At 71.7% G+C, this 47,388-nt stretch carries 45 protein-coding genes, 1 tRNA gene and 1 riboswitch; of the genes, 15 read left to right on the forward strand and 31 right to left on the reverse strand.

Features of this window, described 5'->3' with window-relative positions:
- Positions 1 to 467, reverse strand: a 467-nt coding sequence (locus AB0D94_RS30740) for a TrkA C-terminal domain-containing protein (RefSeq protein ID WP_362058460.1), incomplete at its 3' end; no start/stop codon positions are given.
- Between the two features lie 277 nt (positions 468 to 744).
- Here AB0D94_RS30740 and AB0D94_RS30745 point away from each other — a divergent pair.
- The 5 genes from AB0D94_RS30745 to AB0D94_RS30765 all read left to right on the forward strand — a co-directional run bounded on the left by AB0D94_RS30745 (position 745) and on the right by AB0D94_RS30765 (position 4,844).
- Positions 745 to 1,698, forward strand: coding sequence for a HAMP domain-containing sensor histidine kinase (locus AB0D94_RS30745; RefSeq protein WP_362058463.1), 954 nt, complete (start codon positions 745 to 747; stop codon positions 1,696 to 1,698).
- Positions 1,695 to 2,360 carry a response regulator transcription factor gene (locus AB0D94_RS30750; RefSeq protein ID WP_362058467.1) on the forward strand — a complete coding sequence of 222 codons (666 nt, stop codon included), beginning with the start codon at positions 1,695 to 1,697 and terminating at the stop codon, positions 2,358 to 2,360. Before AB0D94_RS30745 ends, AB0D94_RS30750 begins: the two co-directional genes overlap by 4 nt.
- Positions 2,361 to 2,476: 116 nt before the next feature.
- On the forward strand, positions 2,477 to 2,731 hold the full coding sequence (locus AB0D94_RS30755) for a hypothetical protein (protein WP_362058470.1): 255 nt from the start codon (positions 2,477 to 2,479) through the stop codon (positions 2,729 to 2,731).
- Positions 2,732 to 2,757: 26 nt separating this feature from the next.
- Positions 2,758 to 2,934, forward strand: coding sequence for a hypothetical protein (locus AB0D94_RS30760; protein ID WP_362058473.1), 177 nt, complete (start codon positions 2,758 to 2,760; stop codon positions 2,932 to 2,934).
- 26 nt (positions 2,935 to 2,960) lie between these two features.
- Positions 2,961 to 4,844 carry an NAD(P)-binding protein gene (locus tag AB0D94_RS30765; RefSeq protein WP_362058582.1) on the forward strand — a complete coding sequence of 628 codons (1,884 nt, stop codon included), beginning with the start codon at positions 2,961 to 2,963 and terminating at the stop codon, positions 4,842 to 4,844.
- A gap of 75 nt (positions 4,845 to 4,919) precedes the next feature.
- On the opposite strand, the gene AB0D94_RS30770 is transcribed toward AB0D94_RS30765, so the two are convergent.
- Positions 4,920 to 6,425: a SulP family inorganic anion transporter gene (locus AB0D94_RS30770; RefSeq protein WP_362058476.1), complete on the reverse strand. Its 1,506-nt coding sequence runs from the start codon at positions 6,423 to 6,425 to the stop codon at positions 4,920 to 4,922.
- Positions 6,426 to 6,833: 408 nt separating this feature from the next.
- On the opposite strand from AB0D94_RS30770, the gene AB0D94_RS30775 reads away from it, so the two are divergent.
- The 3 genes from AB0D94_RS30775 (at position 6,834) to AB0D94_RS30785 (ending at position 11,232) form a co-directional block, all read left to right on the forward strand.
- Positions 6,834 to 7,244 carry a MerR family transcriptional regulator gene (locus AB0D94_RS30775; RefSeq protein WP_362058479.1) on the forward strand — a complete coding sequence of 137 codons (411 nt, stop codon included), beginning with the start codon at positions 6,834 to 6,836 and terminating at the stop codon, positions 7,242 to 7,244.
- A 625-nt stretch (positions 7,245 to 7,869) separates the two neighbouring features.
- The gene (locus tag AB0D94_RS30780) at positions 7,870 to 10,671 is read left to right on the forward strand and encodes a DNRLRE domain-containing protein (RefSeq protein WP_362058482.1); all 2,802 of its coding nucleotides are present in this window, start codon (positions 7,870 to 7,872) and stop codon (positions 10,669 to 10,671) included.
- 27 nt (positions 10,672 to 10,698) lie between these two features.
- Complete coding sequence (locus AB0D94_RS30785; RefSeq protein WP_362058486.1) at positions 10,699 to 11,232, forward strand: hypothetical protein; 534 nt, start codon at positions 10,699 to 10,701, stop codon at positions 11,230 to 11,232.
- Positions 11,233 to 11,329: 97 nt separating this feature from the next.
- Here the strand turns inward: AB0D94_RS30785 and AB0D94_RS30790 are convergent, their stop codons facing one another.
- On the reverse strand, positions 11,330 to 11,887 hold the full coding sequence (locus tag AB0D94_RS30790; protein WP_362058489.1) for a DM13 domain-containing protein: 558 nt from the start codon (positions 11,885 to 11,887) through the stop codon (positions 11,330 to 11,332).
- A gap of 1,355 nt (positions 11,888 to 13,242) precedes the next feature.
- A tRNA-Pro gene (locus AB0D94_RS30795) sits at positions 13,243 to 13,319 on the reverse strand.
- 147 nt (positions 13,320 to 13,466) lie between these two features.
- On the opposite strand from AB0D94_RS30795, the gene AB0D94_RS30800 reads away from it, so the two are divergent.
- Both AB0D94_RS30800 and AB0D94_RS30805 read left to right on the forward strand, forming a co-directional pair.
- Positions 13,467 to 14,168, forward strand: a complete 702-nt coding sequence (locus AB0D94_RS30800; RefSeq protein WP_362058492.1) for a transketolase — start codon at positions 13,467 to 13,469, stop codon at positions 14,166 to 14,168.
- Positions 14,169 to 14,203: 35 nt separating this feature from the next.
- Complete coding sequence (locus AB0D94_RS30805) at positions 14,204 to 15,118, forward strand: transketolase C-terminal domain-containing protein (protein WP_362058495.1); 915 nt, start codon at positions 14,204 to 14,206, stop codon at positions 15,116 to 15,118.
- A gap of 102 nt (positions 15,119 to 15,220) precedes the next feature.
- Here AB0D94_RS30805 and AB0D94_RS30810 read toward each other — a convergent pair whose 3' ends face one another.
- From AB0D94_RS30810 to AB0D94_RS30850, 9 genes are all read right to left on the reverse strand, one after another.
- Positions 15,221 to 15,583 carry an MmcQ/YjbR family DNA-binding protein gene (locus AB0D94_RS30810; protein WP_362058498.1) on the reverse strand — a complete coding sequence of 121 codons (363 nt, stop codon included), beginning with the start codon at positions 15,581 to 15,583 and terminating at the stop codon, positions 15,221 to 15,223.
- 82 nt (positions 15,584 to 15,665) lie between these two features.
- Positions 15,666 to 16,211 carry a GAF domain-containing protein gene (locus tag AB0D94_RS30815; RefSeq protein ID WP_362058501.1) on the reverse strand — a complete coding sequence of 182 codons (546 nt, stop codon included), beginning with the start codon at positions 16,209 to 16,211 and terminating at the stop codon, positions 15,666 to 15,668.
- Positions 16,208 to 16,936, reverse strand: coding sequence for an ATP/GTP-binding protein (locus AB0D94_RS30820; RefSeq protein ID WP_362058504.1), 729 nt, complete (start codon positions 16,934 to 16,936; stop codon positions 16,208 to 16,210). The genes AB0D94_RS30815 and AB0D94_RS30820 overlap by 4 nt, the downstream gene beginning before the upstream one ends.
- Positions 16,914 to 17,252: a DUF742 domain-containing protein gene (locus AB0D94_RS30825; protein ID WP_362058507.1), complete on the reverse strand. Its 339-nt coding sequence runs from the start codon at positions 17,250 to 17,252 to the stop codon at positions 16,914 to 16,916. The genes AB0D94_RS30820 and AB0D94_RS30825 overlap by 23 nt, the downstream gene beginning before the upstream one ends.
- A 125-nt stretch (positions 17,253 to 17,377) precedes the next feature.
- Positions 17,378 to 17,812, reverse strand: coding sequence for a roadblock/LC7 domain-containing protein (locus AB0D94_RS30830; protein ID WP_362058585.1), 435 nt, complete (start codon positions 17,810 to 17,812; stop codon positions 17,378 to 17,380).
- A gap of 35 nt (positions 17,813 to 17,847) precedes the next feature.
- Positions 17,848 to 19,908, reverse strand: a complete 2,061-nt coding sequence (locus AB0D94_RS30835) for an ATP-binding protein (protein WP_362058510.1) — start codon at positions 19,906 to 19,908, stop codon at positions 17,848 to 17,850.
- Between the two features lie 362 nt (positions 19,909 to 20,270).
- Positions 20,271 to 21,479 carry an MBL fold metallo-hydrolase gene (locus tag AB0D94_RS30840; protein ID WP_362058513.1) on the reverse strand — a complete coding sequence of 403 codons (1,209 nt, stop codon included), beginning with the start codon at positions 21,477 to 21,479 and terminating at the stop codon, positions 20,271 to 20,273.
- A 256-nt stretch (positions 21,480 to 21,735) separates the two neighbouring features.
- A complete protein-coding gene (locus AB0D94_RS30845) occupies positions 21,736 to 22,521 on the reverse strand; it encodes an SGNH/GDSL hydrolase family protein (protein ID WP_362058516.1) in 786 nt (261 codons plus the stop codon).
- 164 nt (positions 22,522 to 22,685) lie between these two features.
- Positions 22,686 to 23,675, reverse strand: a complete 990-nt coding sequence (locus AB0D94_RS30850; protein WP_362058519.1) for a LysM peptidoglycan-binding domain-containing M23 family metallopeptidase — start codon at positions 23,673 to 23,675, stop codon at positions 22,686 to 22,688.
- 4 nt (positions 23,676 to 23,679) lie between these two features.
- Positions 23,680 to 23,873: riboswitch (cyclic di-AMP (ydaO/yuaA leader) on the reverse strand.
- A gap of 312 nt (positions 23,874 to 24,185) precedes the next feature.
- Here AB0D94_RS30850 and AB0D94_RS30855 point away from each other — a divergent pair.
- Complete coding sequence (locus tag AB0D94_RS30855) at positions 24,186 to 25,025, forward strand: tyrosine-protein phosphatase (protein WP_362058522.1); 840 nt, start codon at positions 24,186 to 24,188, stop codon at positions 25,023 to 25,025.
- Positions 25,026 to 25,044: 19 nt separating this feature from the next.
- Here the strand turns inward: AB0D94_RS30855 and AB0D94_RS30860 are convergent, their stop codons facing one another.
- The 16 genes from AB0D94_RS30860 to AB0D94_RS30935 form a co-directional block, all read right to left on the reverse strand.
- The gene (locus AB0D94_RS30860) at positions 25,045 to 26,475 is read right to left on the reverse strand and encodes an aspartate aminotransferase family protein (protein ID WP_362058525.1); all 1,431 of its coding nucleotides are present in this window, start codon (positions 26,473 to 26,475) and stop codon (positions 25,045 to 25,047) included.
- Positions 26,472 to 27,503: an adenosyl-hopene transferase HpnH gene (gene hpnH, locus AB0D94_RS30865; protein ID WP_362058528.1), complete on the reverse strand. Its 1,032-nt coding sequence runs from the start codon at positions 27,501 to 27,503 to the stop codon at positions 26,472 to 26,474. The genes AB0D94_RS30860 and hpnH overlap by 4 nt, the downstream gene beginning before the upstream one ends.
- A gap of 5 nt (positions 27,504 to 27,508) precedes the next feature.
- Complete coding sequence (locus tag AB0D94_RS30870) at positions 27,509 to 28,156, reverse strand: 1-hydroxy-2-methyl-2-butenyl 4-diphosphate reductase (protein WP_362058531.1); 648 nt, start codon at positions 28,154 to 28,156, stop codon at positions 27,509 to 27,511.
- The gene (shc, locus tag AB0D94_RS30875; RefSeq protein WP_362058534.1) at positions 28,156 to 30,273 is read right to left on the reverse strand and encodes a squalene--hopene cyclase; all 2,118 of its coding nucleotides are present in this window, start codon (positions 30,271 to 30,273) and stop codon (positions 28,156 to 28,158) included. The genes AB0D94_RS30870 and shc overlap by 1 nt, the downstream gene beginning before the upstream one ends.
- A gap of 126 nt (positions 30,274 to 30,399) precedes the next feature.
- Positions 30,400 to 31,554: a polyprenyl synthetase family protein gene (locus tag AB0D94_RS30880; protein WP_362058537.1), complete on the reverse strand. Its 1,155-nt coding sequence runs from the start codon at positions 31,552 to 31,554 to the stop codon at positions 30,400 to 30,402.
- The gene (hpnE, locus tag AB0D94_RS30885; protein ID WP_362058540.1) at positions 31,551 to 32,957 is read right to left on the reverse strand and encodes a hydroxysqualene dehydroxylase HpnE; all 1,407 of its coding nucleotides are present in this window, start codon (positions 32,955 to 32,957) and stop codon (positions 31,551 to 31,553) included. Before hpnE ends, AB0D94_RS30880 begins: the two co-directional genes overlap by 4 nt.
- Positions 32,954 to 33,178: a hypothetical protein gene (locus tag AB0D94_RS30890; protein ID WP_362058543.1), complete on the reverse strand. Its 225-nt coding sequence runs from the start codon at positions 33,176 to 33,178 to the stop codon at positions 32,954 to 32,956. Before AB0D94_RS30890 ends, hpnE begins: the two co-directional genes overlap by 4 nt.
- Positions 33,178 to 34,146, reverse strand: coding sequence for a presqualene diphosphate synthase HpnD (hpnD, locus tag AB0D94_RS30895; RefSeq protein WP_362058546.1), 969 nt, complete (start codon positions 34,144 to 34,146; stop codon positions 33,178 to 33,180). Before hpnD ends, AB0D94_RS30890 begins: the two co-directional genes overlap by 1 nt.
- Before the next feature lie 8 nt (positions 34,147 to 34,154).
- Positions 34,155 to 35,093: a squalene synthase HpnC gene (gene hpnC / locus AB0D94_RS30900; protein WP_362058549.1), complete on the reverse strand. Its 939-nt coding sequence runs from the start codon at positions 35,091 to 35,093 to the stop codon at positions 34,155 to 34,157.
- Positions 35,094 to 35,461: 368 nt separating this feature from the next.
- The gene (locus tag AB0D94_RS30905; protein ID WP_362058552.1) at positions 35,462 to 36,244 is read right to left on the reverse strand and encodes an ABC transporter ATP-binding protein; all 783 of its coding nucleotides are present in this window, start codon (positions 36,242 to 36,244) and stop codon (positions 35,462 to 35,464) included.
- Entirely contained in the window at positions 36,237 to 37,166 is a 930-nt protein-coding gene (locus AB0D94_RS30910; protein ID WP_362058555.1) for an ABC transporter permease, read from the reverse strand. Before AB0D94_RS30910 ends, AB0D94_RS30905 begins: the two co-directional genes overlap by 8 nt.
- A 95-nt stretch (positions 37,167 to 37,261) precedes the next feature.
- On the reverse strand, positions 37,262 to 38,134 hold the full coding sequence (locus tag AB0D94_RS30915; protein ID WP_362058588.1) for a glycosyltransferase: 873 nt from the start codon (positions 38,132 to 38,134) through the stop codon (positions 37,262 to 37,264).
- An 8-nt stretch (positions 38,135 to 38,142) separates the two neighbouring features.
- Positions 38,143 to 38,922 carry a CDP-alcohol phosphatidyltransferase family protein gene (locus tag AB0D94_RS30920; protein WP_362058558.1) on the reverse strand — a complete coding sequence of 260 codons (780 nt, stop codon included), beginning with the start codon at positions 38,920 to 38,922 and terminating at the stop codon, positions 38,143 to 38,145.
- Positions 38,900 to 39,961 (reverse strand): iron-containing alcohol dehydrogenase family protein, encoded by a 1,062-nt coding sequence (locus AB0D94_RS30925; protein ID WP_362058561.1) that lies wholly within the window; start codon positions 39,959 to 39,961, stop codon positions 38,900 to 38,902. The genes AB0D94_RS30920 and AB0D94_RS30925 overlap by 23 nt, the downstream gene beginning before the upstream one ends.
- Entirely contained in the window at positions 39,949 to 40,701 is a 753-nt protein-coding gene (locus tag AB0D94_RS30930; protein ID WP_362058564.1) for a phosphocholine cytidylyltransferase family protein, read from the reverse strand. The genes AB0D94_RS30925 and AB0D94_RS30930 overlap by 13 nt, the downstream gene beginning before the upstream one ends.
- Complete coding sequence (locus tag AB0D94_RS30935) at positions 40,698 to 42,296, reverse strand: DUF5941 domain-containing protein (protein ID WP_362058567.1); 1,599 nt, start codon at positions 42,294 to 42,296, stop codon at positions 40,698 to 40,700. The genes AB0D94_RS30930 and AB0D94_RS30935 overlap by 4 nt, the downstream gene beginning before the upstream one ends.
- Between AB0D94_RS30935 and AB0D94_RS30940 the strand changes: the two genes are divergently transcribed.
- The 3 genes from AB0D94_RS30940 (at position 42,297) to idi (ending at position 45,002) form a co-directional block, all read left to right on the forward strand.
- Positions 42,297 to 42,434: a hypothetical protein gene (locus AB0D94_RS30940; RefSeq protein ID WP_362058570.1), complete on the forward strand. Its 138-nt coding sequence runs from the start codon at positions 42,297 to 42,299 to the stop codon at positions 42,432 to 42,434.
- Between the two features lie 599 nt (positions 42,435 to 43,033).
- Positions 43,034 to 44,260, forward strand: coding sequence for a bifunctional class I SAM-dependent methyltransferase/N-acetyltransferase (locus AB0D94_RS30945; RefSeq protein WP_362058591.1), 1,227 nt, complete (start codon positions 43,034 to 43,036; stop codon positions 44,258 to 44,260).
- Between the two features lie 142 nt (positions 44,261 to 44,402).
- A complete protein-coding gene (gene idi, locus AB0D94_RS30950) occupies positions 44,403 to 45,002 on the forward strand; it encodes an isopentenyl-diphosphate Delta-isomerase (protein WP_362058573.1) in 600 nt (199 codons plus the stop codon).
- A 12-nt stretch (positions 45,003 to 45,014) separates the two neighbouring features.
- Here the strand turns inward: idi and AB0D94_RS30955 are convergent, their stop codons facing one another.
- Together AB0D94_RS30955 and AB0D94_RS30960 are read right to left on the reverse strand one after the other, a co-directional pair.
- The gene (locus AB0D94_RS30955) at positions 45,015 to 45,563 is read right to left on the reverse strand and encodes an ATP-binding protein (RefSeq protein WP_362058594.1); all 549 of its coding nucleotides are present in this window, start codon (positions 45,561 to 45,563) and stop codon (positions 45,015 to 45,017) included.
- 130 nt (positions 45,564 to 45,693) lie between these two features.
- Complete coding sequence (locus AB0D94_RS30960; RefSeq protein ID WP_362058576.1) at positions 45,694 to 46,371, reverse strand: HdeD family acid-resistance protein; 678 nt, start codon at positions 46,369 to 46,371, stop codon at positions 45,694 to 45,696.
- A gap of 94 nt (positions 46,372 to 46,465) precedes the next feature.
- On the opposite strand from AB0D94_RS30960, the gene AB0D94_RS30965 reads away from it, so the two are divergent.
- Positions 46,466 to 47,218: an enoyl-CoA hydratase-related protein gene (locus AB0D94_RS30965; protein ID WP_362058579.1), complete on the forward strand. Its 753-nt coding sequence runs from the start codon at positions 46,466 to 46,468 to the stop codon at positions 47,216 to 47,218.
- Positions 47,219 to 47,388: the final 170 nt, after the last annotated feature.

Here is a 47,388-nt window from a genome sequence, read left to right on the forward strand (position 1 = left end):
TCCCGTCCGAGTATCGCGGCGGCGGCGTCGACGCCTTCACGGGTGCCGATGACGATGAGGGTGTCCCCGCCGGCGAGGCGGAAGTCCGGCGCGGGCGAGGGGCGGGCCTCCGCGCGGCGCAGCACGGCCACGATCGAGACGCCGGTCTCCGTCCGCATCCGGGTCTCGCCCAGTACCCGGCCGTTCCAGTACGAGTGCGCCGACAGCACGATCCGCTCCGCCACCAGCCCGAGATCGGTGGTGTGCAGGAGGTTCGGGCTGTGGTGCGCGGGCATCAGCGCGTCGATCAGCGAGGTGGTCTCCGCCGCGGTCAGGTGCAGCGACTGGGCGCAGGCGTCGGGGTCGTCGGCCCGGTAGAGGTTCACCGTCCGGGTTCCGTCGCGGTGCGCGATCACCGACAGGTGGCGGTGTTCGCGCGTGGTGAGGTCGTACTGGACCCCGATGCCGGGCAGTGGTGTGGTGCTCATCCGTGGAGCAGGCACAGCTGTCCCCCTCGTGTTCGTTCCGTACGTGAATGCCGTTGTGCGGCAGCGCGATCTCGGGCAGGAGTCGGCCGCTCGGCGGACCCATCGTGCCACTTTCCGGCGGGCCGAAATATGGGTGTCGGCACGGATGGACAGCAGTCTGCCACCGGGGTGAGGATGGGGTGGGGAAGTGGGTTCCGCTGCAGGTCATCGTGTCTCGAGATGGGCGGCCGGGCGGCCGTGGCGGATGCTGGGGGACCGGCTGGAAAGGCGTGTGGCCGTGTCGTTGTACTGGCGGATCTTCCTTCTGAATGCCGGTGTGCTGGCCTGCGCGGTGGCCTTGCTGCTGGGCCCGGTCACCGTTTCCACGCCGGTCCTGTTCGGGGAGGCGCTCGTGCTGCTCGGCGGGCTGGCCGCGATGCTGGTCATCAACGCGGTCCTGCTCAGGGTCGGCCTGGCCCCGCTCGCCCGCCTGAACCGGGCCATGGCCACCGCCGACCTCCTCAAACCCGGAGCCCGCCCGACCGTCACCGGCGGCGGGGAGATCGCCGCCCTTACCCAGAGCTTCAACGCCATGCTGGACCGTCTCGAAGCCGAGCGGGCCACCAGCAGCGGCCGGGTGCTCACCGCGCTGGAGGGCGAACGCAAGCGCATTGCCCAGGAGCTCCACGACGAGATCGGCCAGACCCTCACCGCCGTCCTCCTCCAGCTCAAGCACGCGGCCGACCGCGCCCCCCAACCGGTCCGCGCCGACCTGCACCAGGCGCAGGAGACGACCCGCGCCAGCCTGGACGAGATCCGCCGCATCGCCCGCCGGCTGCGCCCCGGCGTCCTGGAGGAACTCGGTCTGCTCAGCGCACTGCGCTCCCTGGCCGCCGAGTTCACCACTCCGCGCCTGGGCGTCACCGCGCACATCACCCCCGGCCTGCCCCACCTGGACCCGGCCGCCGAACTCGTCCTCTACCGCGTCACCCAGGAAGGCCTGACCAACGCCGCCCGCCACTCGGGCGCCACCCGCGTGGAGGTCCATCTGCGGCCCCTGGCCTGCGGCGGCGTGGGGCTGCTGGTGCGGGACAACGGGCACGGCCTCGGGGAGGCACCCGAGGGCGCCGGCATCCGCGGTATGCGCGAACGCGCCCTGCTGATCGGGGCCGAACTGCTCGTCGGGGCCGGCCCACACGGCGGCACCCAGGTCCGCCTCGACATCCACGACACCACGGGGGCCACCCGATGACCCAGCCCGCACCCGGGCCCGCCCGCATACTGCTCGCCGACGACCACACCCTCGTCCGCCGCGGCGTGCGCCTCATCCTCGACGCCGAGGACGACCTGAGCGTGGTCGCCGAGGCCGCCGATGGAGCCGAAGCCGTCACCCAGGCCCGCAGCCTCGACATCGACCTCGCCGTCCTCGACATCGCCATGCCCCGCCAGACCGGCCTGCAGGCCGCCCGCGAACTCGCCCGCATCCGCCCCGGCCTGCGGATCCTCATGCTCACCATGTACGACAACGAGCAGTACTTCTTCGAAGCCCTGCGCGCAGGCGCCTCCGGCTACGTCCTCAAATCCGTCGCCGACCGCGACCTCGTCGAAGCCTGCCGCGCCGCCCTGCGCGACGAACCGTTCATCTACCCCGGCGCCGAGACCACCCTCATCCGCACCTACCTCGACCGCGCCCGCACCGGCGGCCCGCTCCCGGAGCGGCCGATCACCGAACGCGAGGAGGAGATCCTCAAGCTCGTCGCGGAAGGGCACAGTTCGAAAGAGATCGGCGACCTCCTCGTCATCAGCCCCAAGACCGTGGAACGCCACCGCGCCAACCTGCTCCAGAAACTCGGCCTGCGCGACCGCCTCGAACTCACCCGCTACGCGATCCGCGTCGGCCTGATCGAGCCGTAGCCGTAGCCGCCCCGGCGTGCCCCGGGGACGTGCCGAACGCTGCAAGCCATCTTGCCGCCCGCGCTCACGCCTGTGCGCGGCGGCGCCCAAGGAACTTCGAACCGGGGGGAAAGCCTGTGCACCACGACGACGAGCCGGTCTTCAAACGCAGCAAGTGGGGAACCAGTCGCTACACCTACAATCCGCGCAACCCCGTCGGCCTCGCCCTCATCGTCATCAGCCTGCTCTTCGCCGCCACGATGATGATCCTCATGGCCAACCGCGCCGGGCCGTTCGCACCGTCACCCGCCAAAGAGCCGTGGAACCCGCCGGCCTACGAGCACTCCTGGCAGCCCGCGTCCCCGACGGGCACCCCGCAGGGCGCCCCGTGATACGGATACGGAACGGGCGGCGCCAGGTGGCATCGCTCCTGGTGTGGTGGGCGCTCGTCACGCTCGTACTGCTCCTGGCGAGCGTGGCCGCGGACAGGCCGGTGACCCTGCTCGGGTGCGGCGCGTCTGCTGTCCTCCTGATCGCGGTGGGTGAAGCGGCCAACGGGCTGCGGCAGCGCCTGCGGATCAGGAGGGTCAGGTGACGCACCGCGACACGGCACCCCAGCCGATGGTGGTCTGCGGCGACGACGCTCTCGCCGTACGGCTTGCTGGCGAGCTTCACGACATCTACCGCCAGCCCGTCACACTCCTTGTGCCCGACGCCGACACGATCGGCCCCGAGCCCCCACCCACGACCCGCATCGTGGAAGCCGACGCCCCGGACGCCGCCGCCCTGCGCGAGGCGGGCGCCGCGCAGACGGCGGCGCTCGCGCCGGTCTACGAGGACGACGAAACCAATATTCGCGCCGCGCTCACGGCCCGCCGCATCAACCCGCGGGTCCGCCTGGTCATCCGCCTCTACAACCGCAAACTCGGCCGGTACCTCGCCCAGCTCCTCGACCAGGCCGCCGTCGTCGCCGGCGGTTCAGCGGGCGAGTCGGCGATCACCGTCCTCTCGGACGCCGACACCGCCGCCCCCGCACTCGCGGCAACCGTCGTCGCCGGAACGAGCGAGGTCCTCCAAGCCGACGGCCTGCTGTTCCGGGCCATCGAACGCACCCCACAGCAGCGGCGCACCGCCACCGGACCCGTCCTGTGCACGCTGGCCCTTCTCTCCTCCACCACCGAGGACCCCGCAGGAACCGAGGGATCAGACCGCAGCGGAGTGGCCGGGCCCCGGCTCCTGCCCGCTGCGATGGAAATCGCGCAGTCAGCGCAAAGGGGCGCGGTCGTTCTCGAAGCCGTGTCGCACGCCCCGCCGACCGGGGCACCCAGCAGGCTCAGCACCGCCCGACTGCCCGTGATGGAGCTCTTCTCGCGCCGGGTCCGCTGGTCACTGGCCGGGTTCACAGCCGCAGTGACCGCCATCGCGATCACCTCCGCGATCACCACCGGCGACCATCTCGTCCACGCCGCCGACATCACCCTCCTGGACCTCTTCTCCATAAACGATCCCGCCGTCGGCGACCCCACCGAACGTCGACTCCTTCAGCTCTTCACCGGCCTTGTGGGCCTGCTGCTCCTCCCGGTCCTGGTCGCCGCCGTCCTCGAAGCGTCCGGGTCCTTCCGTTCCGCATCCGCCCTGCGCAGACCCCCGCGCGGCACGACCGACCACGTCGTCCTGCTGGGCCTGGGCAGGGTCGGCACCCGCGTCCTTGCCCGCCTGCGCGAACTCGGCATTCCCCTCGTCTGCGTGGAAGAAGACCCCGAAGCCCGCGGCATCGCCCTGGCCCGGAGCTTGCGCGTACCCGTCATCCTCGGCGACGCCACACAGGACGGCGTCCTCGAAGCCGCCCGGATTCACCGCGCCCACGCCCTCCTCGCGCTCACCAGCTCCGGCACCACCAATCTCGAAGCGATCCTCTGCGCCCGCAATATCGCCCCCGAGCAGAGGGTTGCCCTGCGCCTGTACGACGACGAGTTCGCCACCGCAGTCCACCGCACCCTGCGCACCGCCCACCCCCAGGCCCTGACCCGAAGCCGCAGCGTCACCTCCCTGGCGGCCCCCGCCTTCGCCACCGCCATGATGGGACGCCAGATCCTCGGCGCCATACCCGTGGAGCGCCGCGTCCTGCTCTTCGCCGCCATCGACGTGGCCGGCCTGCCTCAGCTCGAAGGACGCACGATCGCCGACACTCTCAACCCGGGCCACTGGCGCGTCCTGGCCCTGGACACCACGGACCCCGCCGACCGGCGCCCCGACCTACGAGCCACCCGCCTCGACGGCCAAAGCCACGACAGCGGACTACTCTTCGACCTCCACCCCGGACACCTCCTCGGCCCCAACGACCGAGTCGTCATCGCCGCAACCCGCCAAGGCCTCGCCGAACTCCTCCATCACCAAGGGATGAAGCAGGGGGCCTTCGGGAACCCCGCAACAGAAATCAGCCCTCCGAAGCCGGGCGTCAAAAGTCTGGCCGGGCTGGAATCAATGTCACACGCACGGTTATGACGCCGGGATCTGGTAGCCGAGAACGATGAAGGACCCCGGCCGTGGCCCCGGGGTCCTTCATTCGCGTAGGTGGATTCAGTGGCTGGCGAGTTCGCCGGTGAGCTTGCCGTGGAGGTCGGCGCTCGGGTCGTTGAGACCAGTGATCTCGACCGTTTTGCCGCGCTGGGCGTACTTGGTCTCGATGGCGTCCAGGGCTGCGACCGAGGAGGCGTCCCAGATGTGGGCGGCGGACAGGTCGATGACGATCTTGTCCGGGTCGCCTGTGTAGTTGAACTGGCCGACGAGGTCGTTGGAGGAGGCGAAGAACAGTTCGCCGGTCACGGTGTAGATCACGCTGGTGCCGTCGGGGCTGGTGGCGGGGGTGACTTCGGCGAGGTGGGCGACGCGCTTGGCGAAGATGACCATCGCGGTGACCGAGCCGACGACGACGCCGATGGCCAGGTTGTCGGTGGCGACCACACAGATCACGGTGATGACCATGACCGCGACCTCACCGGCCGGCATCCGCTTGAGGGTCTTGGGGGCGATGGAGTGCCAGTCGAAGGTCGCGAACGACACCATGACCATCACGGCGACCAGGGCGGCCATCGGGATGTCGGAGACGACCGGGCCGAAGACGATGCACAGCACCATGAGAAACGCGCCCGCAAGGAACGTGGACAGGCGGGTGCGGGCGCCGGAGACCTTCACGTTGATCATGGTCTGGCCGATCATGGCGCAGCCGCCCATGCCGCCGAAGAATCCGGTGACGATGTTGGCGATGCCCTGGCCGACGGACTCGCGGGTCTTGGAGGAGTGGGTGTCGGTGATCTCGTCGACGAGCTTGGCCGTCATGAGGGATTCCATGAGGCCGACGAGCGCCATTGCGAACGCGTACGGGGCGATGGTGGTCAGGGTGTCCATCGTGAACGGCACGTCCGGCAGGCCCGGGACGGGCAGGGAGGACGGCAGGGCTCCCTTGTCGCCCACGGTCGGCACGGCGATTGCGGCAGCGACCGTGATGACGGTCAGGATGACGATGGAGACCAGCGGGGCCGGGATCACGGTGGTGACCTTCGGGAAGAACACCATCAGCGCGAGGCCGCCGATGATCAGCGGGTACACGGCCCAGGGAACGTCCGTCATCTCGGGCACCTGGGCCATGAAGATCAGGATGGCGAGGGCGTTGACGAAGCCGACCATCACCGAGCGCGGAACAAACCGCATCAGCTTCGCGACGCCGAGGGCGCCGAGCGCGACCTGGATGACGCCGGCCAGTACGACTGCCGCCACGAGGTAGCCGAAGCCGTGCTCACGGTTGAGCGGTGCGATCACGAGCGCGACCGCGCCGGTGGCCGCCGAGATCATCGCCCGGCGCCCGCCCACGATCGAGATGACCACGGCCATCGTGAAGGAGGCGAACAGACCGACCGCCGGGTCGACTCCGGCGATGATCGAGAACGAGATCGCCTCGGGGATCAGGGCGAGCGCGACGACCAGGCCGGCCAGGACCTCAGTGCGCCAGACTTTCGGGTTGTTCAGCCAGTCGGGACGCAGGCCGCGCAGGCGCGCGGCGGGGGACGTCAGCGAAGCAGAAGACAAGGGAGTAGGAACCTGTCGTGCTCGGGCACACCGCTCCGGGCAGGCAGGGGTGTGCGGGAGAACGCGGAGCGGCCGGGCCGGCGACCCCGCGGTCGGCCCGGACAATCAGGCGGGCCGGAAGTTCGGAAAGTTGGATGCGGCGGGCCTGCGCAGTACGCGGCCGGGCAACTCGCATCCGAAGCGAAGTATCACGGTGGGCAGGCGGCAGCGCTGGGCGTCATGGACTCGCGCACGTTTGGCTCCTGCGAAATCGGATCTTCGCTGGGGGCACCATCGGCCCCGACACAGCTGCACCACGGGAGGCCAGGACCCGCCCACTCACCAGCAACTCTACCTTAACGTTAGAGTAGAGATCGGTGGGGTCGCAGGACGCGGCCCGCCACGATGGGAAGGGCCAGGAGTACGGGCGTGGACGACAAGCACATGCAGATCGGCGAGGTCGCCGCGCGAACGGAGCTGTCGCTGCGCACGATCCGGCACTACGAGGAAACCGGCCTCGTCGTCCCCTCGGCCCGCTCCCAGGGCGGTTTTCGCCTCTACACCGAGAGCGACGTGCAGCGGCTCATGGTCATCCGCCGCATGAAGCCCCTCGGCTTCACCCTCGACCAGATGCGCGACCTCTTGGCCGCCACCGATCGTCTGGATGGCGATGACGCACTCGACACCGATGCACGTGAGGCCCTGCTAGAGCGTGTGCGCGAGTACGAGCAGGCCGCTACCGAGCAGGTCGACAGGCTGCGGGTTCAGCTGGCCCGCGCCGAGGACTTCGCCGGAACACTCCGCACGCGCCTGCACCAGACCGCACCCGCCGGGTCCTGAGCCGCGAGCCCGGCCAAGAGACCGTACAGCCACCGGCCGCAGTCAGTCTGTGCCACGCTGCGCGTGACGAGGGCCCTCCTGTCAGCGGCCCGTATGGATGGACCGTCCGCGCGTACCTGCCCGCGCCGTCCGAAAGACTCCAGCGACCCACCCGCTGTCCGGCCTCGCCCCTGCTAGTGATGGGCGCGATCCTCACGATCGCGGGCGCCGCCCTTTACGCGATATCCGCCGAGTGGCCTCAGCTGCAGGCGCGCCGCACTGGTGCTCGCGGCAGCTGCTGCCTGGTGGTGTACCTCCCGCGTCCGGCGTCACCACGCTCTTGGACGACCTGCATTAAGGCGCGGGCTCGCCCCACGACCCAGGTCACCGCCCCGCAGGCACCTCAAAGCGGATGGCGAGCATCCTGTTTCCCTCGCCCGTTTGGAGTTCCCAGTTCCGGCGTCGCCATGATCACTCCCACACGTTGAGAATCCACATGGACACCACCGGTGTTCATTGACAGCATCCGCACGTCTGTTCTGTCCCAACCTTCCCCTGACTACCAGGAGTTGACAGCGTGCACAGATCAACAGGGGCCGCCGGCCGGTCGCGAGGGCCGGCGCGGACCACCCTCCAGCGCGGCGGAATGGCCTTACCCCTTGCCCTGCTCCTGCTGACGCAGGCCGGCGTCGCGGCAGTGACCGCTCCCGCCGCTGACGCGGCTGAATCACCCGCCACCGGACGTGGCAGCGCCACGCGCAGCATCCAGGACCGTGCGGAAACCGCGGCCCGTCTCACGGCACAGGCTCAAGGGCGCCGGATCGAGGTGGTGGAGGCCCGCACCGAGACCACCACGCTGTGGGCGGACCCCGACGGGACCATGTCCGTGGAGTCCTTCGCGGGCCCGGTGCGCTACCGCGAGAACGGCAGCTGGGTGCCGGTGGATGTCTCGCTGGTGAAGAATCCGGATGGTTCGGTGCGCTCCAAAGCACACCCCCGGGGCCTGAAGCTCGCCGGGCGCACCGGTGAGGCCGGCGCGGACCTGGTCACCCTCGGCAGCGGTGAGCAGGCGGTTTCCCTGGGCTGGAAGGGTGCGCTGCCCGAGCCCGTGATCGATGGCGTCAAGGCGACGTACGTGAACGTGCTGCCGGCCACCGACCTGGTCATCGAGGCCACCAGGACCGGCTTCGAGCAGTACCTGGTGGCCAAGGACCGGTCGGCCGCCGAACGTGCCGCCTCCTTCACCCTGCCGGTACGGGCCAAGGGCCTCAAGGCCGCCCAGCAGTCCGACAAGTCCGTCAGCCTCACCGATGCCAGGACGGGCACGGAGATCGGCAAGCTGCCGACTCCCTTCATGTGGGACGCCTCACGCGACAAGACCGGCCGCGAAGGTGCCAGGCGAGCTCCCGTCGACCTGGACGTCGTGCAGCGCGGCGAGGAGTTCGACCTCAAGGTCACCGCGGACAAGGCCTTCCTCGCGGACGCGGAAACCAAGTACCCCGTCACGATCGACCCCGCGGTGTACTTCGGCCAGAACTTCGACACGTTCGTCCGCAACGGCGCCACGGACGACTTCTCCGGGAACGTCGGCCTGGAACTCGGCCGCGCCTGGCAGAAGACCGAGGCCCGGTCGTTCATCAACTTCCCGCGGAACGGGTCGGTCACCGGGCAGGACGTCCTCAACGCCGAGCTCAACCTGTACTCGGTGTGGTCGGACTCCTGCGAGCCGCGGTCCTGGGAGATCTGGGACACCGGTACTGCCTCCGCCGCCACCCGCTGGAGCACCCAGCCCGCCTGGCGCTCGAAGGTGACCTCCTCGACCCAGACCTACGGGCACGGCGACTGCGGCCCGCGCTGGCTGTCGGAGGACATCACGCCGCTCGTGCAGCAGTGGTCGAAGACCGACCGCACCGTGGACACCATCGGACTGCGCGCCACGGACGAGGCCGACTACAAGGCGTTCAAGATCTTCGCCTCCGCGGACGCGCCCGCCAACCCGCCGTCCATCCTGGTCACGTACGAGACTCCGGCCGACCCGGTCAAGGACCACGTCGTCTACTGGAACGACGTGCTCCAGGAGACCTACCGCCAGGTCGGCGGCGCCCCCGGGCCGCTGGCGCGGGCCGGCGCGATGATGCACGGCGCGGTCTACGACGCCGCCAACTCCGCTCGCTGCGCCGAGGGCGCCGCCAAGTGCCTCGGTGACGCCTACCTGGTCAAGGCCACCGCCACCAACGGTGCCGTGCCGGACGTGAACAGCGCCATCGACCACGCGGCGTTCGAGGTCCTGAAGTCCGTCTACCCACAGCTGAACTTCGACGACGAGATCACGGCCGCCCGCTCCACCATCCCGGCCGCCGTCACCGCCGAACAGCGGGCGGCGGGCACCGAGGTGGGCCAGAGGGCCGCCGCCGCGATGATCACCGCGCGGGAGAACGACGGCTCGGCGCCCGCGGCCCCGTACACCGGCAGTCTGACGCCCGGCTACTGGCGTCCGACCGGTACCGGCAACGGCGTCACCCCCGAGTGGGGCAAGGTCAAGCCGTTCGGCATGGACTCCTCGGCGCAGTTCCGGCCCGCCGGACCGGCCGGACACACGACCATGGCCGGCCTCCTGGGAAGCCAGGCGTACACCGACCAGTTCAACGACGTGAAGAGCCTGGGCGGGGCCACCTCCACCACCAGGACCGCGGACCAGTCCAAGGCGGCGCTGTTCTGGGCCAACGACCTCGACGGCACCTACAAGCCGCCGGGTCAGCTCTTCGAGCACACCCAGATCCTCTCCCAGCAGCAGAAGCTGACGGTTTCCGGCAACGCCAAGCTGTTCGCGCTCACGGCGTTCGCCATGGCCGATGCGGGCATCACGGCATGGGACGCCAAGTACCAGACCGAGATCGACCTGTGGCGGCCGGAGAGTGCGGTCCGCGTGGACGGCGACGGCAACCCGAACACGGTCGGCGACCCGAACTGGCAGCCGCTGTCCCAGGACCGCAACGGCAACCACTTCAGCCCGGCGTTCCCCGCCTATGTCTCCGGTCACGCCACGTTCGCCGGCGCCTGGGCCAAGGCCATGCAGGACTGGTTCGGCACCGACCAGATGACGTGGACGGCGACCACCGAGGACCCCAACGCCCTCGGCGTGACGCGCACCTTCACCACCTTCTCGGCCGCGGCGACGGAGAACGCGGTCGGACGCGTCTGGCTCGGCGTGCACTACCGCTGGGACGGCACCGACGGCGTGGCCGCCGGCGGCAAGGCGGCCGGACACGGGTCGGCCAACCGCCTCAAGGCCAACACCGCCGCCGACTGGGTGAAGTACGAGGACCTGAGCAACCTCGGCGGATGCGAGGCAGTGGGCAAGCGCCTGGTCGCGGAGCACCGCTGGACCTCGTACAAGTGCACCCAGATCGCCCCGCCCGAGCCCGCCCACACGCTCCACGTCAAGTAGCCACCCGTGAGGAAGAGAGAGACAGCCATGCGTGTGTGGAACAAGACCCGCCGGGTGAGGCCCGGCCTGGCAGCCCTCTCGGTCATCGCGGCCGTGGCCATCGGAGCGGCCGCCGCACCCCTGGCAGGCGCCCTCACCGGCACCGACGGTCAGACCGCGGCAGGCTCGGCCGACCTGCTGCTGCGTACGCCCGAGACGCCGCGCATCTCCGACGGCCCCTACGCGGGATTCCAGTTCTGCGGCTCCGCTGTCGGCAAGCCGTTGGTGACCAGCGGTTCGCCGACCCTCGCCGCGACGCTGGAGTCGATCGCCCCTCCGGGCACCGCGGAGGGCGGCAACGCGGCGGGCCCGCGCCGGAAGGTCGTCTTCGAAGTCGACGGCGCTGACGGGAAGCAGCTCGTGCGCAAGCAGCTGACCAGTGACAACAGCCACGACGCTGCCTTGCAGCTCCCCGAGGGCAAGCTCGGCGACGGCGACTACCGCTGGCGGATGCGCGTCAAGGACGGTGGCACGGTCTCCGAGTGGACCGCCTGGTGCGCCTTCACCGTCAAGCGGGCCTGAGCAGCCGCAGGATGAGCACCACCTAGCGTCAGCACCGCCGAGTCGGTGAGCGGCCCGCCGGCTTCACGCCGGCGGGCCGCTGCCGCCTGCTGCCCCGTCATATACTCGCAAGGGCGGCGGCTCCGAAGGAGACGTTGAAGCGGTCGCACCAGATGCTCACGCTCGTGTACTGGGAAACGTCGATACCGGCAGGCAGCTCGTAGTTCTGATCGCCCTTGTTGCCCTTGAGCTTGCCCAGGCTGACGTACTTGCCGTCGTCGAAGACCTCCCAGCCCGCCTTGCCTTGCTTCACCGGCGCATCCGTCAACCACACGTGCAGGTCGGGACCGTTGCTCGTGTCGAGGTTCTCCAGCCGCAGTGTGTGCGAACCATCCACCAAGCGGACAATCCTCACCGTGCCCGTCGTGGTGTGCTCATGACTGATCAGCTGTCCGGTGGCGACGGTCTGCGGGCCCGCAGGCGCTGCCGAGCTCGCACCGGACGGGGTCGACGCGGTCGGTGCCGACACTGTCGTGGAGGGCAGGGCCTCTTTCACCGTCTCGTCCTGCCACACCTTCCAAGGCTGAAACAGATACATGCCCACGCCGATCACAGCGACCGCCACCACCGCGATGGTGAGAACGACCGGCCGACTCGATATCTGCCCGCGCACCATGAATTACCCCACTCCATCCGATTCCCGCCCGAGAGCAGACGGCTTCCACGACCTGCGTCGCCACGCCTGGCCGACCAACGAGGATGGCACCTCGTCGCGAGCCATACCCACACCAGACCATCAGGCGAGACACCGGTGGTGCGACTCGATGGGTATCCAGGAAGCCGCGCACCTCGCCTACCGCGATCAAGAAGGCGCCTCCCACAGGTACCGAACCGGTCGGGGAGGCGGCTCAATCGAACTGACGCGCCGCTGGCCGGAAGTCCTACAGGCCGACATCGCGGACGGCCTGCATCGCCCGCAACGCCCACAGCGCACATACTGCGTACGTACAAAACCTCAGGTCAGATGCCTTCCCGCACCAGTTCACGGATCGCCACGCACTCCATGTGGTGGGTCATCGGGAAGGAGTCGAAGTCACTGTGAAGCGCTGCTCGTGGCGTGACGGATGCGCCCGCCAAGGTGGCCTTCCGAGGGCACCTGCCCTCCGAGGGGGGCGACCCCTTCAGGCGGACGCAGTGGTCGCCCGGTGAATCGCGACAGCGGCCGAATCCGGGATGGGCGGCAGGTAGACGGGAGCACGCCGACGCGGGTCTTTGCGGCGGCGGAGATACGGACGGCGATCGAACGCTCCATTGCTCCAAGATCCGGGCCACACCCGGGCCAAGTCCCAACCAAAGATCACCAAGGCGATCGTTTTCCCTGGTCATCACAGGTGTGGGCCGTGCACCACCACACGAAAAATCTGCTGGTGGTCCCGGGGCCGCCGCCCTTGGACGCGGCAACAAGGGAAATCGGCTGGTCACGGCGCTCGTGAGCGGCGTGGTGGTCGCCTGTGGTCTCAGGCTGGAGGTACCCACTCCATCCGCCCCCCGGAGGCGATCCCCATGCGTACCAACCTCGGCCGCGGCCGCATCTACCGCCGCTGCGGCTGCAGGGACACCCAGCACCACCAGCTCGGCACACACTGCCCCGCCTGGTCACCGACAGCGAGCACGGCACCTGGGGCTTCGCCGTCGATGTCCCCACCCCTGACCACCGCCGCACCACGGTGCGCCGCGGCGGATTCCCCACACAGGACACGGCCGAACAGGCCCTGAGCCGCTTCCTCGAGGGCGAGGCCGGCGAGCCATCAGCCGGAGCACACGGCGTCGCTGCGACCACCACGCGACCACATCCACCGGCTCCGCGAAGCCCTCCGCCGACTCCGCTCCCCCGCAGTCCCCGGCTTCAGCGCCACGGCCGACCGGCCACACACCGGAGGTGCGACCACATTGCGACCACCACGGCCCCGGACGCACGAAAGGCCGCCCTCTCATGGATGAGAGAACGGCCTCCGACCTGCGTTTCCGCAATGGTCGGGACGACAGGATTTGAACCTGCGACCCCTTGACCCCCAGTCAAGTGCGCTACCAAGCTGCGCCACGTCCCGATGCCCGTTGACCTGGGGTTTCCCCTGGTTGAACGCGCAGGAGAACAATACCGCACTTCCCGGGGTGGTCGCGCGCACCTTTCTTCCTGCGGATTCGCTCCCGGCACCACTTGACCTCGACCAAACTTGAGGTTGCACGGTAGGTGCATGACACAGACAACCGCGGACCCGGAGGTCCGCCACGAGGATCTGGGCCCGCTCATGGGGCTCATGACCGGGGCCGAGAAGCACGGGACCGCCGCCACCTCCACCCTCGACGTGCTCTGGGTGCTCTACGACCGCGTGCTGCGAGTGGGGCCCGGGACCGCCGAGGACCCGGAGCGGGACCGGTTCCTGCTGTCCAAGGGGCACGGGCCGATGGCGTACTACGCCGTCCTCGCCGCCAAGGGGTTCTTCCCCGTCGAGTGGCTGAGCGGCTTCGGTTCCTACGACTCCCCCCTCGGCCACCACCCCGACCGCACCCTGATCCCCGGCGTGGAGATCGGCAGCGGCTCACTCGGGCACGGTCTGCCCCTCGCCGTCGGCACCGCGCTGGGGCTGCGGGCGCAGGGGCTCGACGAGCCGGCCGTGTGGGTGCTGATCGGGGACGCCGAGCTGGACGAGGGCAGCAACCACGAGGCACTGGCCTACGCCGGCTCGGCCGGGCTGGAACGGCTGCACACCGTGGTGATCGACAACGACTCCGCGACCCACGGCTGGCCAGGCGGGATCGCGGCCCGCTTCGAGGCGGCCGGCTGGTCGGCCGTCACCGTGGACGGGCGCGACCACGCCGCACTGCACGCCGCGTTCACCGCACCGCATCCGGGCCGGCCGCACGTCGTGGTCGCCCGCGTCGAGAAGAAGCACTGAAACAGCACCAGAGGAACAGGGATCAGGGGACGGCAATGGACACCATGCGGGAGCGCTTCATCTCGGTCACGTCGCGGCTGCTCGACGAGGACCCGCGGCTGGCACTCGTGCTCGCGGAAATCACCATGGACGGGTTCCGTCCGGCTCAGCGGCGCCATCCGGAGCGGGTGATCAATGTCGGCATCCGCGAGCAGCTCCTCGTGGGCGTCGGCGGCGGCCTCGCGCTCACCGGCCTGCGGCCGATCGTCCACACCTTCGCCAGCTTCCTCGTGGAGCGGCCCTTCGAGCAGGTCAAGCTGGACTTCGGACACCAGGGCACGGGCGGCGTGCTGGTCAGCGCGAGCGCCAGCTACGACTGGCCGGCCGGCGGGTTCACCCACATGGCACCGGGCGACGTGGCGTTGCTGGACACCCTCGACGGCTGGACGGTCCACGTGCCGGGGCACCCGGACGAGGCCGAGGCGCTGCTGCGCCACGCCTACGCCGCCGGGGACGACAAGGTGTACGTCCGCCTCTCCCAGCAGTCGAACGCCGCGGCGCGCCCGGTGCGGGGGCTGCGCTTCCAGACCGTGCGGGAGGGCCGCGCCGGTGTGGTGGTCGCCGTCGGCCCGCTGCTGGACAACGTCCTGGCGGCGACCGAGGGCCTGGACGTGACCGTGCTCTACGCCCCAACCGTGCGGCCCTTCGACGACGCGGCCCTCCAGGAGGCCGTCGGACGCGCAAGGGCCGACGTGGTCCTCGTCGAGCCCTACCTGGCCGGCACCTCCACGGCCGCGGCCGGCGAGGCCCTGGCCGAGCAGCCGCACCGGATCCTGGGTCTCGGTGTCGGCCGCGCCGAGCTGCGCCGCTACGGCACGATCGACGAGCACACCGCGGCCCACGGCCTGGACCCGCGCTCCCTGCGCGAACGGATCGCCTCCTTCAGCCGGCAGCCCGTCGCGAGCCGCTGACCCTCCCGGCCGGCCCGCGCCGCCCGGAGTTCGCGCCGCCTCAGCCGGTGCCGCCTGGAGTTCGCACCGCCTCAGCCGGTGCCGCCCGGAGTTCGCGCCGCCTCAGCCCGCGCCGCCGCCCAGCTCCGGATGGGCGGCGGCCAGCCGCTTCGGGGCCGCCTGGCGCCAGGAGTCCGTGAGGATCGAGCGCAGCTCCTCCGCGTCCTGCACCGCCGCCAGCCGGACCCGGAGCCAGGCGTAGTTGTCGTCGTGGCCCTCGCGTATGAAGAACTTCTCCGGCTCCGCCGCGATCAGCCCGGCCCGGTCCTCCTTGGGACACTTGACCCCGATCGAGGTGTCGTCGTCGGCCAGCGCGACGAAGATCTTCCCGCCCACCCGGAAGGTGGGCATGCCCCAGGCGAGCTTCTCGCTGCTGTCCGGGAGCGACAGCGCGATCGTGCGGACGTCCTGCGCGGTCGTGGCCATCCCCGCGGCTCCTCTCCGGCCTCCGGTGAATCCTTCTCCGACGACCGTAGACCCCGCCACCGACAATCGCCCGGCGCCGCCCTCAGGCCGACCGGTCCTCCCGCTCGTGCAGCAGCGCCACCAGCTCCGCCGCCAGCGCCTTGACCGTGGCCAGTCCCTCCGTACCCCACCGCCTCGGCACCACGTCCACCGCGCACACCGTGCCGAGCACGACCCCCTGCCGGTCCGTCAGCGGCGCGCCCACGTAGGACCGCACCCCGCTCTCGTCGACCACCGCGTTGCCCGCGAAGCGCGCGAAGTCCCGTACGTCCTCCAGCACCAGCGCCCGCCGCCGCACCACCACGTGCGGACAGTAGCCGTGGTCCCGGGCCAGGACCCTCGCCGGGTAGCCGCTCGGCCGGGCCTGCGCGGCGTGGTGCAGGCCCGCGAAGAACTGCCGTTCCTCGCCGATGAAGTTGACCCCCGCGTACGGGGCGTCCAGTGCCTCGCAGACCCGCCGGGCGAAGGCGTCCAGGTCCGCGTCCGTCCGCTCCCCCAGGCCCAGTTGGCGCAGCCTCACGACCCGTGCGGGCGCCTCCCGGTCCACCGGTGTGAGCAGCAGGTGTCCGGTCGATTCGTAGTACGTCATGACGGTTCCCCCGACTCCGAAGACGATGCAGGTGATACAGGCGATACAGGTGATGCGGATGCAGGCGATGCAGGTGATACGGACGATGCGCGCGTTGCCAGTGCTGCGGACGACGAGCGGACGGTGGACATGCACAGGAGGTGGCGGACGAGGGCGGCCAGCGCCCCGGTCCCGGAGCTCGTCAGACGCGCGTCGCACCGTACGACCGGCACGTCCGGCCCGAGTCCCACCGCCTCACGCACCTCTTCGGGCTCGTAGCGGTGACCGTCGTCGAACTCGTTGACGGCGACGATGAAGCCGATCCCGCGCCGCTCGAAGAAGTCCACGGCGGCGAAGCAGTCGGCGAGCCGGCGGGTGTCGGCGAGCACCACCGCCCCGAGGGCGCCCGCGCACATCTCCTCCCACAGGAACCAGAAGCGCTGCTGCCCGGGCGTGCCGAAGAGGTAGAGCACGTGCCGCTCGTCCAGCGTGATCCGGCCGAAGTCCAGCGCCACGGTCGTCGTGGACTTCTCCCCGACCCCCTCCAGCGGGTCCGCGGCCTCGCTGAGTCCGCTCAGCAGCTCCTCGGTGCTGAGCGGCTCGATCTCGCTGACCGCGCCCACGAAGGTGGTCTTGCCCGCGCCGAATCCGCCCGCGACCAGGATCTTCAGCGTCACGGGGGGCGAGGTCGCCGGGACCGCCGGGGCCACCGGATCCGCCGTGTCACAGTCGTTTGCGTAGGCCATCGAGCACCGCCCGGAGAAGGTTCTGGTCATCGGCGGCGAAGGACCCACCGCCCGGGTAGCGGGGCGACTGCGCCATCACGGCCCCGTGTTCCATCAGGTCCGACAGCAGCACTTTCACCACCACCGCCGGGAGCCGCAGCTGCCCGGCCACTTCGGCGACCGTGACCGCGGCCGACCCCGCGCAGAGCCGCAGCGCGAGGGCGTGCTCCGCGCCGAGCGGCCCCCGCGGCCGTACGCCGGTCGCGGTCACCAGCGAGAGCAGGTCGAGCGCGACGCCCGGCCGGGTCCGCCCGCCGCTGGCCGTGTACGGGCGCATGACCCGGCCCGCCGAGTCGTCGAGCCACGGTGTGTCCCGCCCCTTCCCCGCCCCTGACCCTGACCCCGTACTCGTAGCCGTCCCGTACGAGGATCCCTTCGCGTAGGCCCCCCTCGCGTGGGCCCTCATCGCTCCGGGTCGGCGACGGGCCGCCGCGGCGGGGCCGCCAGGTACGGACGCACACTCTTGACCAGCATCGCCATCTCGTAGCCGAGCACCCCGGCATCGGCCTCCCGGTCGGCGAGGACCGCCAGGCAGGTCCCGGAACCGGCCGCCGAGACGAAGACGAGCGCGGAGTCGAGCTCGACCACCACCTGCCGGACCTCGGCGCCGTCGGCGAACCGGGATCCGGCGCTGCGCCCCAGCGAGTACAGCCCGGAGGCCAGGGCCGCCATGTGGTCCGCGCTGTCGGCGTCCAGGCCGTGCACACAGGTCACCAGCCCGTCCGCCGTGAGCAGTACGGCGCTGCGCGTGTAGGGCACGCGTTGCACCAGGCCGCTCAGCAGCCAGTCGAGGTCCGAGAGCCGACTGCCGGTCTTCGTCGCCACTTCGCCGCCCATGGGGGTGCGCTCCTTGCTGAGGTGAGGGGTGGGGGTCATGTCCGGTGCTCCGACTGCGCGCGGCCGAAGCCCCGTTGGAAGGCGGCCATCAGGCCCGGGTCGTGCAGGGGTTGTTCGCTGTCGCCGGTCCGCCGGGGGGCGGGTGCCTCGCGCAGCTGGGGCGCGAGGTGCTGCTGGGCCCGGCGACGCGGCAGCGGCGGCCGCCGCTTCTCGGCCGGGGAACCGGCCGGGGTGCCGGGCTGCGGCTCGGGCTGGGCCCCGGCCCGGGGCTCCGACCAGATCGCGAGCCGGGCCTCGGACGAGGACTCGGGCCCTCGCTCCGGCTCCGCCACGGGCGCCGGGGCGGCAGCGGTCGAAGGCTCGGGGCGGTCCCCCGGCCGGGGCGCGGGCAGGGTCCCGGGACGGGCCTGCGACCAGATCTCCAGGCGGGGGTCCGGACCGGAGCCGGGGCCCAGGCCGACCGGCGCAGGAACCGGAGCCGGAACCGGCGCCGGAGCCTGGACCGAGACCTGATCCGGGACCTGATCCGGGACCGGGGCCGGAGCAGGAACCGGAGCCGGGGTGCGGCCCCCGGCTGCAGCCCCGACCCCGGCCCCGGCCGGGGTCGCTGCCACGGACGGACCGGAGGCGGGGGCGGAGGCAGGGGCAGGCGCGGCAGCAGGCGCGGGAGCGGCAGCGGGCGTGGCAGCGGAGGCAGGCGCATGAGCACGCACAGCGGCCGGCGGAGGCTCCGGCGCCTCCGTACCGTACGACCAGAGCGGTGCGGCCGGCCCGGCACCCGGCGGCTCCTGCCGCGGCAGCGCGACCCGTACCGGCTCCAGGGGCGGCACCCCCGTCCCCTCCCCGGTCCCCCAGGAAGTGGCGCGGGAGCCCCCCGCGGCGGCATCGGCTCCCGGCGCCTCCGCGCCCAGCAGCTCCTGCGGCAGCACCAGTACGGCCAGCACCCCGCCGTAGATGTTGGACTTGAGCTCGACGGCGATCCCGTGCCGGCGGGCCAGCGCCGAGACCACGAACAGGCCGATGCGGCCGTCCGCCAGCAGGTGCCGGACGCTGATCTGGTCGGGGTCGCCGAGCAGGGCGTTCATCCGGTGCTGCTCCTCGGCCGGCATGCCCAGTCCGCGGTCCTCCACCTCGACGGCGATCCCGGCTGTGACCCGTTCGGCGCGCAGCACCACATCGGTGTCGGGGGCGGAGAACACCGTGGCGTTCTCGACCAGTTCGGCCAGCAGGTGCACCACGTCGGCGACGGCGTGGCCGCGGACGCTGCCGCCCGACGGGGGCACCACCTTGACCCGGGTGTACTGCTCGACCTCCGCGACCGAGGAGCGGAGCACCTCGCTCAGGTCGATTGGCCGGGTCCACTGGCGGCGGGAGGCCGCGCCGCCGAGCACGGCCAGGTTCTCCGCGTGGCGGCGGATCCGGGTGGCGAGGTGGTCGACGTGGAAGAGCTCCTTGAGCAGGTCCGGATCCTCGACCGTGTCTTCCAGTTCGTCCAGCAGCGAGATCTCGCGGTGCACCAGGGACTGCAGGCGCCGCGCGAGGTTGACGAAGACCTCGACCTTCCGTTCGCTGTCGGACGGGGTGACCGGTCCGGCCAGCCGTACGAGGGTCGCGTGCGCCTGTTCGCGGGCGCCGCGCAACTCCTGCGAGAGCAGCCAGAACTCGTCCACCCCGGACGGGTCGGTGCCGACCGGCGGCGAGGTCGGCCCTCCGCGCACCGGGCGGGGCGGAACCTCACCCCGTTCGAGCCGTTCTGCGGCGGTCCGCAGTTCCTGGCGGCCGCGCACGCTGGAGCGGCGCAGCGCCTCGCACCGGTCCTGGACGGCCTTGGCTGAGCGCTGCGCGCCGAGCAGGGCGGCGGCGAGGGCCCCGGCGACGAGCAGGGCGCAGCCGGTGAGCACCGGCCACAGCCGGGCGTCGCGGTCGCCGGCTCCCCCGCCGAGTTGCAGCGTGAAGATCACTGCGGCGGCGCCGCTGAGCCCGGCGGCGAGCGTGGGCAGCAGGGCGGCGCGGAGCAGTTGGGGGCGTATCTGCCGGCCCGGACCGGTAACGGCGTGTCTCGACGGGGAGTGGCGGGCGGCTCGGAGTCCGGACATCGGCGTCCTCGGTACGTGGGGCCCGGCCCCCAGCAGTTCCCGGGGCCCGGTGTTGATCACCGGATACCCACGCTAGACCGCATGCTCCCGCCCGGGACGGCCAGTTGGGGAAGTTCGCCGGGGTGCTTACCGCTCCCGGTGGAGCGCTCGCACGACAGCCCGATTCCCCGGGGTCGCGGCGCGGCTCCGCACGCCCCCTGCGGGGTCCGGGCACGGGGTGTCAGAGCCCGCGTACAGCGTCCGGACTCCCCTGACGAGACCGACGCCGGCCCGTGACGTGTCCGGCCCCCTGACCCCGGGGGTCAGGGGGCCGGACCCTGCCTGCCTGTCCAGGCGGACAGGACCTACGAGCCCTACGAGCCCTACGAGCCGACCGCCTCGGGTTCCTCGCGGGTGGTCGCCGTCGCGGGCCGGCCGGCGGGTGCCGGGCGGGGGGAGGCCTCGAGGGCGGGCACGGGCGCGCCCGCGGCCACGAACGGACGCCACCACGGCACGGCCGGGACTCCTGCGCCGCCGGGCTCGAAGGGCTGGCCCGGGATCGGCAGCGCGACCGCCGCCCCGGCTCCCTCGGCGGCGGACAGCGTGCCCTCGCCCGGCTCGTCCCACGGGTGGGGGGCCAGGTTGAAGGTGCCCCAGTGGATGGGCAGCATCGTGCCGTGCGGCGTGCCGCCCTGGAGGTCGAGGTGGGCCCGCATGCCCTCCTCGGGGGTCATGTGGATGTCGGGCCAGTACTCCGAGTAGGCCCCGATCTGGATCATCGTGGCGTCGAAGGGCCCGTGCTCGGCGCCGATCTCCTTGAAACCGGGGAAGTAGCCGGTGTCCCCGCTGTGGTAGATCCGGTGCTCGTCCCCGGCCACCACCCAGGAGGCCCACAGGGTGTGCTGCTGGTTGCGCAGGCCGCGGCCGCAGAAGTGCCGGGCGGGGGTCGCCGTGAGGGAGAGTCCCGCGATCTTGGTGCTCTCGTTCCAGTCGAGCTCGCGCAGCCGGTCGGCCGGGACCCCCCAGCGCTCCAGGTGCGCGCCGACGCCGAGCGGGACGGCGAAGACGGTGTCCGTACCGGCCAGGTCCTTGATCGTCGGCAGGTCCAGGTGGTCGTAGTGGTCGTGGGAGATGACCACCATGTCGACCTCCCCCAGCGAGGCCAGCGGCACGGGCACGGGGTGCAGCCGCTTGGGGCCGGCGAAGGGGAAGGGTGAGCACCGCTGACCCCACACCGGGTCGAACAGCACCCGGCGTCCGTCGATCTCCGCGAGCACGCTGGAGTGCCCCATCCAGGTCAGCCGCAACCCGCTGACCGGGGGCTTCGCCAGATCGGCGAGGGTGGTCGGGTGCACCGGGATCGGGGCTCCCGGGCTCCTGCGGAGCCGCTGTTCCTTGTGAAAGTAGATCTTGGCGAACTCTTTCATCGACCCGGAGGGCCTGGTCCGGGCCCCGACCGGATTCTGGAAGACGCCGTCGGCGAAGTTGGGCGAGCGGCGGATCCGCTCCAGCCGGGCGCCGGACGGGTCCGCGCCGAAGGCTTCGGGCCGCAGCGCGCGCAGCCGTGGACGCAAGGGACGGGAGCCGGTCAAGGCGCCTCCTGGGAGGATGGGGGTATGCGTGGCCGTAGGGGTCTACGACCATCCCAACGCACACCCGCCCCCAAGGATTCCGCTTCCGGCCCCTGTCCACACGCGTTTCGGCCGTGCTCACCTGCGTTCAGCCGTACACCCGTGTCGCGGCCGCCCGGCATCCCCCGCCGGACGGCATCCCCGTGGCCGCGCGGCATACCCCGCCGCCCGGCACCCCCTTGGCCGCACGGCACCCCCGTGACCGCGCGGCCCGTACCTACAGCGGCATCAGGTCCGGCCGCTTCGCCTCCACGTGGTCCCCGGAGGACTCCCCGCGCAGCCGGCGGCCGATCCACGGCACCAGGTGGTCGCGCGCCCACTGGATGTTGTCCCGGGTCACGTCCACCGATCCGCGCGGCTGCTGCGGCGGCCACGGCTGGTCGGGGTCGGTCGGCACCTCCAGGCCGAGCACCTGCGCGGCGCGCAGCGCCACCCGGGTGTGCCCCTCGGGCGACAGGTGCAGCCGGTCGGCGTCCCAGGCCCGCCGGTCCTGTACGGACTTCAGCGACCAGAGGTCGAGCACCGGGCAGTCGTAGCGGTCGGCGATGGCGCGCACGTGCGCGCTGTATGTCGCCACCTTGCCCCGGATGTGCTTGAGGACCGGCACGCCCCGCGTGTCGAAGCCGGTGGTGATCATCACCTGGCCGACGGACCCGGCGAGGTCGGCCACGGCCGCCTCGAACCGCTCCGCCACGTCGTCGGGGTCGCTGCCGGGCCGGATGATGTCGTTGCCCCCGGCGCAGAAGGTCACGAGGTCCGGTGCGAGGGCCTTGGCCCGCGGCACCTGCTCGGCCACGATCTGGTCGAGGAGCCTGCCGCGCACGGCCAGGTTCGCGTACCGGAAGTCGTGCTCGTCGCGCCGATCGGCCAGGAGCACGGCAAGCCGGTCCGCCCAGCCGAGATAGGAATCCCCGGGTCCCGGGTCCCCGACACCCTCGGTGAAGCTGTCCCCGATCGCCGCGTACGAGCCGATGGTCTTGAGTTTCGTCGTCGTCGCTGCCACGGGAACCCATCCTTCACCGCCGTGGGCGACCTACGCCAACGTAAGCAGGGGTTGACGGACCGTGATCTGTACCACCTGACGGATAAGGAATAAGTACACGTGAGGCCGGGACCCCCCTCGGGCCCCGGCCTCACGTGTGTCTCCCGCTCCGGCGGCGGGTGCCGTCAGAGGCTCGCGCCCTTCGAACGGAGGTAGGCGATCGGGTCCATGTCCGAGCCGTAGGACGGGCTCGTGCGGATCTCGAAGTGCAGGTGCGGCCCGGTCGAGTTGCCGGTGGAACCGGAAAGGCCGATCCGCTGTCCGGCGGTGACGCTCTGGCCGGACGAGACGGAGAGCGAGGACAGGTGGGCGTACTGGGAGTAGTTGCCGTCCGCGTGCCGGATGACGACCTCGTTGCCGTACGAGCCGCTCCAGCCCGCCGAGACGACGGTGCCCGCGCCGACGGCCTTGACCGTGGTGCCGGAGCGGGCGATGAAGTCGACGCCCGTGTGGTAGCCGGAGGACCACATGGCGCCGGCGACCTTGTACTGGGTGGAGACGCCGCCGCTGACGGGGGCCACGAAGCCGGCGCCCGCGGGGGCCTTCTCGGCGGCGGAGGAGCCGGCCTTCTGCTTGGCCGGCGCGGCGGAGTCGGCGGCGCCCTTCTTGGCCGAGGGCGCCGAGGCACCGGAACCGGAGGCCTTCGGGGCCGCCTTCTCCGGAGCCGGGGCCGCCTTGGGGGCGGGCCGGGCCGGGGCCTCGGCCGGGGCGGCCTCGCCCTTCGCGCCGAGCGTCAGCTTCAGGCCCGGGTGGATCAGCGACGGGTCGGTGCCGACGGCCTCGCGGTTGTCGGCGTAGAGCTGCTCCCAGCCACCGGTCAGCTGGCGCTCGGCGGCGATCTTGGAGAGGTAGTCGCCCGGCACGACCGTGTAGACGGTCGGCGCGGCCTGCGGCGCGGCCTGGAGCTGCACGGCCTGCGGGGCCGCCTGCGGGGCGGTCTGTACGGCCTGCACCACCGGGGTGGCGGCGGTCGCGGCGGTCGGCGCACCGGCGGCGTGGGCGCCCGCGGCACCGATCAGCGGCAGCGCGAGGGCGGCGCCCCCGGTGCCGGCGGCGGCGAAACCGCGCGATATGGAACCGGACTTGGGACGGCGGTGCTTACCCTTTGCGGGCATGGCGAATTCCTCTCCGTCGCCTGCGAGGTGAGCTGTCGGGTTCGGACTGGAGATGTCCGGCCGTACACCCGGGACCCCTGGAACGCGGGCCCCATATGTACGGCTTCACCCCGAGCCGTCCCGGTTCAAAAGATCCGGAACAGCGGCTTACCTGGTTCCCCCGCTCCTGCCGCGCGCGTGAATAGTCGGGTGCGGTTTCCGGGCGGCGGCAGGATTCGGCGGTCCACCCGGATCGAGGGCGAAGCTAATCGAGTCGGGCGGCAGGTAACAAGCCATGAATTCCCTGACGGATTCACAGGGATGAGGGAGCGGCGGAATTCCGGTCACCCTGCGTCCATTCCCCACCGTCAACAACCGTCCCTGCCGGGCAATTCGGCATTCGCGATCAGACACTCACGGTCACCGTATGATCTGGCTCACGGAGAGGCACCCGATCTCGCCTCCGTCTACGGCAAGTTGTTGCCAAGTAGCCTAATTCGGACACCCACCCGACGATGCGGAGGAGTTCCCGTGACCCAGCAGATACCCCCGGCCCCGCCGGCACGACCCGGGTCGGAGCCGGTGCCGGAGCCCGAACTGTCCGGAGTGCGCAATTTCCGTGACGTGGGCGGACTTCCGGCCTCCGGTGGACGGAGGGTCAGGGCGGGACGACTCTTCCGAAGCGGACATCTGGCACATGCCACCGAAACCGATGCAGAGTTCCTCGCATCGCTCGGCCTGCACACCATCTTCGACTTCCGCAACAACGCCGACCATTCACTGGAGGGGCCGGACGTCGAACTGCCGGGTGTACGCAATGTGAACATCCCGCTGTCGGACCCCGCCGACGGCCGGGAGTTCTGGAAGATGGTCCGCGAAGGCGACCTCGGCCAGCTCCGCTCGCTCCTCGGCGACGGCAAGGCCGCGGCCCGGATGGCGCAGTCGTACCGCACCATCATCGAGCAGCGCACCGCCGAGCACAGCCGGGTCGTGCACGCCCTCGCCGAGGACAGCGTCCCGGCCCTGATGCACTGCGCGGCGGGCAAGGACCGGGCCGGCCTGTCCATCGCCGTCACCCTGCTCGCGCTCGGCGTCGAACGCGAGGCGATCGTGGCGGACTACCTGGAGTCGAACGCCCCGCACCGGCGCTACCGGGTGCGCCGCAGCGGCGAGCCGGTCGAGGCCCACTCCCCCGAGGTGATGGAGCTCCTCGCCCCGCTCTTCGACGCCCGCGCCGAGTACCTGGACGCCGCCTTCGACAGCATCGACAAGCGGTGGGGCGGGGTCGAGCGCTACCTCGCCGAGGGCCTCGGACTGACGCCCGAGACCCTCGACCGGCTGCGCGAGCGGCTGCTGACCGACGGGGCCTGAGGCCCGCCGGAGCAGGCGGTCAGCGGTTGCCGACCGCCTGCTTCACCAGGGTCCGCCCGAAGTCCCACATCAGGCCCGACCCGCCGTGCGCCTCGTCCATGACCGCGCGGAAGGCGCCGACGAACCGGTCGACGTCCCGTTCTTCCACGATCAGCGGCGGGATCAGCTTGATCACCTCCAGGTGGTCGCCGGAGACCTGGGTGAGGATCCGGTGCTTCTGGAGCAGCGGCACCACGACCATCTGCGCGAACAGCCCCTTGCGGGCCGCCTGGAGCATGGTCCACCGGCTGCGCAGCCCCAGCGAGGACGGCCGGCCGAACTCGATGCCGATCATCAGCCCGCGCCCCCGCACCTCGTGCAGCAGCTCGTACTCGTCCACCAGGGCCGCGAGCCGCCCGCGCAGCAGGTCCCCCGTCGCCCGGGCGTTCGCCACCACCTCCTCGTCCTCCATGACCGACAGCACGGCCAGCCCGGCCGCCATCGCCTGTGCGTTGGAACCGAAGCTGGCGGAGTGCACGAGCACCCGGTCCATGGACGAGTAGACCTTCTTGAAGATCCAGTCCTTGCCCAGGGTCGCGCCGACCGGCACGTAGCCGCCCGACAGCGCCTTGGCCACGCACACGAGGTCCGGCTCCACGCCCGGCTCGTGCTGGTACGCGTAGAAGTCACCGGTCCGTCCCAGCCCGGTCTGCACCTCGTCCGCGATCAGCAGTGCCTTGTGCCGGTGCAGGAGTTCCTGGGCTGCGAGCAGGAATCCGGGCGGAGCCTCCAGGACCCCCTTGCCCTGGATGGGCTCGACGACGAAGGCGGCCACGTCCCCGCGCCCCAGCTCCCGCTCCAGGGCGGCCAGGTCCCCCAGCGCGATCCTCGTGTCGGGGAGCAGCGGGGCGAAGCCGTCCCGGAAGCCGCTCTCCCCGTTCACCGACAAGGAGCCCGTGGTCAGCCCGTGGAAGGCGTGGTCGCAGTAGAGGACCCGCGGCCGCCCGGTGGCGTACCGGGCGAACTTCAGGGCCGTCTCCACGGCCTCGGTGCCGCTGTTGCCGAAGAAGACCCGGTCCAGGTGCGGGCTGTACGAGAGGAGCTTCTCGGCCAGCAGCCCGGGCAGCGGCTGGCAGTCGAAGCGGGTGAGGTCGGCGAGCTGGGCGTCGAGGACGTCGTGCAGGGCCCGGCGGACGACCGGGTGGTGCCGGCCCAGGCCCATCACCCCGAACCCGGCCAGCATGTCGAGGTAGTCGTTGCCCTCGGCGTCCCAGAAGTGGGCGCCCTCGGCCCGCTCGTAGACCTTGTCGAAGCCGATGGTGTGCAGCATCCGGGGCAGCTGGTGGTTGAGGTGGCGGGCGTGGAGCTCGTACCGTTCGCCGCCGCGCTCGGCCAGCAGGGCGCCGAGGTCGAAGCCCTTGCCCCGGCCGCGCCCCGCCCGTTCGCCCGGGCCCTGTCCGGCGGCGGTCATGCCGAGCGGTCCCGGTTCCCGCCGATCGTCTCCCGGGCCGCCCGCAGGGACTCCTTGAGGGAGCCCATGGTGGCGAGGACGGCGGTGGGCTCGTAGCCGCAGTGCGCCATGCAGTTCGCGCAGCGCGGGTCCTTCCCGCGGCCGTACTTGCTCCAGTCGGTGTCGTTGATCAGCTCGCGGTACGTGGGCACGTAGCCGTCGCTCATCAGGTAGCAGGGGCGCTGCCAGCCGAAGAGGGAGTAATTCGGAATCGCCCAGGCGGTGCAGGGGAAATCCGCCTTCCCTTCGAGGAAGTCCAGGAAGAGCGGCGAGTGGTTGAGCCGCCAGCGGCGCCGGTTGCCGCCCGCGAAGGCCTTCTTGAAGAGGTCGCGGGTCTGTTCCACGCCCAGGAAGTGTTCCTGGTCGGGGGCCTTCTCGTAGGCGTAGGCCGGCGAGATCATCATCTCGTCCACCTGGAGGTCGTCATTGAGGTAGTTGAGTACCTCAATGATCGTCTGCGGTGTGTCGGTGTTGAAGAAGGTGGAGTTGGTGGTGACCCGGAAACCCCGCTTCTTCGCCTCCTTGATGGCTGCGACGGCCTCGTCGAAGACGCCTTCCTTGGCCACCGACTCGTCGTGCCGCTCGCGCAGGCCGTCGATGTGCACGGCGAAGGCGAAGTACGGGGACGGGGTGAACTTCTCGATCTTCTTGCGCAGCAGCATCGCGTTGGTGCAGAGGAATACGTACTTCCGCTTGGCTACCAGCTGCCGGACGATCTCGTGGATCTGCGGGTGCATCAGGGGCTCGCCGCCCGCGATGGACACCATGGGCGCGCCGGACTCCAGCACGGCGCCGACCGCTTGGGCGACCGGCATGCGCTGCTTGAGCACCCCGGCCGGGTGCTGGATCTTCCCGCACCCTTCACAGGCCAGGTTGCAGGCGTAGAGCGGTTCCAGCTCGACGATCAGCGGGAACTTCTCACGCTTGCGGAGCTTCTGTTCGAGAAGATAGGTCCCGACCCTGATGGTCTGGCGCAGCGGCATGGCCATCTGGCTCACCTCCTGGGGAGCAGCAAAGAACGGTGCCAGTCATAAAACGCGGGCAGTACGGCACGCAGTACACGGAAGGCCGATATTCCACCGCGGACCGTGCCGATGCGGACGAGCTCATGCTCCGGAGCGTCCACGATCACCCGGACGGCCGCAACCGGACGGCTGCCTCCGCCGGCGGCGGTCCACAAGGTGGCCGCGGACTCCATGTCGACCGCGATGGCGCCGGTGGCGCGCAGCTGCGCGCGCTCCTGGCCGCGGACGACGTGGTCGGATCCGGTCAGGGGGCCGATGTGCACGGTCCGGCCGGGCGCTGCCCGGGCCAGTGCCTCGGCGAGCAGGGCGGTTCCGGTGCAGGTGACGTCGCCGTGCGGGTCCCGGGTCTGCTCGGCGACGACCAGGTCGCCGGGGTGCATGCCGGGGACCAGCCCCGCGCAGAACCCGGTCGCGAGGACGGCCGCCCGCTCCATCCCCGGCCGGTCCAGCGCCCTGGCGACGGCCCGCCGGGCCGCGCGCGGGCCCATCCCGGTGCGCAGCAGGGTGTGCCCGGGCGGCGCCGCACCGCGCGCGCCGCGGCCCGCGCTGCGCAGCGCGGCCTGCTCGATGCGCAGCGCGCAGGCGACCAGCAGCGGGGCGCACGCCTCGCCGGACATCACGCTTCCCCGGCCCCGGCCGTGGCCGTGTGCGCCACGGCCGGCGCGGACGGCTCCCCGTACAGGTAGCGGCCGAGCGCGGTGAGCGGGAACACCTGGCGGTACAGGTGGTAGTTGATGGAGAAGTCCCAGGGGAATCCGGTGCCGGTGAAGTACGGCTCGTCCCAGGAGCCGTCCTCCTCCTGCGTCCGCACCAGGTACCCGACGCCGCGCTCCACGGCCTCGCCGTCCCGCTCGCCGGCCGACAGCAGGGCCATCAGCGCCCAGGCGGTCTGCGAGGCCGTGGAGGCACCCTTCCCGGCCCACGACCGGTCCTTGTAGGAGCGCTGGTCCTCGCCCCAGCCGCCGTCCGCGTTCTGTACGGATTCCAGCCAGCGCACCGCCCGCCGGATCGCGGGATGCCCCGGGGGGATGCCCGCCGCCGTGAGCGCGGGCACCACCGAGCCCGTCCCGTACACGTAGTTGGTTCCCCAGCGGCCGAACCAGCCGCCCTCCGGCTCCTGTTCGGCGAGCAGCCAGGCGATGCCGCGCCGGGTCCGGGCGTCGCCCGCCTTGCCCTCGAAGGCAAGCATCTCCACCACGTGGGCGGTGACGTCGGCCGAGGGCGGGTCGATGACCTCGCCGAAGTCGCAGAAGGGCAGCCGGTTCGGGAAGGGGCTGGTGTTGTCGGCGTCGAAGGCGCCCCACGCGCCGTTCCTCGACTGCATGCCGAGGTTCCAGGCCACCCCGCGCGCGATGGCCGCATCGACCCGGGCCGGGTCGGGGTGCTTGATCCGGCGCAGGGCGAGGACCACCTCGGCGGTGTCGTCGATGTCGGGGTACGTGTCGTTGTGGAACTCGAACGCCCAACCGCCGGGGGCCAGCGCGGGCCGCCGTACGGCCCAGTCCCCGCTGCGCACGATCTCCTCGCCGAGCATCCAGTCGGCGGCCTTGACCAGCGCCGGATGGTCGGGCGGCAGACCCGCGTCGGCGAGCGCGATCGCGGCCAGGCAGGTGTCCCAGACGGGCGACTGGCAGGCCTCGATCATCCGGGCGCCGTCCTCGCGCCAGACCGCGAACCGGTCCAGCGAGTCCAGCCCGGCGCGCATGACGGGGTGCTGGAGGTCGTAGCCGAGCAGGTGCAGGGCGATGACGGAGTACACGGCGGGTGGCTGGATCCCGCCCCAGCAGCCGTCGTTCTCCTGGCGCTCGACGATCCAGCGGCTCGCGGTCGCCATGGCCGCCTTGCGCAGCCGGCGCGGGGCGAACCGGCGGTAGACGTGCAGGGCCCTGTCCATCCGCTGGAAGACGCCCTCCCAACTGGCCAGCGGGGCGGGCCGCTTGCCCGGGTTCGGCACCCTGGCGTCGGTGTGCAGCTCGTCCAGCGCGAAGGGGGCCGGGCGGACCGGGCGGAGCGCGGAGACGACCGTGAGCGGGACGATGGTCTGCCGGGCCCAGCAGCCGAAGTCGTAGATGTTAAGCGGGACCCAGGGAGGCAGGAACACCAGCTCGGGCGGGAGTTCGGGCAGGTGGTCCCAGTTCCACCAGCCGAACAGGGCCAGCCAGATGCGGGTGAAGACCCGGGCGGCGGCGATCCCGCCGTGGGCCCGGATCCAGGCCGAGGCGCGGGCCATGTGCGGGGCGTCCGGCGCGTCACCGGCCAGCCGCAGGGCCACGTACGCCTCGATGGTGGCGGAGAGTTCGGGCGGCCCGCCGTGGAAGGTGGCCCAGGTGCCGTCGTCCCGCTGCTCGCCGCGGATGAAGAGGGCGGCGGCGTACGTGGTCCTCTCGTCCCGGATCCCGAGGAACTGGCGCAGCAGCAGGTCCTCGGCGTCCATGGTGACGTTGGTCTCCAGGTCGCCCTTCCACCAGCCCTCGGGGTCCTGGCGGGCGAGCAGCCGCCGGGTCGCCCGCTCGGTGGCCTCGTGCGCGCCCCGTACGGCCTCCTCGCGCACGGCGCCCCGTACGGTCTCCCGGGCCGGGTCCGGCGCGCCGCGCGGCGGGGCCGTGCCCGGGCCGGCGGCCCGGTGTGCCGGGTCCGGCGGGCTGCCCGCCGGAGGCGGGGCGGATCGCGGCGCGGTGTCCACCCCGGTGTCGGCGCCGCGGGCGTTCGCGGCGTCGTCGGTCGTCGCTGTCATGGCTTCCCCTTAGAACAGTGTCCTGTGCTGTGCTGGGGTCTGCCGTCGGCCGGAGCGCGCCACCTTCAGGCGGCGGCTCCGGCCGGCGACTCGCGATTCATATCTGGGACTGCGGCCGGGCGGCGATCACCTCTTGCGCACGACGACGAAGTCGGCGAGGGCGACGAGCTGGTCGCGCACCCGCTGCGGCATGTCGACGTCGTCCAGGGCCCGGATGGCGACGGCGTGCTGGCGGCGCGCCTCGTCGGCGGTCCACTGGCGGCCGCCGGCCGCCTCGATGAGCGCGGCGCGGGCCGCGAACTCCTCCTCGGAGAAGTTCTCGAAGTCGTTGCTCTTGGCGTCGGCGGCGAGCAGCTCGGCGAGTTCCTCGCAGGCGGGTCCGCCCGCTGCGAGGGCGGCGACGACCGGCAGGGACTTCTTGCGCTGGCGCAGGTCGCTCCAGGTCTGCTTGCCCGTGGCCTCCGGATCGCCCCAGATGCCGAGGAGGTCGTCCACGGCCTGGAAGGCGAGGCCCAGGTGGTAGCCGTACTCCTCCAGCTTGTCGGCGGTGCGGTCGTCCGCGCCGCCGAGGACGGCGCCGATCGAGACGGCGCAGGCGAGGAGGGCGCCGGTCTTGTTGCCCTCCATCTCCAGGCACTCCTCGACGCTGACGCGCTCGCGGTGCTCGTACGAGATGTCCTGCGCCTGGCCGTCGATGAGCTTGCGGCTGGCCGTGGTCAGACGGCGGGCCGCGCGGGCCGCCTCGACGGTGCCGAGCTCCAGCAGCACCTCGTTGGCGAGGGCGAAGAGCGCGTCGCCGACCAGGATCGCGAGGGCCGGTCCGTGCACCTTCCACACCGTGTCCCGGTGGCGGCGCTGCTCGTCGCCGTCCATCAGGTCGTCGTGCAGAAGCGAGAAGTTGTGCACGAGCTCGACCGCCACCGCGCCCGGGATGCCGACCTCGGCCGCGGCGCCCGCGGCCTCGGCGGAGAGCAGCGCGAGGGCGGGGCGCACGGCCTTGCCGCCGTCGCCGTCTGCCGGGTTGCCCTGGGCGTCGATCCAGCCGAAGTGGTAGGCGGCGACGGTGTCCATGGGCGCCGCGAGCCGGTCCACGGCGGCCCGGAGCGCGGGGGTCGACAGCGTGCGGCCGCGCTCCAGGAGGGCGATCGTGTCCGCCTTCTCGGCTCCCCCTCCAGCTGTGCCCAGACTGGCATCCGTGTTCTCGACAGCCGGATTCCCCGGGTTCACTGGCTCTCCTCTGGTTCCTGTAAGTGCTGTGCTGGTCGTGCTGGTCGTCGTCATGCCGCCTCCTGCAGAGGGTGTTCGCTGGGGCGGCCGAGCGCGGCGAGTGCGGCGTGTGCCGCGCTCAGTCCGCTCCGGACGGCGCTCTCCATGGTCGCGGGCCAACCGGTCGCGGTCCATGCACCGGCGAGGTAGAGCCCCGGCGTGTCGGTCCGCGGGCCGGGGCGCAGCCGGCCGACGCCGGGGGTGGGGGCGAAGGTCGCGGTCCGCTCCCGGGTGACGAAGAAGTCCCGTACCTTGGCGCCGCGCGCGGCGGGCAGCAGCCGTTCCAGCTCGGGCAGGTACTTGTGCCGCAGGACCGATACGGGTTCGTCGATGTCGTCCTGGGCCACCGACTGGGACAGCGCGAGGTACTGGCCGCCGTCGGGGAGCCCGGAGGAGTCGGTGCGGTCGAAGACCCACTGGACCGGGGAGCCGAGTGCGGCGAAGAAGGGCTGCCTGAGCACCTTGCGGTCGTAGACGACGTGGACGTTGAGGATGGGCGCGGTGCCGATGTCGAGGAGCTTGTCGGGGTCGGCGAGGGCGCCGGCGGGGAGCAGGGCGTGCGCCTCGCGCTGCGGGACGGCGAGGACGACGGTCTCCGCGTCGAGGGACTCCTCCTCGGTGTCGACGCGCCAACCGCCCTCCTGCGTACGGGACACGGCGGTGACCCGGGCGCGCAGCACGGTCCGGACGCCGGACGCGTCGAGCGCCTTGCGGGCGAGCGTGTCGTGCAGGTCTCCCAGGGGTACGCGGGCCCAGCCGATGTCGGCGGCGCCGTTCTCGGAGAGCAGGCCGGTCTTGAAGACCATGGCGGCGAGGCCGAGGGAGGACTGCTCGGCGGTGGCGTTGAGGGTGGCGATGCCCACGAGGTCCCACAGGGCCTCGATGGCGCGCGGGGACTGGCCGTAGCGGCCGAGCCAGGTCGCGAAGTCGATGCCGTCGAGGGCCGGGTCGGCGGGGTCGAGGCGGCGCAGCGCGAGGGCGGCGCGCCCGACTCCTGCCCGTTCGGCGAGGGAGAGGTGCGGGTAGGTCGCGAGGGACGCGGCCAGGTGCAGGGGCACGGGCAGGGCGCTGCGGCGCAGCCGGCCCAGGCGCGGCCCGCGGGGGTGCGCGACGTCGAGCACTGGGACGTCGAGCCGGTCCTGGAGCGGGGCGAGGCCGGCTCCGTCGACGCGGTCGAGGAACCAGCGGTAGGCGGTGCAGCAGCGCAGGTACACGTGCTGGCCGTTGTCCACGGTGAGCTCGCCGCGCTTGAAGGAGAAGGCGAGCCCGCCGAGCCTGGGCCGGCCTTCGAGCAGGGTGACCTGCAGTCCGGCGTCGGCGAGTTCGAGGGCGGTGGTGACCCCGGCGAGTCCGCCGCCCACGACGATGGCGCGGCCGGCGCCCGCGCGGGTGCCGCTGTCGGTGCTGCCGGCGCTCATGCGTCCTCCCCCGTCGTGTGCCGCTGTGCCGAGGCGGTGGTCCGCGCCTCGCGCGCGGGCGCGGGCGCGGCGGTGGCCGCGGCCCTGCGCGCGTCGGTGCGCGCGGAGCCCGCACGGGGAGACGCGGAAGCCGCCGCCGGGGTTGCCCGCCGGCCGCGGAGCGGCTCCGGGGCGCAGGCGGTGCGGGTGGTGCGGGTGGTGCGGGTCGGGGTCCCGGTCATCAGGCCCGCCTCCGGGTGCTCTGGCGGGAGATGGTCCGCGCGTCAAGGCCGGACAGGCCGCGCACGGCGACGTACGCCTTCTCGTGCGTCGGCAGCGATACGCGGCCGCGCAGCACCGCCTCCGGCTCCCGCTCGATGCGGTCGAGCAGGCGCCGGTAGATGCCCGCCATGGCGGCCACGCAGGCGCCGCTGCGCCGGTCGAGCATGGGCAGCAGCCGGTATCCCTCGACGAACAGGGCCCGGGCGCGCCGCACTTCGTGGTGGACGAGCCCGGCGAAATCGGCGCCGGCGGGTGCCCGGTCGCTGTGGAAGCCTTCGGAGCAGCCGAACTTGGCGAGGTCCTCGGCGGGCAGGTAGGTGCGTCCGTTGGCCGCGTCCTCGCGAACGTCCCGGAGGATGTTGGTGAGTTGCAGGGCGAGGCCGAGGGTGTCGGCGTACTCCCCGGCGCGCGAGGCGTCCGAGACGCCGGGGCCCGCGGTGTTCACCGTGCCGAACACGCCGAGCGAGAGCCGCCCGATGGCTCCGGCCACGCAGCGGCAGTAGGCCTTGAGGTCGTCCCAGGTCTCGTAGGTCTCGCCGCGGACGTCCATGAGGACGCCGTCGATGAGTTCGTCGAGGCCGCCGAGCGGGATCGGGAAGCGGCTGGAGGCGTGGGTGAGGGCGACGGCCACCGGGTCGGTGTCGTCCTCTTCGACCTCCCCGGAGCGGATCCGGCCGAGCAGGGCGCGGGTCTCCTCCAGCCGGGCCAGCTTGGCCTGCGGTTCCAGCGTGCCGTCGCCGATGTCGTCGACGCGCCGGGAGAAGGCGTACAGGGCGGACATCGCCTGCCGCTTGTCGGTGGGCAACAGCCTGATGCCGTAAGCGAAGTTGCGCGCCTGCGAGCCGGTGACGGCCTCGCAGTAGCTGTAGGCCGCCAGGACCGGTGCGGACGGCGCGTACGGTGCGGACGCGTGTGTGGGGCCCTCCACGATGGGGCTCACCCCTTTCTCGGCGCTGTGCGCAGGACGGCGGCAACCTCGCGGAGCAGGCCGCTCTTGGTGGGCTTGGGCGGGCCGGGAAGTACGTCGAAGCCGGTGGCGGTGACGGCTCGGAGGGCGGCGCGCCCCCCTCCCACGAAGCCCGCGAGCAGCAGCCGGAGCCGGCCGTGCACGCTGCCCACGAGCGGGCTGCCTTCGTCCAGGAGGTCGCGGGCGCGCTGGGTCTCGAACGCGATCAGGGAGCGTACGGAGGCACTCGCGGACGGGGCCCGCAGGTCGGCCTCGGTCACGTGGAAGCGGCGCATGTCCTCGGCGGGGAGGTAGATCCGGTCCCGGCCGAGGTCCTCGGTGACGTCCTGGAGGTGTTCGGCGATCTGCAGGGCGGTGCAGATCGCGTCGGAGCGGCGGATCCGTTCGGGGGTGCTGGTGCCGGTGAGGGAGAGGACGAGGCGGCCCACCGGGTTGGCGGAGAGCTCGCAGTAGCCGAGGAGGTCGGCGTACGTCTCGTAGCGCGTGACGCGCTGGTCCTGGCGGTTGGCCTCGATCAGCCCGAGGAACGGCTCGGGGGTGAGGCCGTGGGCGCGGACCACGGGCCGGAGGTCGCGGAGCAGCGGATGGCGCGGCTGACCACCGGGGGTACCGGAGCCGTCGAACACGCGCAGCAGGTCGGCCTCGAAGGCGTCGAGCATGGCGAGCCGGTCGTCCGTCGCGGCGGGGTCGAGGCCGAGGAGCACGGCGTCCCGGCCGCCGGGGGCGAGGTCGCCGTCGCCGATGTCGTCGACGAGGCGGGCGTACCCGTAGACCGCCATGAGGCCCTCGCGCCAGGCGCGGGGAAGGAAGGAGGGGGCGACGGGGAAGTTCTCCGCCCGGGCCTTGCCGAGGGTGGCGCGCGCGTGGACCGTGTCGGGCAGGGGGCGGGTGCTGTGCCCCGGGGTCACCGCCCGCCGCCCGCGGCGGGGACGGCCGTATTGCCTGGGGGCCGGAGAATTCCCGTAGCCATTGCCGTCACATCTCCCGTTCTACACTGCCGACCTAATACATCCTATTTCGGACACGCCGCCAGGTATTTCCCCGGGGTGCTCCCGGGCCGTTCACCTGCGGGGAATCGTCCCCTCTTGTCCCCGATTCAGGACTGCTTCAGCTTACGCTGTACAACGGCGCGGAAGCCTCTCGGGTATTCACCCCGCCACTGAATGTCGTCCCGGCGCCCGCGGGGACATGCCGAGGCCCCCGCCACGGTGTGCGGCGGGGGCCTGCGGGAGTCCGCTGGGAAGTGCGCGGCATCACGCCGCGGCCCGGGGACCGGTCAGCCGTTGGTCGCCTTCTCGTAGGCCGAGACGACTTCCTCCGTGGGCCCGTCCATCAGGAGTTCGCCCTTCTCCAGCCACAGCACCCGGTCGCAGGTGTCGCGGATGGACTTGTTGTTGTGGCTGACCAGGAAGACGGTGCCGGCCTTCTCCCGCAGCTCGCGGATGCGGTCCTCGGAACGCACCTGGAAGCTGCGGTCACCGGTGGCAAGGGCCTCGTCGATCATCAGGACGTCGTGGTCCTTGGCCGCCGCGATGGAGAAACGCAGACGCGCCGCCATGCCGGAGGAGTAGGTGCGCATCGGCAGGGAGATGAAATCCCCCTTCTCGTTGATGCCCGAGAAGTCGACGATGCTCTGATACCGCTCCTTGATCTGCTCGCGGGTCATACCCATCGCGAGACCGCCGAGAACGATGTTCCGCTCGCCGGTGAGGTCGTTCATCAGGGCGGCATTGACACCGAGCAGCGAGGGCTGGCCGTCCGTGTAGACCTTGCCGTCCTCGCAGGGCAGCAGGCCGGCGATGGCGCGCAGCAGGGTGGACTTGCCGGAGCCGTTGGAGCCGATGAGGCCGATGGCCTCGCCCCGGTACGCGGTGAAGGAGACTCCGCGCACCGCGTGGACCCGGCGGACGCCCGGAGCGTCGCCCTTGCCCCGGCGGAGTATCTTGCTGAGCGCGGCGGTGGCCGCGCCCTTGCCGCCGCCGCCGGTGTTGACCCGGTAGACGATGTGGACGTCGTCCGCGATCACGGTGGGGACGCGCCCCTGGGTGTTGTCAGCCACGGCCGTAACGCTCCTCAGACTTCCAGAAGTACACGAAGCCGCCGAGGCCGATCACGGCGGCCCAGCCCACTGCGAAGAGCCAGACGTGCGGAGGCAGGTTGCTGCTGCCGTAGTCGTCGATCAGCGCGAACCGGATGAGGTCCATGTAGATCGCCACCGGGTTCCACAGCAGCACGTCGCTGATCCACTGCGGCTGGTCCTTGAGGTAGATCCCGATCGGGAACATGACCCCGGAGGCGTACATCCAGGTACGCATCACGAACGGCATCAGCTGCGCCAGGTCGGGGGTCTTGGAGCCCATCCGCGCGAAGATCATGGCGAGGCCGGTGTTGAAGACGAACTGCAGCGCCAGCGTCGGAATCACCAGCAGCCAGGAGAGCCGCGGGTAGTTGCCGAAGCTCACGGCGATCACGAAGACGACGATCATCGAGTACAGCAGCTGCTGGAGCTGCTGGAGCGAGAAGGACACCGGGAGGGCGGCCCGCGGGAAGTGCAGTGCCCGCACCAGCCCGAGGTTGCCGGAGATCGCCCGCACGCCCGCCATCACGGAGCTCTGGGTGAAGGTGAAGACGAAGATGCCCATCATCAGGAACGGGACGTAGACGCCCTTCGGCATCTCCCGGCCCGCGCCGAGGATCAGGCCGAAGATCAGCCAGTAGACGGCCGCGTTCAGCAGTGGGGTCGCCACCTGCCAGACCTGGCCGAGCTTGGCCTGGCTGTACTGCGCCACCAGCTTGGCCCGCGAGAAGGCCATGATGAAGTGGCGCCGCCCCCAGAGCTGCCGCACGTAGTCGCCCAGTCCGGGCCGGGCGCCGCTCACGGAGAGGCCGTACTTCCTGGCGAGCTCCGCGGGGCTCAGCCCCGCGTCTTCGGACGGCGGCCTGCTCGTGGCGAGGGCGCCGTCGTGGGTTGTGTCACTCACAAGTTGAAACTTTCGTCTTCAAGATGCGGCCGGATCGGGCATCAGGCTGGTGGCACGAGGCCCGTGATCGCGTCATGTTCCCAGACGCGGGCTCGTCAGATGACAGGTGGTCTGCCCAGCCGGGTCAGCCGCCAGACCGTACGCCATCTCATGGGGCGCCGGGGCCCGCAGGGAGTGGTCCATCCCTCCCTGAAGCCGCCGAACCAGGCCTTGAGCGCCGCTGCCGAAGGCCTGCGCAGGAGCGTCAGCAGGAGCCATACGCCCAGGTAGACCGGGACAAGCGGAGCGGGCAGGTTGCGGCGGGCGAGCCACACCCGGTTACGGGCCACCATACGGTGGTAGACCGCGTGCCGGGAGGGGGCAGTGGTCGGGTGCAGCAGCACCATGTCCGCCCGGTAGTCGATCAGCCACCCTGCGTCGAGCGCCCGCCAGGCCAGGTCGGTCTCCTCGTGAGCGTAGAAGAACTCCCCCGGCAGGGGTCCGACCTGCTCGAACACCGCAGTGCGGACGGCGTTGGCGCCGCCCAGGAAGGTGGTGACGCGGGAAGAGCGCATCGGGTCCGAGGCGCGCAGCCGCGGTACGTGCCGCCGCTGGGTCCGGCCGGTCTCCGGATCGGCGATCCGGAAGCTGACGATCCCGAGGCGGGGGTCCTCGGCGAAGGCCTGGCGGCACAGCTCGGCGGTGTCGGTCCGCTCCAGCAGCCCGTCGTCGTCGAGGAAGAGCAGCGCGTCCACGTCGCGGCCGCCGGGGCCGAAGGCCTCGATGCCGACGTTGCGGCCGCCCGGGATGCCCAGGTTCTCCGGGAGGTCGATGCTGCGGACGCCCTCGGGGAGCCCGGTGACCTCGACGCCCTGGCCCACGACGACGACCTCGACCGGGTCGCCGTCCTGGCGGGCCACGGAGTCGAGGAGCGCTTTGAGCTCGTCGGGCCGGTTGCCCATGGTGATGATGACGGCGCCCAGCCGCATCGGGGCCGTCACTTGAGCCTGCTGGAGGCCAGGATCGACACCAGGTGCAGCAGCGTCTGGAGCAGCGCGATGCCGGCCAGTACGGCGACACCCAGCCGGGAGAAGAACAGGTCGCCCCGGACCTGGTCCAGCACGGCCAGCACCAGGATGAGCAGGGACGCCTCGATGCCGAGGACCAGCCGGTGGAACTTGAGCGCGGCGGCGGCCCGGCGGGCGAGCGCCATGCCGGAGGAGCGCGGCTCGGCCGCCGCGTCCTTGACGACCGGCTTCCCGGCCTGGTGGCGGGCGACGCCGACCAGGTCGGTCTCGGCCTTGATCAGGATCGCGCCGAGCGCCGCGAGGGTGCCCAGGAAGGCCCACAGCCAGTCGATGCGCCCGCTGCCCCACAGGTCGGCGGCGCGCAGGCCGAAGCCGACCAGCACCGCCGCGTCGCACAGGTAGGCGCCGACCCGGTCCAGGTAGACCCCGGAGAGCGAGAACTGCTTCTTCCAGCGGGCGACCTCGCCGTCGACGCAGTCGAGCAGCAGGTACATCTGGACCGCGACCACGCCGAGGACGGCGCCCAGGACGCCGGGCACCAGCAGGGCCGGGAGCGCGAGGACGCCGGCGAGGGTCATCACGTAGGTCAGCTGGTTGGGCGTGACCTTGGTGGTGACCAGGAGACGGGTGATGCGCAGGGAGATCTCGCGCATGTAGAGGCGCCCGCCCCAGTGCTCGCCGCTGACCCGGTCCTTGACGCCCGCCGGGTGAACGACGGGCCGGAGTTCAGCTACGGATGGTCTTGGCATAGTCGGCGTAAGCGTCCCTGATCTCGGCGGCGGACAGGTTGAGGTGCTCCAGGATGGTGAAGCGTCCCGGACGGGTCTGGGGGGCGTACTCGACGGCGGCGACGAACTCGTCGACGCTGAAGCCGATCTCCTCGGGCAGCACGGGCAGGCCGTGGCCGCGCAGCACCTCGACGAAGAGGCCGGACTTCTCGGCGGCCCCCCGCAGGTGCATGGCGAAGGCGGCGCCGATGCCCACCTGCTCACCGTGGAGCGCGGAGCGCCCCGGGTAGAGCAGGTCGAAGGCGTGGCTGATCTCGTGGCAGGCACCGGAGGAGGGCCGGCTGTCCCCGCTGATCGACATGGCGATGCCGGAGAGGACGAGGGCCTCGGAGAGCACGGTGAGGAACTCGTCGTCGCCGCATCCGCCGGGGTGGCGCAGCACGGACTCGCCGGCGGTACGGGCCATGGCGGCGGCCAGGCCGTCCACGGCCTCGCCGGTGATCTTGTGGGAAAGCTCCCAGTCGGCGATGGCGGAGATGTTGGAGATCGCGTCGCCGATGCCCGCACGGATGAACCGCACCGGGGCGTCCTTGATCACATCGAGGTCGATCACCATGGCGATGGGGGTGGGGACGCCGTAGGAGCCCCGGCCGTTGTCGTTGTCCAGGATGGACACCGGCGAGCAGATGCCGTCGTGCGACAGGTTGGTGGCGACGGCCACCATGGGCAGGCCGACCCGCGCCGCGGCGTACTTCGTCACGTCGATGATCTTGCCGCCGCCCAGGCCCACGACGGCGTCGTAGCGACGGCCCTTTATGTCGTCGGCCAGCTTGACGGCGGAGTCGATGGTGCCGTCGACGACCGGGTACCAGTCGGCGTGCGGCAGCACGGGCTCCAGCTTGGCGCGCAGCGCCACGCCGGAGCCACCGCTGATCGCGATCGCCAGCTTGCCGGACGCGGAGATCCGCTGGTCGGCCAGGAGGCCGGCGAGATCGTCCATCGCCCCGCGGCTGATGTCGACGACAACGGGCGAGGGGATCAGCCTCGTCAGTACTGGCATGCGATCGTCCGGCCCTTGGCGAGGTCGTCGTGGTTGTCGATCTCGACCCACTTGACGTCGCCGATGGGGGCCACGTCGATGGTGAAGCCGTCGTTGACGAGCTGCTGGTAGCCGTCCTCGTAGTAGAGGTCGGGGTCGCGCTCGAACGTGGTCTTCAGCGCCTCGGCCAGCTGCTCGGCGGCCTCGGGCTCGATGAGGGTGACGCCGATGTACTCTCCGGTCGCGTCGGCCGGGTCCATCAGCTTGGTGATCTTCTGCACGCCCTTGCCGTCGGCGGTGACGACCTTCATCTCCTCGTCGGCCAGGTTCTTGACCGTGTCGAGGGCGAGGATGATCTTCTGGCCGTTGCCGCGGGCGGCGAGCAGGGTCTTCTCGACGGAGACCGGGTGGACGGTGTCGCCGTTGGCGAGGATCACACCCTGCTTCAGGACGTCACGCGCGCACCACAGGGAGTAGGCGTTGTTCCACTCCTCGGCCTTGTCGTTGTCGATCAGCGTGATCTTGACGCCGTACTTGGCCTCCAGCGCCTCACGGCGCTCGTAGACGGCTTCCTTGCGGTAGCCGACGACGACGGCGACCTCGGTGAGGCCGACCTCGGCGAAGTTGCCGAGCGTCAGGTCGAGGACCGTCAGGCTCTCCTCCTGGCCCTCGGGACCGACGGGCACGAGGGCCTTGGGCAGGGTGTCGGTGTAGGGACGCAGGCGGCGTCCGGCACCGGCAGCGAGTACAAGGCCGATCATGCTGGTTCTCCTTCGTCATGTACGGCGGGTGCTCCGGAGGAGACCCAGAAGCGGATGCTCTCCACGAGCACCACGAGTGCCACGAACACGGCCATGGCCGTGAGCGCGACGGGGAACGCGTCCCGGGGAAGGACTGCGGCGAGGACCACGGTCAGCAGGACCCGGCCCTCGTGGCCGCCGGTCGCCCGCACCAGCCAGTGCGGAGGCGCGCCGGAGCCGCCCCGGATGCGGTAGACCGTGTCGTAGTGATGGTAGGCGACCGCCGCGACCAGTCCGAATGCCGCCGGAAGGGCTCCGGGGACGTCCGACTTGGCGGCGAGGGTGAGGACCGTCACGTATTCGGCGAACCGGAAGAACGGCGGGATCAGCCAGTCGAGGGGGCCCTTGAGGGGGCGGGCGAGGGCCGCTCCCGAGAACGCGAGGTAGGCCACCGCCGTCCCGGCCAGCCACGGGTCGCCGAAGTCGAGGGTGACCGCCCCGCCCGCCATCAGCACGGCCCCGGCCGCGGCCAGCCACACCGCGGCGCGGTCGGGCCGCTTGCCGGGGCGGGGGCCGCCGGTCCAGGCGAGGACGCCGGAGTCCGCGAGGTCGGCGAGGGCGCGGGCGGCCCGGTCGGTACGGGTCGCCTTGCGGGTCAAGGAGCGCAGGACGCGGCCCGCGGTGGTGTAGAGCGCACCGAAGGCACAGCCGACGAGCAGCGCGTAGAAGACGATCCGGGGGGTGGTCACGGCGGTCAGGACCGCGATCATGGCCCAGCGCTCACCGATCGGGAGGATGATCATCCGCCGGACCCAGACGGTCCAGCCGACGCTGTCCAGCTTGTCGGACAGCGCCGCCGTCGGACTGGTATTGGCGGTGGCGTCGTGGTTGGCCTCGTTGAAGGAGAAGTCCACGACGTGCCGGCAGGTCATCAGGATCATGGCGCCGAGCGCGAGCGCCCAGACGTCGTCCCCGTTCCTGGCGGCCCCGAGCGCGAGGCCCGCGTAGAAGGCGTACTCCTTGGCGCGGTCGAAGGTCGCGTCGAGCCAGGCGCCCATCGTCGAGTACTGGAGCGAGTAGCGGGCGAGCTGCCCGTCCGTGCAGTCCAGCACGAAGGAGACCAGGAGCAGCACACCGGCCGCCACGTAGCCCCAGCGCTCGCCGGTGGCGGCGCAGCCGGCCGCGACGAGCGCGGTGACCAGCGAGGCGGTGGTGACCTGGTTCGGGGTCAGGCCGCGGCGCGCGCACCAGCGGGCGATGTAGCGCGAGTAGGGGCTGATGAAGAAGGTGGTGAAGAAGCCGTCGCGGGACTTCACGGCGGTCCTCAGGCGTACGGCCTCCTCGTCCACGGCGGCGACGGCGGCGACGGCGGCGTCCCGCTCGGCGGCGGTGGCCGGTACGGCGGCGACGAGGGTGCCGAGCTCGGGCCGCTGGACGGTGGTCCCGGCGGCCTCGGCCCCGGCGGCGAGCCGGTCGGCGTAGGAGCCGGCCCCGTCGGCCGCGGTGGCGGCGGCCCGGTCCAGGGCCGCCCGGGCACCGGGCTGGACGGCGAAGGCGCCGGAGACGGCGCAGGCGTCGAAGCGCGGGTCGGTCAGCGCGAGGCGCAGGGCGTGCACATGGCCGACGAAGGCGCTGTCGACGACGGCCACCCGCTGGTCGGCGGGGACGCCGGCCAGCGCCGCGGCGGCCTCTTCAGGACCGGCGGCGGGGCGGACGTCGAAGCCGAGGCCGCGCAGCTCGTCCGTGAGCGGTGATCCGGGGACCGGCAGGCCGGTGAGGATGACGGTCGGCAGACGAACTCACTCCTTGCGACGGATTCTGGACCGGCGCCTTGTCGGGCGGCGGCACGTCGGCAGAGGCTATCGGATGAATGGAAGCAGGGGTTCACCACCCGTTTACGCCCCGATAAGCCGAATATCCCGGGCCCGGGGTGCAGGCGTGATCATCATTGACGACCGTGTGCAGAGATCACAAACCGGCCCCGATGTTAAAGTGGGCGCTGACGCGTGCGGCTCCCGCACAAGCGTCCTGAACGTCCTGAAGGTGACCGAGCGAGAAAGAGGTGGGGTTGATGACCGTCGTCAAGGTCGCGGCCATGGGCAGCGAACTCCGGCACACCTCCACTTCCTTCCGGGCACCCGGCCAGGTCTGATCACACCGCTGATCGCGTCACACCGCTGATCGCTCCTCTGATCACGCCTCGTCGGCCGGGGCCCCCGTTCGAGGGTTCACGTTGACCGACAACACCCACATCACCGACGACATCCACAACACCCACGGCACCGCCGACGACAGCGGGCGCGACGGCTCCGCCGACGCCCTCCACGAGGCCTTCTTCGCGCTCCACCACGGCCTGCCCCGGCAGGCCCCCGGTTCGGACGCCACCACCAGGCACCTGCTGTCCCTGTGCGGACCGCTGCCCGAGCGGCCGCGCGTACTGGACCTGGGGTGCGGCCCCGGCCGCAGCGCCCTGCTGCTGGCGGCCGAGGCGGGCGGTCCGGGGACCGGCGGCGCCGAGGTGACCGCCGTCGACCTCCACGAGCCCTTCCTGGAGGAGCTCCGTACGGCCGCCGCGGACCGCGGGCTCTCCGCTCGGGTCCACCCCGTCGCGGCGGACATGGGCGCGCTCCCCTACGAGGACGGCTCCTTCGACCTCGTCTGGGCGGAGGGCTCCGCCTACTCCATCGGCTTCGACACCGCGCTCGCGCGGTGGAAGCGGCTGCTGGCCCCCGGCGGCACCCTCGTGCTGACCGAGTGCGAGTGGACCGCCGCGGAGCCGTCCGCGGGCGCCCGCGCCTTCTGGGACGAGCACTACCCGCTGCGCTCCACGGCCGCCAACCTCGCGGCGGCCCAGGCCGCCGGGTACCAGGTGGTCGGCGTGCACCACCAGCCCGACTCCGACTGGGCCGAGTACTACGGCCCGCTGGCCGAGCGGGTGCGCGCCGCCGGGGCCGGCACCCCGGCGGCGCGGGCCGCGCTGGCCGCCACCCGCGAGGAGCTCGGCGTACGGGTGCGGCACGGGCACGAGTACCGGTACACGGGCTACGTCCTGCGCCCGGTGGCCGCCGGTGACGGCGGCGCCTGGCGGACCCGCCCGGAGACGGCGGCCGACGAGGCCGCCGTACGGGAGGTCAACCTGGCGGCGTTCGGGACGCCGCTGGAGGCGGATCTCGTGGACGCGCTGCGCACGGACGACGCCTGGGTGCCCGGGCTGTCGTACGTGGCCGAGGGCCCGGACGGGTCGGTGGCCGCGCACGCCCTGCTCACCGCGTGCCGGGTCGGCGGCGTACGGGCCCTCGCGCTCGCGCCGGTGGCCACCGCCCCCGCGCTCCAGCGCTCGGGGGCCGGCAGCGCGGTCGTACGGGCGCTGCTCGCCGCGGCGAAGGAGCGCGGCGAGGCGCTGGTCCTCGTACTGGGGCATCCCGGGTACTACCCGCGCTTCGGGTTCGTCCCGGCGTCGCGTTTCGGGATCCGGGCGCCGTTCGAGGTCCCGGACGCGGCGATGATGGCGCTGGTGCTGGACGATTCCGTTCCGGTGCCTGCGGGGACCATCGCCTATCCGGCTCCGTTCGGCGCCTGATGCCCAGGGACACGGCTCACATGTGATCTGCCCCTCGCCGTTTATCACGCGGCGGGGGGCAGACATGCGTGGATCACCGAAGTAGGGACAAGCCGCTTTTGTACGGCAGACTGAAGGCCGAAGTCCGAAGCGAAGGATGGGTATGCCGACCACACCAGCCACCGCCGCGAACAGCGCGTCCAACGGCACCGGCACTCAAGAACCGATCATGCTCGAACTGGTCGACGAGTCCGGCAACACCATCGGCACGGCGGAGAAGCTCTCCGCCCATCAGGCGCCCGGGCAACTGCACCGGGCGTTCTCCGTGTTCCTCTTCGACGAGCAGGGCCGACTGCTGCTCCAGCAGCGCGCCCTCGGGAAGTACCACTCCCCCGGCGTCTGGTCGAACACCTGTTGCGGTCACCCCTACCCCGGGGAGTCGCCCTTCGCGGCGGCGGCCCGGCGGACCCACGAGGAGCTGGGGCTCTCCCCCTCGCTGCTCGCCGAGGCGGGAACCGTGCGCTACAACCACCCGGACCCCGCTTCGGGTCTGGTGGAGCAGGAGTTCAACCACCTGTTCGTGGGACTTGCGCAGGCGGCGCTGCGGCCGGATCCGGAGGAGGTCGGTGACACCGCTTTCGTCACCGCCGCGGAGCTGGCGAAGCGGCACGCCGAAGTGCCCTTCTCGGCCTGGTTCATGACCGTGCTCGACGCGGCGCGGCCCGCGATCCGCGAGCTGACGGGCGACGCGGCGGGCTGGTAGCCCGCACCTCGTTCAGAACGCCGGAGCGGCAGGTGCCACGGGCCCGGCGGGCGAGGCCGGTCCGGCGGGCGGGGCCGGGGCCTGCGCGGTGAGCGGCAGGGCGGCCCAGATCACTTTGCCGCCGGTCGAGGTGTGCTCGACGTCGCAGACCCCGCCGGCCTCCCGGGTGACCTCCCGTACCAGGAGCAGACCCCGGCCGCCGGTCTGGCCGAAATCGGCCTCCAGCGCCTTCGGGCGGTACGGGTGGTTGTCCTCCACCGCCACCCGTACCCACTCGCGGCCGATGGCGACCTCGACGGCGACCTCCGGCGAGAGCAGCGCGGCGTGCCGGACCGAGTTCGTCACCAGTTCGGAGACGATCAGCAGCAGGGAGTACACGAGGTCCTGCTGGGCGGGCACCCCCTGGCGCCCGAGCAGGTCCCGGACCGCGCGGCGGGCCTGCGGAACGGATTCTTCTACGGCGGGAGCGGTGAACCGCCACACTCCCTCGTACGCGAGGGGGTCGGCCGGAACCTCCGGCTCACCCCCCCTGGCTGGCGGGACGCTCCCGCTGACATCCATCTTCCGTCCCCCGTCTTCGCGCTCGATCGTGTCCACGCGTCAAGAGTGGGGAACGGGCTGGTCCGGACCGAACCACTGACCAGAAGTCAGCGTCATTCGGACACTTTCTGAACACTGGCGTATGACAGAGTCAGTTGTTCGACTGTTCCTGATCTTCTACTGGCCGGTTCTCCGCCGCCTCGCGCGTGCCGCGCGCCGCCTCCGGCCCGGGCCGCGCCTCGTCTTCGCTGACCAACCCCAGGATGCGCCGGGCGCCCATGCCCGTGGCGATCAGGCTCAGCCCGTCGAACAGCAGCGCGAGGGAGAAGAAGGTTCCGATCACGTACAGACTGCTGCCGGGCCAGCTGGACAGGATCAGGACGCCCAGCAGGACCCCGAAGGCACCCTGGACGAGCGCGAGCCCGAAGTTGGTGCCCCGCACCACCAGGGCGCCGACCAGCCGGAACACTCCGCCGGTGAGGAAGAGCAGGGCGGCGAACATGGTCAGCGCCTCGGCGCTCGCCTCCGGACGCCGCAGGATCACGAAGCCGGCCGCGAGGTTGATGGCGGCGACGATCACGGCGAGCCAGAAGTAGTTCCCCTTGCGGGACTGCACGGCCTGGAGCAGGCCCACCACACCGCCGATGAGCAGCAGCCAGCCGAAGAGGAACATCGAGGTCAGGGTGGCCACGCCGGTGTAGATCAGGCCGACCAGACCGGCCAGCACGAGGAGCACCCCGAGCAGGGCCAGGAGGCCGAAACTGCGCCCCAGCTTCTTCTTCTCCCGCTGGGAGTCGTAGTCCTTCTCCTCGGAACGGTCTGCACCCATGAGCGTGCCACCTCCTCGCACCCCCGGACGGACTCCCTTGATCAGACGGACTCCCTTGATCATAGGATCGACGGCCCGGGATAGCATCCGGCGCATGGAAGCAGCCCTGGACGCATCCCTCCTGCACACGGTCGCCGACGGGGTGGCCACCGTGGTCGTCTCGCACCCCGCCAAGCGCAACGCCATGACGGCCGCGATGTGGCGGGCGCTCCCGGACCTGCTGGCGGAACTGGCGACCGACCCGGCCGTACGGGTGCTGGTGCTGACCGGCGCGGGCCCGACCTTCTGCGCCGGGGCGGACATCTCCTCCCTGACCGGGGACGAGGACCCGCAGACCCTCGCCGTGGCGGCGGAGGATGCCCTGGCCGCCTTCCCGAAGCCGACCCTGGCGGCGATCCGCGGATTCTGCGTCGGCGGCGGCAGCCAGCTGGCGGCCGCCTGCGACCTGCGCTTCGCGGAGGAGGGCGCCTCGTTCGGGGTGACCCCCGCGAAGCTCGGCATCGTCTACCCGGTCTCCTCCACCCGGAGGCTGGCCGGCCTGGTGGGCCCGGCCTGGGCCAAGTACCTGCTCTTCTCCGCCGAGTTGATCGACACCGGGCAGGCGCTGCGCGCCGGCTTCCTGAACGAGCTGCTGCCCGCCGGCGAACTGGACAAGCGGGTGGCCGAGTTCACCCGCGTCCTGACCTCCCGCTCGCAGCTGACGCAGGCGGCGGCCAAGGAGTTCGCGGACGGCCGGACCGACCGGGACGCCCACTGGACGGCCCAGGCCGCCGCGAGCGGCGACACCGCGGAGGGTGTCGCCGCCTTCCTGGAGCGCCGGGCGCCCCGCTTCACCTGGACGCCGTGAGGCACGGCGCCGCGATCCAGGACAGGCCCTAGTGCTGTGACCGGAAAGGTTCACCGGGTCGCGCCGCCCGGCACGGCACTAGGCCGTGTCTGATGGCTCTTGCCCGGGTGGTGGATCTGCTGCCGTTCCGGGCATGAGTCGGTCATGGTGCGTCGGCATGAACTGACGAA

Origin of the sequence: Streptomyces sp. NPDC048255 (genome assembly GCF_040652415.1) — a bacterium.
Lineage (GTDB): Bacteria > Actinomycetota > Actinomycetes > Streptomycetales > Streptomycetaceae > Streptomyces.

Excerpts from the sequence above, each read along its gene's own strand:
- AB0D94_RS30750 (WP_362058467.1), top strand. The coding sequence starts at position 1,695 with ATGACCCAGCCCGCACCCGGGCCCGCCCGCATACTGCTCGCCGACGAC.
- AB0D94_RS30765 (WP_362058582.1), top strand. The coding sequence starts at position 2,961 with ATGGTGGTCTGCGGCGACGACGCTCTCGCCGTACGGCTTGCTGGCGAG.
- AB0D94_RS30780 (WP_362058482.1), top strand. The coding sequence starts at position 7,870 with ATGGCCTTACCCCTTGCCCTGCTCCTGCTGACGCAGGCCGGCGTCGCG.
- AB0D94_RS30785 (WP_362058486.1), top strand. The coding sequence starts at position 10,699 with ATGCGTGTGTGGAACAAGACCCGCCGGGTGAGGCCCGGCCTGGCAGCC.
- AB0D94_RS30790 (WP_362058489.1), bottom strand. The coding sequence starts at position 11,887 with ATGGTGCGCGGGCAGATATCGAGTCGGCCGGTCGTTCTCACCATCGCG.
- AB0D94_RS30800 (WP_362058492.1), top strand. The coding sequence starts at position 13,467 with ATGACACAGACAACCGCGGACCCGGAGGTCCGCCACGAGGATCTGGGC.
- AB0D94_RS30805 (WP_362058495.1), top strand. The coding sequence starts at position 14,204 with ATGGACACCATGCGGGAGCGCTTCATCTCGGTCACGTCGCGGCTGCTC.
- AB0D94_RS30810 (WP_362058498.1), bottom strand. The coding sequence starts at position 15,583 with ATGGCCACGACCGCGCAGGACGTCCGCACGATCGCGCTGTCGCTCCCG.
- AB0D94_RS30815 (WP_362058501.1), bottom strand. The coding sequence starts at position 16,211 with ATGACGTACTACGAATCGACCGGACACCTGCTGCTCACACCGGTGGAC.
- AB0D94_RS30820 (WP_362058504.1), bottom strand. The coding sequence starts at position 16,936 with ATGGCCTACGCAAACGACTGTGACACGGCGGATCCGGTGGCCCCGGCG.
- AB0D94_RS30825 (WP_362058507.1), bottom strand. The coding sequence starts at position 17,252 with ATGCGCCCGTACACGGCCAGCGGCGGGCGGACCCGGCCGGGCGTCGCG.
- AB0D94_RS30830 (WP_362058585.1), bottom strand. The coding sequence starts at position 17,812 with ATGGGCGGCGAAGTGGCGACGAAGACCGGCAGTCGGCTCTCGGACCTC.
- AB0D94_RS30835 (WP_362058510.1), bottom strand. The coding sequence starts at position 19,908 with ATGTCCGGACTCCGAGCCGCCCGCCACTCCCCGTCGAGACACGCCGTT.
- AB0D94_RS30850 (WP_362058519.1), bottom strand. The coding sequence starts at position 23,675 with ATGCCCGCAAAGGGTAAGCACCGCCGTCCCAAGTCCGGTTCCATATCG.
- AB0D94_RS30860 (WP_362058525.1), bottom strand. The coding sequence starts at position 26,475 with ATGACCGCCGCCGGACAGGGCCCGGGCGAACGGGCGGGGCGCGGCCGG.
- hpnH (WP_362058528.1), bottom strand. The coding sequence starts at position 27,503 with ATGGCCATGCCGCTGCGCCAGACCATCAGGGTCGGGACCTATCTTCTC.
- AB0D94_RS30870 (WP_362058531.1), bottom strand. The coding sequence starts at position 28,156 with ATGTCCGGCGAGGCGTGCGCCCCGCTGCTGGTCGCCTGCGCGCTGCGC.
- shc (WP_362058534.1), bottom strand. The coding sequence starts at position 30,273 with ATGACAGCGACGACCGACGACGCCGCGAACGCCCGCGGCGCCGACACC.
- AB0D94_RS30880 (WP_362058537.1), bottom strand. The coding sequence starts at position 31,554 with ATGACGACGACCAGCACGACCAGCACAGCACTTACAGGAACCAGAGGA.
- hpnE (WP_362058540.1), bottom strand. The coding sequence starts at position 32,957 with ATGAGCGCCGGCAGCACCGACAGCGGCACCCGCGCGGGCGCCGGCCGC.
- AB0D94_RS30890 (WP_362058543.1), bottom strand. The coding sequence starts at position 33,178 with ATGACCGGGACCCCGACCCGCACCACCCGCACCACCCGCACCGCCTGC.
- AB0D94_RS30915 (WP_362058588.1), bottom strand. The coding sequence starts at position 38,134 with ATGCGGCTGGGCGCCGTCATCATCACCATGGGCAACCGGCCCGACGAG.
- AB0D94_RS30920 (WP_362058558.1), bottom strand. The coding sequence starts at position 38,922 with ATGCCAAGACCATCCGTAGCTGAACTCCGGCCCGTCGTTCACCCGGCG.
- AB0D94_RS30925 (WP_362058561.1), bottom strand. The coding sequence starts at position 39,961 with ATGCCAGTACTGACGAGGCTGATCCCCTCGCCCGTTGTCGTCGACATC.
- AB0D94_RS30930 (WP_362058564.1), bottom strand. The coding sequence starts at position 40,701 with ATGATCGGCCTTGTACTCGCTGCCGGTGCCGGACGCCGCCTGCGTCCC.
- AB0D94_RS30940 (WP_362058570.1), top strand. The coding sequence starts at position 42,297 with ATGGCCGACGAAGGCGCTGTCGACGACGGCCACCCGCTGGTCGGCGGG.
- idi (WP_362058573.1), top strand. The coding sequence starts at position 44,403 with ATGCCGACCACACCAGCCACCGCCGCGAACAGCGCGTCCAACGGCACC.
- AB0D94_RS30955 (WP_362058594.1), bottom strand. The coding sequence starts at position 45,563 with ATGGATGTCAGCGGGAGCGTCCCGCCAGCCAGGGGGGGTGAGCCGGAG.
- AB0D94_RS30960 (WP_362058576.1), bottom strand. The coding sequence starts at position 46,371 with ATGGGTGCAGACCGTTCCGAGGAGAAGGACTACGACTCCCAGCGGGAG.
- AB0D94_RS30965 (WP_362058579.1), top strand. The coding sequence starts at position 46,466 with ATGGAAGCAGCCCTGGACGCATCCCTCCTGCACACGGTCGCCGACGGG.